Genomic DNA, 57,671 nt, shown 5'->3' with positions numbered 1-57,671 from the left:
TTTGACTGGGTTGGAGATATTGCCCAATGGTCAAAATGTCGCAATCCACGGTTCGTAAGTCTTGCATGACTTGGCGAATTTCGGCATCAGTTTCACCGAGTCCAACCATGATCCCGGATTTAGTGTATGTGCTAGGAGAAAGTTGACGAGTGCGTTGCAATAATTCTAATGTGCGATTGTAGTTTCCTTGGGGACGCACCCGGCGATATAGACGTGGAACAGTTTCAGTATTGTGGTTTAATACCTCTGGCGCAGCTTGTAGAATCGACTCTAGAGCATTCCAATTACCGCATAAGTCAGGAATTAGCACCTCAATTGTGGTGTTGGGTGAAACAGAGTTAACTGCATCAATACACGCCATAAACTGAGATGCACCACCATCAAGCAAGTCATCTCGGTTTACAGAAGTGATGACTACATGATTAAGGTTCATGCGGCGAACAGCTTGGGCTAGTCGTGAAGGTTCCGTGGGGTCTAGTGGTTTGGGTTTTTTCTCAAAATCAATATCGCAGTAGGGACAAGCGCGTGTACAAGCCGGGCCCATAATCAAAAACGTGGCAGTTCCAGCGTTGAAGCATTCACCAATATTCGGACAGGACGCTTCCTCGCAAACTGTATTGAGGGCTAAATCCCGCAAAATTTCTTTAACGTTACCGATGCGCTCACGCCCAGGTGCTTTCACCCGCAACCAGTCTGGTTTTACAGTCACAATCCGCTTTTACCACTAGAGTTATACAAACTCAATCCTAGCAAGCAAAGTCTTTGATGAAGCGATCGTATATAGATGTAATTCTGCTATTTGGTACAGGTTGTGATATTCTTAATTTACAATGCCATTTTCATGGCGGGATGTGGCGCAGCTTGGTAGCGCACTTCGTTCGGGACGAAGGGGCCGCTGGTTCGAATCCAGTCATCCCGATTTATTTTGTCGAATAACTAATTATTTGTCGTTGTTAACAAATTAATGTCGTGATTAACGAATTAATATCGCTGTTAACAAATTAATGTCATCAAAGTTACTCTTGCAACCGTTAACAAATTAATGTCACCGACTGTCTTTTTTGGGACTGGTTCAAAATCAAGCTTCCCCAAAGTCTAATAGGGATTTTAGTTGATTGCGATTCCCCTTTTTTCAAGGCACTCAAGGGGGAAATGCTGTTTCAATCCCTAATAGGGATTTTAGTTGATTGCGATATGAGTGTTATTAGATGTGAACTCCCAGATTTTCTGTTTCAATCCCTAATAGGGATTTTATTTGATTGCGATTTAAGATATGCATTAATCAGCTAGAACTCTTTCCCTGTTTCAATCCCTAATAGGGATTTTATTTGATTGCGATAAGTAACTCCAGAAAATGTATAAGGTAAGGTAAATTTGTTTCAATCCCTCATAGGGATTTTATTTGATTGCGATCTTGCAACGCTGGAGGGTCGTTACTACAAAAGGCGTTGTTTCAATCCCTAATAGGGATTTTATTTGATTGCGATAATTAGCGATCGCACTGGTATCTAACTATTCACTGTTTCAATCCCTAATAGGGATTTTATTTGATTGCGATTGGCTTTACACAGAATAGCGCAACACATCTCCTCGTTTCAATCCCTAATAGGGATTTTATTTGATTGCGATTTTTTGCCTTGTTCATCTATATATACAAACCCATCTGTTTCAATCCCTAATAGGGATTTTATTTGATTGCGATACCTTTCATACTCATCGTGTATGCGTTTTAGCTTGTTTCAATCCCTAATAGGGATTTTATTTGATTGCGATATTTGAAAAAGATGGGGGTAGTTGTGATTGCCACGTTTCAATCCCTAATAGGGATTTTATTTGATTGCGATTGACAAATACCACGACTATCTCTGCATCTAAACGTTTCAATCCCTAATAGGGATTTTATTTGATTGCGATTTGAAGTCCCCTTTTTTATCCTTTGATGATTATTGTGTTTCAATCCCTAATAGGGATTTTATTTGATTGCGATCTATAGTATCGGTTACATCCTCAGTAGCCCCTTGAGTTTCAATCCCTAATAGGGATTTTATTTGATTGCGATTTCTTAATCAGCTATAGAATCTTCAAGAGATCCTAAGTTTCAATCCCTAATAGGGATTTTATTTGATTGCGATCAATAACTATCAGCAACGGCTCGGTTCAGTTGTTTCAATCCCTAATAGGGATTTTATTTGATTGCGATTCGATAAATTATTCATTGCTTGTCGAGAGATAAGTTTCAATCCCTAATAGGGATTTTATTTGATTGCGATGATTATCGATAAATTATTCATTGCTTGTCGAGAGATAAGTTTCAATCCCTAATAGGGATTTTATTTGATTGCGATGATTATCGATAAATTATTCATTGCTTGTCGAGAGATAAGTTTCAATCCCTAATAGGGATTTTATTTGATTGCGATCGTAGGCTTATCGGCAGGAGTAGGAGGAGGAGCCGCGTTTCAATCCCTAATAGGGATTTTATTTGATTGCGATCAGCTTCACGCATTTGCTCCACTACATTAATCTTTGGTTTCAATCCCTAATAGGGATTTTATTTGATTGCGATTTTTGTGGGTACTGGATGGGTTGCTAAGGTCGAGGTTTCAATCCCTAATAGGGATTTTATTTGATTGCGATGGGAACCTCGTACAAGGTTAGAAAAAAAATAGCAGGTTTCAATCCCTAATAGGGATTTTATTTGATTGCGATAGTTAGACTGGAAGTGTTCAGTTGGAATACTTTCGTTTCAATCCCTAATAGGGATTTTATTTGATTGCGATGATTCTCAAATATTCGCTCCTGGAGCTTATGTTGTTTTCAATCCCTAATAGGGATTTTATTTGATTGCGATATCATCTCAGAACTCAGTGGGGCGGCATGGCTCGTTTTCAATCCCTAATAGGGATTTTATTTGATTGCGATACCCTTGAGCATCAAAAGGGAGGTAGCAAGGCATTTTTCAATCCCTAATAGGGATTTTATTTGATTGCGATCAGAAAAGCTGAAGCGTCTGCCTATAGCGCTCGATTTTCAATCCCTAATAGGGATTTTATTTGATTGCGATGGCAAGCGGCTGAAAGTCCTGTGTTATTTGGTTTTCAAGGTTCAATAGCGCAAATGCAAAAATCATAACATAGGGACTGGCAATTGTGCTAACTGTAAATAGCTGAAAGTCAGTTTATATAAGGTGCGCGGATGGTTTCAAGATTTTAAAGCTCTCAAATTCTTGCAGATACGGCAATCTAGCCATTTTTGTAGTTACCCCTTCACCAACACCTACCCATTCGCGCACTTGCCAAAAAAACTAGTCTGATTACTTAAAATTTTCCTTAGGAGCTAACATCTGTAAAATCTTTTCTACACGATCCAACTCTCCAACGATTCGCCGAATTGGGTGAGGCCAAACCTTGACAAGGGTAGGAGTTGCAGAAACCTGATTCAGTTCTGCTTGTTCTGGATGACTTAAAACATCAATCACCTTCAGAGTATAAGGATGTCCAAGCGATCGCTCTAACAATTCATGTAAATTTTGCAGAATGCGTTCAGTAGAACTGCTATGTCCTGCAACAAATAAGCGGAGAACATAACCTTGGGTAATGGCTTCTTTTTTTTGTACTATTACTGGTTGGTGATATTTTGGCACAGGTTCAGAAAGGTCTAGACGGACAATTAAGTCATGATCCTCCCAAAGCTGCCCAAATGATGAATGATAGGTTGTTAAGACCATGCGATCACACAATCCCTCTTGCCAAGGAGCTGCTTGCCATACTAATTCCCCTGTGCCAAAAATAGCATTAAGCAAAGTTTGGTGTCTAATTACAGCCGGATAAGCTTCAGCAAAAGTTCGCACTTGTTGAGTGCGCGGATCTAACCAATTGTCAATAGTTGCAGTATAACAAGGCACTAAAAAGTGCGGTGGCTCTGGTAAATCTAGGATTTCTTGCAAAGCTGAGCACAAATGCAAATGCCATCGACCTTGCTTGCTAGGGTCGATGCAGTAAATTAAATCTCCTCCAGGTGTAAATAGCGCAATGCCTTTAAACAGCTGGGGTGTAGATAGTTTATTTGTCGTCAAGTTATTCACAGAGGTTAGGGAACTAAAAGTAAAAATTTTCTCTTTTACCTTTTACCTTAGCTATAACCTCAACCAGGATCGCAAAGATATTTGGGACTGGTGATTGGGGACTGGGGATTGGGGACTGGGAATGAGGGAGAATAATTACTAACTAAGCTGTTCGTTATTTAGTTTTACAGGGCAATCTAAGACAGGAAACAGTTTCAACCGCGAAATTATCAACTTTAGATGCGCGTCACCTTACTAAATGTTGAGCAATCACCCAGTCCCCAGTCCCTAGTCCCCAGTCCCCAGTCCCCAGTCCCCAGTCCCCAGTCCCCAATCGTTAAACTCGACCTCGGAGAAACTGTGCCATTTCGTTAGGAGTTGGTGACATTTCCAAAGCAGTTTCTTCAGTGATTCGTCCGTCTTGATAGAGATTCAGCAACGACTGATTCATCGTAATCATGCCGTCAAAGCCAGCTTGTTTCATTAGCTCGCCAATTTCATCATACTTACCGTCTTTGATCCATTCCTTAATTGCTTCAGTATTAATCAGCACATCGTGGAAAGCAGCCCGCTTACCGTCAGTTGTGCGACACAAACCTTGAGCAATTACTGCCACTAAAGACTCAGAAATCGCCACCCGCATTGCATCCTGTTCATCACCAGAATAGAGGTTGAGAATCCGCTCAATGGTTTTGACCGCACTATTGGTATGCAAGGTTCCCATGACTAAGTGACCCGTCTGAGCGGCTTTTAGGGCGGTGTTAACTGTTTCCTTGTCCCGCATTTCCCCCACCAGAATCAAATCTGGGTCTTCCCGCAAAGCTGCTTTCAAAGCGTTGTCAAATTTCCGGGTATGCATTCCCACTTCCCGCTGTTTGACTAAAGACTTGCGGCTTTGATGGACAAATTCTATCGGGTCTTCAATGGTGATGATATGTTTGGCCATCTCCTTATTGATGTAGTCAATCATCGCTGCCATTGTGGTGGACTTACCAGAACCAGTAGGCCCTGTTACCAAAATTAAACCTTTATGGTGATGGCAAATATCCCGAAAAACTGGAGGTAATCTCAACTGTTCCATAGTTAAGATTTTTAGCGGAATCAACCGCAACACCATTGCAGGCCCTTTGAGGGAGCCAAAAACATTAATCCGCACGCGAGCAAATTCGTATTGAGTTGCTCCGTCAAATTCTAAGGATTCTTCAAAGCGCTGAATTTCTCCCTCACTCATCACCTCCCGCAACCAACTCATAAAAGTTTCTTTATCTGTTTCTGGATAATCTCCTGATTGAATTTCTCCTCGGCTGCGGAAGCGGGGTGGTTCACCTACACCCAAGTGCAAGTCAGAATATCCCTGATCGTAAGCTTCTCTGATTAACTTCTCTAAAGTGAGTTCTGAACTGCTGTTTTGAGGGCGAACTGAATTAGGTATTGGCGGTGGACTACCTGGACGATGACCTGCAACAGGCAAATTAGTACCCCTATTCATTGACATATCGAGTGTTTGTGTCATCTGCCGCTGCGTACTAAAGGTTGGGGTTGGCGGTGGTGGCGGCGGCATTGGTGGTAGATTACGTCCGGCAGCAGAGTTAGAATTTGATGGAGACTGTAATTCTGTCATATATCTTCACATTTGGCAGTTAAAAAGTTGAATTAACGAGAAGTAAAGTCACTTGCTTTGATGACTTTTGGAGAATGCTTGTCTGCAAGCCTTAGCGGTGATAGAAGGCGATTGAAACTCTAGAACCACGGTCAATCTATCTCATCTACCTCAATTGGTATCTTTTATTTCCTAAGATTTCATTACTCAGAATATTTAGATAGATTATTTAAGCTATCTAAACTGGTTTTACACATGTAAGGACTCAAAATGCCTCAGTAAATACACTTAAATATAAAGTAATTTCTTATTCTTTTGATTTTAAAGTAAATATTCTCATGACTTAGATGAGAAATTTATCCCAGGCATGGGCACAAATTGCCAGCAATTAACAGCACAAATAACTAGCAGTTCATTTATTCAGCCTGTCTAGTAATTATGAGAAAGACTACTAATTTTTATAAGAAATGTTAAGTTGAATAGGAGCGATATAGTGGGGATCAAGGTTAAAAGCTCATACCTTTTAGGTTCTATACCTGAAGGTAGATGCAGTAAACAAGTTTTTTTAATAGATATAAAATTGACTTTATATCCATAATTACAAAAAATTAACTGTAAACTTTAGTAAACAAATGCTCATTTTTCCGATTAGTTTTTATATACTAAATTTCACTGAAACAATTCAGTTTACTCGTGAAAAGCGAGGTATGACTGAAATTAAAATTTGTTGTGTATTTTAGGAGGAAAAGTCATGGTTTCTGCTCAAAGCTCTAATCAAGGAAAGACCTACTCCTTGTTGATGATTAAAAGCTTTTTAATATGGACTTTTACATTAGCAGTATGTTTGTTGGTTGTGGGTTTTCCACTAGTTGTCTTGATGGCTACGGTCGGATGTCTGTTGTCGATTATCTTGCAATCTGTGATGCCTGTTAGTGCGGTTTTGCTTGTAGCTGGCGCTCTAATAATGTTTAATGTTATGGCAGTTGTATTGGCTGCGGGTGTGCTAACTGTTAAGGGAGTTCATCCTAGTGAAGTTAAATGGTTAAGCTGGCTGCATGGCGAGGCAGACCAAATGCAGGCTACTGTTTACGCTGCTTGCCCTCTAACTTGTGAGATTAAATAGTTATTACAGGTTAATTAGACAAACAGTGCGTCTGCCCGGTTAAGCCGGGTTTTTTCATGGTTTGTTTTTATAATTTGAACTTTTAAATAGTCATTACAGGTTAATTAGATAAACAATGCATTTGCCCGGTTAAGCCGGGTTTTTTTATATCTTGTGTAGATTTATCCATTAATATTTATGGTTTATATGAGGATTGACCATAGACCATTGACCATAGACCATTGACTATAGACCATTGACTATAGATGGTAAATTACAGATGACTAATGACTAATCAAAAACGCGTTTGCATTATTTTAGGTACTCGCCCAGAAGCGATTAAACTCGCTCCAGTGATTCAGGTTTTCCAGAAGTCTTCAGAATTTCAGTTGCAAGTAATTCTAACTGGACAGCATCGGGAGATGGTTGAGCAAGTTATGCAACTGTTTAATATCAAGTCGGATTATAACTTGGAAATTATGCAGGTTCAGCAATCTCTAAATGATATTACTTGCCGTAGTTTACAAGGGTTAGAAGAATTATTTAAAGTAAAAAAGCCAGATTTAGTAATTGTGCAGGGAGATACTACCACAGCTTTTGCCGCAGCTTTAGCAGCTTTTTATCAAAAAATTCCTGTTGGTCATGTAGAAGCAGGGTTAAGAACTGATGATCTCTTTAATCCTTATCCAGAAGAAGCTAATCGCCGATTGATTTCTCAAATTACTCAGTTGCACTTTGCGCCGACTCCTTGGGCTGTGGAAAATTTGCATCGTTCTGGTGTTTTGGGTAAAATTCACATGACGGGTAACACTGTAATTGATGCATTATTGAATGTTGCTGCAACCCAAGTAGTTTGTAATGTCCCAGGCTTGAACTGGGAATCATATCGGGTTATGTTAGCAACAGTTCATCGTCGGGAGAATTGGGGAGAACCTCTGTTAGCGATCGCTCAGGCGTTTTTACAAATTTTAGACAAGTTTCCTGATACAGCTTTGCTGCTACCATTGCACCGCAATCCGACAGTGCGAGTCCCCTTGCAGGAACTTTTAGGGAATCATCCCCGAATTTTCTTGACAGATCCTCTAGATTATGGCGAATTGGTGAGAGCAATTGGGCGATCGCATCTTTTGCTCACTGACTCTGGTGGCTTACAAGAAGAAGCCCCCAGCTTGGGAAAACCAGTACTAGTTTTGAGAGACACCACCGAAAGACCAGAGGCTGTTGTCGCTGGTACAGCCAAACTTGTTGGCACTACGACTGAGAATATTTTTGCAGCCGCTGCTGAGTTACTCAGTTACTCAGATGCTTATGAAGCGATGGCAAATGCAATCAATCCTTTTGGGGATGGTCATGCAGCAGAGCGCATTTTGCAGATTGTACAAAATTACTTGGGTATTTCATCAGAAACATCAACTTAGGAACTTTTTTCAACAAAATGCAAAATTTCCGTTTTCTAAGGTGCATAAAACCGGGGTAAAAGTCGGTTTTTCACTTTATCAGTTCTTGTGGAGTGAGGTCGTATTGCCCGCCTGATGACGGGCCAGACGTTCTGAAATTTTGATTTTCTGAACTTTTGACTTCTCTCCATTCCACCAGAAAATAGGTAGAACTTGGAAAGGAGATGTTCAAAGGGTGGCTTCTGGCTAAATACCCAGAGCAGATCGAGTTTCGGGGCCCACAACACCATCTACAAGTAAACCTTTACTTTGCTGAAAGCTGCGGACTCGGCTAACAGTTTCTTGACCGTAAATTCCATCAACTCTGAGATTACCCAAAGCTGTTTGAACGTCTCTGACGAGCAGACCTTTAGAACCAGGGGTAAGAATTATCGAACCGCCAACACCACCAGGTCTAGTTACAGGACGATTGTTAGGTCTATCACCAATCCATCGGGCAAAAACGTATCTACCCGTAGAAAGTCTGGCAAAACCGTTTTCATATCGTTCAATTGCTGGAAGTGTTGTCCCATTTGGTACACAGTCCACATAAGAGTAGTTGCTGCTTGGGCCTGAACGGACACGTAAACAACTGCCGTTAGTCTTTACATACGCAGCCGAACTCATTTGAATTTGGCTAACAGCAGCAAGTAATACACCAACACCAGCTAAAGCTAACCAAGCCGAAGATTTAAACAGTTTTTTCCAATTTAATTGAGGTTTAGGAAAATTATAATTAGTGTTTCCAGATGCCTCTTCTTGAGCAATAAACATGTGAGAATAAGCAAGATATTCCATAATGTGCTCCTTTATATGAAAAAATGAGTACTTGCAGAGAACCACTTGGTTGTTCTCTGTATTTATTCTTAGTATATTTTATATCACTACTTTTGAATAGTTTTTACTACTAGCGAAATTAATAAAAAATAAAATTAGTCAAAAGATTCCTGAGAAAAAGCATCGCCTGATGATTTAGGATAAAAATCACCAGGCGTTAGCATAGCCCTTCGTAGAAATTGTATTTTTACAATAAATAAAATTTAGTTAAAGCTTTCTTGCTTACTGGCTTCTGCCTTGTTGCACCCCAATATCTCAAGCCTATTGTCGATTCCAACTAAACTAGCAACTACAAAAGCTAATTCGTCTAAGTCTATCGGCTTGCATAGGTATATATCATAACCTAATGATAATGCCAAATTACGGTCTTCCTCGTCAGCAGATGCCGTCAGAGCAATAGCTGGAATCTCTCTCCCTCGTTTTGCTTCCAGATTTCTGGCCTTCAAGAGCAGTGAGTAGCCGTCTTCATCTGGTAAATAAATGTCACTAATTAGGATGTCTGGTTTAAAAAATGACATTATTTCTATAGCCTCCTCTGCTGAAGCAGCAGTGATAATCTCTGCTTCGCCTAATTCAAATAGGTAGGTAAGTAATGTTCTTGTATCAAAGTCGTTATCAACAACTAGCAATCGTATACCTTGAAAAGACATTGATTGATTAGACATTATCTAACTGCCCTGTAGCTCAAATGTTTGGAGTAGCAATTACATCAAAAGGCGGGTAATGCCATTTGATGTCTACTTTACTAAAGCTTAAAAGAACTAATTAACAAGTGTCTGTCCGGTTTCGGACATAGTAATTTAAAATAATTAAATAATTAATTCATTGGCGATGTCTACGACGGGCTACGCCTACGCGCCTTGGCTAATTCCCCAGCAACCGAGCAAATTCGCCTTGTATGACTTGATAACACTCGCAAGAAGTTGCTTCCAAAGCCTCTCGTTTCAGGATGCTAATATGACCACGCTGGTAGCGAATCATTCCGGTTCGGCTCAGGGTATTAGCCGCTACTGTCACACCGGAGCGCCGTACACCTAGCATCTGGGCAATAAATTCTTGTGTGAGCGGAAAATCCTCTGATTCTAGACGGTCAGAGACTGTCAGTAGCCAACGAGCCAGCCGCTCCTCTAGGGTATGAAAACGGTTGCAGGCACATCCTTGCGCCAGTTCAGTGTATACAGCTTGTACATAGCGCAGCAGCAGGTTTTGAATAGCTCCACCCTGATTGAACTCGGTTCTAAGTACATCTGCATCCATCTGCATAGCAGCACCTGAAACCTGCACAAACGCTTTTGTGGTTGTTGTGTTGCCTCCTAAAATTATCGGGATACCAACCATGCCTTCATTGCTCACTACCCCAACTTCCATCATCGAGCCATTTTCCATATTAGTGACTAAAGAAACTACTCCGTTTTGGGGAAAATAGACCTGTGTGATCGGTTCTTTTGATTCGTAAATGACTTGCCGAGTTGAAAGCGAAACCAACTTCAAGTGTGGAACAAGACGCTGATAATCACTAGTTGACAATGCCGCGAGTAACTTATTTACTTGCGGCTTAAGAGTGTTTTTGCTCACTGAACATTAAAAGATAAATTTGCTCAAAATACTTTAAATCAAGTTATTTTTGCGAGTCTGTTCGGTTTCGCACGCATATAGCAAAGTGCTGAGTGCTGAGTGCTGAGTAAAAACCCAGTTTTGTCAAGGCTTTGAGCGAGCAACACTGTCTTAACATTAGTGACTACGGCTATAAATCAAAAAAATTTTTCGCCTCGCTTACTGGGCTTCATGCCCAGTAAGCGAGCAAATTCGTTTTGTATGACTCGATAACACTCGCAGGAAGTTGCTTCTAAATCCTCTCGGTTCAAGATATTAATATGACCACGGTGATAGCTGATCATTCCGGCTCGGCTGAGGGTGCTAGCCGCAACTGTAACGCCGGAACGACGTACACCTAGCATCTGGGAGATAAATTCTTGCGTGAGGGGAAAATCTTCTGATTCCACACGCTCAGAGACTGTCAGTAACCAGCGAGCCAGCCGTTCGTCCAGTGTATGCAGACGGTTGCAGGCAGCTCCTTGCGCCAGTTCAGAGTATATAGCTTGTACGTAGCACAGCAGCAGGGTTTGAAGCGCTTCGCCCCGATTAAACTCGGCTCTAAGTACATCTGCATTCATCTGCATAGCAGCGCCCGAAATCTGCACAAATGATGTTGTGGTTGTGGTCTTGTTTCCTAAAATTACCGGGATACCAATCATGCCTTCATTGCTCACTATCCCAACTTCCGCTGTTGAGCCATCTTCCATAGTGGTAACTATAGAAACCATTGACTTATCAGGAAAATAGACCTGTGTGATCGGTTCGCCTGCTTGGTAAAGGATTTGCGGAACTTCGAGCGAAACTAGCTTTAGATGGGGGACAAGACGCTGATAATCACTGGCTGGCAGAGCTGCGAGCAGCTTATTTGATGGTTGCTGAAAATTTTTATCTAATGACATTACAAACCACTCTCCTTAAACTAGGTAACTTTAGAAAAGCCAACTCAGAGCACAAGGAAAGGATTTAAAGATCAGATCCTAATGTCAAAAGGTATATTCGCTAAAGAAACACGGAGACAATCTAAAAAAGCTTAAATGAACACACTTGTTTGAGTCTGTGCGGTATCGTACACAGAAGCTTAAAAAAAATTATTTTCGTCGTTTATTGGGCTTATTGCCCAATAAACGAATAAATTCCTCTTCTAGTATCTGATAACATTCACAGGAAGTTTTTTCTAAAGCCTCTCGATTCAGCATCTTAATCTGACCACGGTGGTAGGCGATCATTCCAGCTTGGCTCAAGGTGCTAGCTGCTTCAGTGACACCAGCGCTATTTACACCCAGCATCTGTGAGATAAATTCTTGGGTAAGCGGAAATTCCTTTGATTCCAGACGGTCAGAGATTGTCAGCAGCCAACGAGCCAGCCGCTCCTCTGGCTGATGAAGACGGTTGCACCCAGATTCTTGTACTATTTGAGTGTATACACCTTGGACATAGCGCAGTAGCAAGCTTTGAAGCACTGTACCCCGATTGAACTCACTTCTGAATATATCTGCATCGATTTGTATGGCAGTATCTGGAATCTGCACAAATGCTGTTGTGATTGTGGTGTTGTTTCCTAAAATTACGGGTATACCCACCATGCCTTCATTGCTCACTAAACCAACTTCTGCTGTGGAGCCATCTTCCATAGTGGTGACTATAGAAACCACTGCCTTATTAGGAAAATAGACCTGTGCGATCGGCTCGCCTGTTTGGTAAAGGACTTGCCGATTTGACAGCGGAACCAGCTTCATGTGGGGAATAAGACGCTGATAATCACTGGCTGGCAGAGCTGCAAGCAACTTATTTGCTGGTTGCTCAAAGGCATTTTTGTCTAATGACATTGGAATTCTCCTGAATGTAGCCGTCTCTAGAAAAGGCAACTCCAGGCATAAGGAGAAAAATCAAAAATCTAATCCTAATGTCAAAAGGTGTAATTCCTAAAAAAAGTTGGAATAAGAGTTTTTTATACTTCTATTTATAAAAATAACATAACTAAATTATTTAATGCAAAATAAAGGGCATTGCTGATTAAGAATACGAGTTTGTTTCACGCAGAGGCGCACAGACACAGAGAGTAAGAGTTGAAAATACATGATTTTTGCATTTCATATATAGCAGTCCTAAATCATTTCTGTTGGCTGTCATTAGTCATTTGTCATTTGTCCTTTGTTATTTGCAATTTACTTAGCGCAAAGTCTGAGCGGAGGTTTCCGACGCTCGATGACTCGCTAACGCTGCGCTATCCGTTGGCGCTTCGAAGTGTACGGTGTTTATTCAAAAATCAAATAGGAATTCTATATCTAAATTCAGCAACGGCAGATCAAGTATTAATATGCCACTTTGTAACTCCAATTGAATCCATCAAAAATGCCATAATCATCCCAGGAAATATTTTAATCATTCAGTATAATTATACTAATTTGTTACTTAAATCACATTGCTTTAGACATGAGTATTGTTGTCAGCGATCGCAGGTTTTCGGTGCGTTACGCTAACGCGGTAACACACCCTACGCCTTCAATCACATTGCTATAGACATGAGTATTGTTGTCAGCGATCGCAGCAAAAATTCCTGGTTATGCAAATCTTTAAAACCCTAAGTCTTTGTTATTGCTACTAGCTGTTGTAAAGTTACTTAAGTGAAAATAGTATGTTTTAATACTATAATAACCAGCTACTTAGGAATCCTACTATATATCAATATGAACATTTGTTAAGACTTAATTATAGAAAAATCTTAAGAATTTTTGATATACTACGGTAAGTCTACTTTTAAAACGTAGTATAAACTCCGGCTAAAACAGTTCATTTCACAAAAACTCAATAAAAGCAAGTATTTTCCACTACAATTTTAGATTTTTTCTTACTCCCAACTAACTTACTTATCTGGTTCATCTATGCAATAATAAACAACCATATCCATTTAATACGTTTTATCTATCGATTTTTAGTAGTATATGCATAATATTAATTTTGTGAAAAAATTATATTGGTTTATTGCCAAATTAAATATTGTTTGGAGCTAATACACTTAAAAATAGCGTCCTGGGAAAAAGGCAAAATATCCAATAAAAATATCACTGTTAAATCAACTGAACAGCAACGCAAAAATTATGAAGTATAACCAACTTGGCAAGAGTGACTTAAAAGTTTCTGAAATTTGTCTGGGAACTATGACTTATGGACAGCAAAATACCATTGTAGAAGCCCACGAGCAGCTAGATTATTCTATTGCCCAAGGAGTCAACTTTATTGATGCGGCTGAGATGTACCCTGTCCCACCAAGGGGCGAAACTTATGGATTAACTGAAACTTACATTGGGGAATGGTTAAAGCGTCAACAAAGAGATCAACTTATTATAGCTACTAAAATTGCTGGCCCTGGTCGAGGCTTTAAATGGGTACGTGGTGGAGCCAAAGCAATTGACCGTGATAATATCAAACAAGCTGTAGATGATAGTCTAAAAAGATTACAAACGGATTATATTGATCTGTACCAAATCCACTGGCCCGATCGCTACCTGCCACGATTTGGGCAAACGGTATTCGATCCGACTCAGGTGGAAAAAACGGTTCCCATCCCTGAACAGCTAGCAGTTTTTGCCGATGTAATTAAGGCAGGGAAAATTCGCTATATCGGTTTGAGTAACGAAACACCTTGGGGAGTTGCCCAGTTTAGTAACGCTGCTAAACAGTTAGGATTGCCCAAAGTTGTTTCGATTCAAAATGCTTACAACTTGCTGAATCGAGTATTTGATGGAGCCTTAGCAGAAGCAGTTTATCACGAAGAAATTGGGTTACTAGCTTATAGTCCTTTGGCATTTGGCTTCTTGACTGGCAAATACCTAAACGGCAAACCAGAGAAAACAAGAATTACTTTGTTTGAAAATTTTGGTCAGCGCTATCTCAAACCAAAAGTAAGTCAAGCAGTAGCAGCTTATGTGGAAATTGCCAAGCGCTATCAACTGAGTCCAGCGCATCTGGCCCTAGCATTTGTGCGGAGTCGTTGGTTTGTACCTAGCACAATTATTGGTGCTACCACACTGGAACAACTCAAAGAGAATTTAGAAAGCGTCGATGTAGTTCTCGACAAAGACATTTTGGAAGAGTTGGATATAGTTCATGCTCAGTCGCCAAACCCAGCACCATAAACAATTCAAAATTCAAAATTCAAAATTAAAGACAGTTCGCCTCGTTACCAGGCTCCAGCCTGGTAACGCCTCCCTAGAGCCTCTGGCTCTCATTATCAGAGTAGAAGTAGAGATGCGCGATGCACTCTGTCTTAGTTCTTAGATTAAAAACTAGATATTTAGTTAGTAGGTAAATATGACTTTTACAGCAACATCAGTTGACCAAAATACTATTCGTCGTCGGGGTACTGGTTTAAAGGCTTACAATCCCGAAAAAGTATTTAAAGGATACACACTTTTCACACCTCTGACAGGTCAAGGTGAAGTCTACCTTCTGAACCTGGAAGGAGAAGTCATACACCAGTGGAATCTGCCTTATCCACCAGGGTTATACGGTTATCTCTTACCCAATGGCAACCTTTTTTATAACGGTAAGACTCCACCAGAAGAACCACTACGTTTTGCTTTATGGGCTGCGTTCAAAAGTGGCGTTGTTTTAGAAGCAGATCCCAAGGGAAATATTATCTGGGAATATAAGCATCCAGATCATCATCACGATGGGCGCAGGCTAGCCAATGGCAACACAATTCTACTAGCGATTGAAAAGATACCTCAGTCTTTGGTTCCTCGAATCAAAGGCGGTGTACCAGGTACAGAACCCGATGGTGATATTTATGCGGATGTGCTTTATGAGGTGACTCCAGCAGGTGAAATCATTTGGACTTGGTACGCCCACGAACACCTCGATCCAGATATATTTACGATTACACCCCAAGATCATCGACATGAATGGACTCATGGGAATACTGTGGGTGAACTTGCCGATGGCAACATTATAGTGAGCTTTCGTAATATCTCCACAGTTGTCATTGTCGATCGCAAAACTGGAGAAATCATCTGGACGCTAGGCGATGATGTGCTAGCACAGCAGCACTTCCCAAACGAACTAGCTAACGGTAATATCCTGATTTTCGACAATGGCGCACATCGTCGTAACATCGCTCTCAATTTCTCGCGTGTGATTGAAGTTAATCGCCAAACCAAAGAGATAGTTTGGGAATACACCGACAACCCGCCCCAAAATTTCTTCAGTTCATACATATCAGGAGCGCAACGTTTGGCCAATGGCAATACCTTGATTACAGAAGGTGCTTATGGCCGAATATTCGAGGTGACAGTTGCAGGTGAAATAGTTTGGGAATATATCAATCCCCACTTTGGATCTCGGAATATTCCAGGTGAGAAGTCGCCGGTAACTCGTGGAGAGCAAAATACAGTCTTCCGCGCCTTCCGTTATGCACCTGAAGAAGTGCCCTGGCTTTAGGAGAAGGCACAGGGGCACAGAAGCAGGGGAGCAGAGGAGAAATAATTAATCCCCATTCCCTATTCCTTACCCTCACCAACAATCTTGGGTTATTTGAGTATTACTTGAGTTTCAAAGTTTGGTTAGTGTCGAGAATTTTTTACGCTACATTCGCCTCAAAAAGAATTTTGTGACACTAACAATTTAAGATTTGGGATTTTTGGATGAAAATTCAATTCCCAATGCCGATTAACAAGTCCTATTTACCAAGGAACTTAAACATGGCTCAAATTAAAGTATACAGTGCAGTTGTTTGTCCTTATGCTCACCGTACCCGCTTGGTACTCCAAGAGAAAGGCATCGACTTCGATTTGATTGAGATTGATTTGCAAAATAAGCCTGAAGGATTTACCAAAGTTTCCCCCTATGGGAAAGTGCCTGCAATAACTCATAGCGATAACCGAGTTTGGGAGTCAGCAGTAATTAACGAGTATCTCGATGAGGTATTTCCCAATCCACCACTGTTACCCAGCAACCCCATTGATAGAGCACAGGCTCGCATCTGATCGATTTTGCTAACACCAGGTTCGTTCCTGCTTTTTCTACGCTGCTGCGGAGTTCAGACCCCGAAAAACAAGAGGAAGCTAAACAGGAACTATATAAACATCTGGAATTCATTGAAAACGAAGGTTTAGCAAAGCTATCTGGAGAAGGCCCTTACTGGTTTGGTGAATCCATTAGTTTGGTCGATTTCACCTATTTCCCTTGGTTTGAGCGCTGGGCTGCACTCAAGCAGTATCGCGGCTTTGGAATACCAGAGCAATTTACCCGTCTACGCCAGTGGAAACATGCTTTGAAAGAGCGTGAGTCTGTGAAGGCGATCGCTCACTCTAAAGAATTCTACATTGAGCGATATGCTAAATTCGCTGCGCCTACTCTCGCTGCTGTTTAAAGGTAATTAAGAATTACAGCATTTTGCATCTAAATGAAGTACATCTTTACCCCCCTTAATCCCCCCGATGTATTGGGGGGAAATTCTTCCCAATCTAGTTGCCTCCCCAATACATACGGGAGCCACTGCGTTGGGCGGGCAATGCCCGACTTGAAGCAAGTGGCGTGAGGGTTAGGGAGGGGTAAGGATGTACTTCATTAACTTACAATCTACTGTATGTTTCAAGTGGGAATTTAAACCCCACTTGAAACATAAAATTAAACTTTTTAAAATTACGAATTACGAATTACGAATTACGAATTACGAATTACGAATTACGACTTTACCGAAGTGAGCCGCACTTTTAAGATAATGATAAGCTTCTCGTGCTTCAGCGAAGGAGAAAACTCGATCAATAATCGGTTTGATTTGATGCTGTTGCATTGCCTGATTCATCGCCTCAAATATTTCCCGACTGCCAACATAAATGCCTTGAACTGTTAAACTCTTAAAAAGTATTGGCATGGGGTCAATTTCATTTCCTCTACCTGATAATACGCCAATGTAGCTAATACGTCCTCCAATGCGGACAGCTTGTAGTGATTTTGGCAGAGTACCTGCACCGCCTACGTCAACTACATGATCTACACCCGTGCGATTGGTTAATTGATAAACTTGCTTTTCCCAATCTGGTGTTGTTTTGTAGTTGATTGTTTCGTCAGCACCAAGCTGTTTAGCTCGTGCCAATTTCTCATCACTACTGGAAGTAATAATCGCTCTAGCACCATGTATCTTGACAAACTGGAGAGCAAAAATAGAAACGCCCCCAGTACCGAGTAATAAAATACTATCACCTGCGCCAATATTGCCTTTTGTTACCAGTCCATGCCAAGCTGTGACTGCTGCACAAGGTAAAGTTGCACCTTCAATGTAGGATAGGTGATCAGGTAATATCACTAAACCATCTTGGTGTAATAAAATATATTCAGCCAGCATTCCATCGATACCGCCTCCCAAATCGGATTTCATTTTCTCTTTGGTTAAAGAGCCATAAATCCAGTCTTGGAAGAAAATACCAGCGACGCGATCGCCTATTTTCACCCGTGTCACACCTTCCCCTACCGCCACAACTTCTCCCGCACCGTCAGACATGGGAATTAATGGATATTTCTGTCCAGCACCGTAAGCTCCTTCAATAACCAGCAGATCCCGATAATTTAAAGATGTTGCCTTCACTTGAATCAGAACTTGTCCAGCTGCGGGTTTTGGTTCGGGGTGATCGACTAATGCCAGGGCATCAATCCCGGCGTTGCTTTGAATTTCGTAGGCTTTCATCGATGTCCTTGTTCTAGCTACAACTTTGGTATTGTAGCTAGGTTGACACTCCCTGCTCGCTCAGAGACAGGGATTCTTGAATCTATGACAAAACTTGCTCAATGGACGCTACAGAGAATCTATGAACTGCTGTACTTTTTCCAAAAGTGGCTGATATTCGATTTGCTCTGCTAACTCTTGGGCATTTTGGTAGCACGATCGCGCCATTTTTTTGCGTTTCGTGGTGGCGTAAAGGCTTCCCATATTTAGCAAAGTTGAAATTTCTCCGAGATTATCGCCCAGTTCTTGATAAATCACAATGGCTTGTTTGTAGAACTTCATTGCTTGGCGATGCTCTGCCAGGGTGCTGTAGGTAAAACCAATGTTGTGAAGGGTTGTTGCTTCACCAGAGCGATCGCTAATTGCTCGACGTGTCAAAAGAACTTGATTGTAGAGCAATAGTGCTTCTTTAGGTTTTCCTAAATCATGATAGACAGAAGCAATATTGTTCAAGGTCGTTGCTTGTGCAAACAAATTCTTAACAGCTCGTTGAATTGGCAGTGCTGCTTGAAAAAATTCTAGCGCTTGCTCAAACTTGCCTAAGACATTGTAAGCAAATCCAATGCCATTGAGCGTTGTTGCTTCACCAGAAAAGTCACCTAACAATCGCCGCATCCTCAAAATTTGGTGTTGTAGCAACAGTGCCCGTTTCGGTTCTCCTAAGCGGGTATAAATTAGGGCTATATCATTAAGAGTAGAAACTTCATTTTGGGTATCTTGCGATCGCCTAAAGATTGGCAGTGCTTTGTCAAAATATTTCAACGCTTGCGAAAAGCGTCCAAGATGGCTGTAAGTAGAACCCAGATTGCTAAGTGCAGTTGCCTCTGCTGGCGTGTTGCCAATTTCAATAGCAACCGAAAGCGCCTGATGAAAGAGCTCTAATGCTTTTTGAGGTTGCCTGCAACTGAGGTGAGCTAAACCGAGGTCGTTTAATGTATAACCTTCTCTGGCTCGGTCTGGAATTGCTCTAGCCAAGTGTAAATTTTTGGTTGCAAGATCGAGAGACTCTTGAAATTTCCCCCGTTGGTAGTAGCGGTTTGCTTCGTCACGACGTTGTTCCCATTCTTTGACTTGATTTAAAGGTTGCGTCATCTGACCTCAGTTGCATTCTGCGATAAGTAGGTAGGACATCTCTTGGGAATGAACCCCTCTTAGGTTTCCCAAATTTTAACCTTAATCATCTATCTTTAGATATAAGACGTAAACAGATAAGTATGCTGGTGTTTCATACTTACAGGAATATCAATAAAGTAATTAATACAAATAAGCTAGTACCGCAAGGCAGAAGTCAAAAGTTAAAAGAATTGTATTCCAAGCTCTTGCGCCATTTGAAGTGGTATGTTTATTTCCTGCCTTAGTCGCAATCGTGCAGTTTCTATCTCAGGCATAATGACCCCAATTCAAATTTGCAAAATGTAAAGAGAATCATCCGAACGCCATTCTGAACGAGCCAGAGCATAATACACTACATCTAAGTTGTAAAATTGAGCATTTTTCTCGTATTTCAAGCCGCATTTCTCCATCACACGACATGAAGCTGTATGTTGTGGTGCAGTGATGGCGACAATGCGATCTAACTTGACTTCCTCAAAGCCGTACCTTAAACTTGCTTTTGCGGCTTCGCTGGCAATTCCTTGATTCCAATAAGCTTCCTCTAACCGATAAAGAACTTCGACTTCCGGGCTATTGGGTAAAAAATTCAGCCCACAATGACCAATTAATTTCGCGCTGGCTTTTTCCACTACAGCCCATACACCAAAACCGTGCTGTTGCCAGTGTGTAAAAAAAAATTGTAATATTTCCTGCGTTACTTCTTTTACTTGATCTTTAGGTATAGGCCCTCTGGGTGAATACCTCATAACTGCTGGGTTGCTCAAAATAGGAGCAAGTTCATCCAGGTCTTGAGGTGTATAGGGTCTTAGTAGTAGTCTTGCAGTTTCTATCTCAGGCATGGTATCAGAGCAGGAAGATAAACGCTACTTTAAACAAGCGTGTTTTTTTCCAAACATTAATATAATGCTCTTACTATGAGCATCTACCAATCTCTCAAAAAATCTTATACACCAGATCGTCGGCGTGAAAATGATTGGCGGTTATTTTTGCGTTTGGTGCCTTATGCCCGTCGTAACGGGCGGCTACTGGCGCTGTCGATGTGCCTACTTGTACCGATCGCACTAGCTAATGCCTTACAACCTTTCTTGATTGGCCAAGTAATCTCTCTGATTCGTAACGAACCAAGCACTTACGAATTTTTCAGGAATCGTCCCTTCTCGCAAGGGCTAAATATCCTAGAGGGATTACTGGTAATTGCGATCGCCATCCAATTGATATTGACAGGTTTCCAAGGTTATATAGTCCAAAAGCTAGGGCAACAAATTACCGCAGCAATTCGCCAAAACTTATTTCAGCATGTAACATCTCTAGCAGTGCGCTTTTTTGACCGCACACCCGTAGGTAAATTAATTACCAGAATCACCAGCGATGTGGAAGTGTTAGGCGATGTCTTTTCTACTGGGGCAGTTGGCATTATATCTGATTTGTTTTTAATGCTGGTGACTTTGGGTTTAATGTTTTCCATCCAGTGGCAACTTTCTTGCTTGCTGCTATTGATGCTGTTACCAACTAGCTGGGTAATTGTTTACATTCAAAAACAGTACCGCAAAGCCAATTACAAAGGGCGAGAAGAACTTTCGATCCTGAATTCACAGCTACAAGAAAATGTGCTTGGTATTAACGTCGTGCAGTTGTTCCGTAGAGAAAAATTTAATGCCGAATTGTTTCGTGCTACGAACAGCAACTACACTCAGCAAATGGATAAAACCATCTTTTATGATTCATTTGTTTCAGCAACCTTAGAATGGATTGGACTGATTGCGATCGCAGGTGTTTTGTGCGTGGGTGGTTGGTTGCTGTTGGAAAAAAACTTGACTTTTGGGACTTTATCTACATTTGTATTGTATGCCCAGCGATTATTTGACCCTTTAAGGGCTTTTGCCGAGAAATTTACAGTAATTCAAGCTGGTTTCACTGCCATTGAACGCGTAGGCGATATATTAGATGAACCGATAGAAATTCGCGATCGCGCCAATGTCCGCTTCTCAATATTTGATGCAAAATTTGGCTATATCGACGAAATCCTGGCAAATCTAGAATCCCCAGACCTCACTTCTCCCCCAGAACTGGGAGAGATTCGTTTTGATCACGTCTGGTTTGCTTACAAAAATGATGATTACGTAATTAAAGATTTAGATTTCACCATTCATCCTGGTGAAAAAATTGCATTAGTTGGCCCTACCGGTGCAGGTAAAACTTCGATTATCCGTCTTTTGTGCCGCCTCTACGAACCCACTCAAGGACGCATTCTCATCGATGGCATAGACATTCGGGAAGTACCACAAGCAGAACTGCGGCGTTACATGGCAGTAATTTTACAAGAAGGCTTTTTGTTTGCTGGCGATGTTAAAAGCAACATTTCTTTAGGAGATGGCTACACCATTGAACAGATTCAACAAGCAGCAGAGCAAACCAATGTTGCCCAGTTTATAGAAGAATTACCCCAAGGTTATGATACTCAACTTCGAGAACGGGGCACAAATATTTCTAGTGGTCAAAAGCAACTTTTAGCCTTTGCGCGGGCTGCCATTCGCAATCCGCAAATTTTGGTACTAGATGAGGCTACCGCTAGTTTGGATGTTGGTACAGAAGCTTCAGTTCAAGAGGCATTAAACCAGCTTTTGCTTAGACGTACCGCCATTATTATTGCTCACCGCTTGTCTACAATTCGCAATGTAGACCGGATTTTTGTTCTCAAGCGTGGCGAATTAATCGAACAGGGAAATCACGAACAACTACTGCAACAAGGAGGGCTTTATGCCACTTTACATAACTTGCAGATGTTGGGAAGTTAGGGGAGGCTAAGTACAGTTTTGCGTAAAAGCGTAGCGTTTTTAATGCAAACCGATGCATTATAGCAGTTCTCGTTTGGATGCAATACTCTTTGACCTCACTTCCATTCCTCTCTTTTTCTAGGAGAGAGGCTTTGAATCTTACTCCCCTTCCCTATAAGGGAAGGGGCTGTTCTTGTTAGGTCTGTATTGCACTCAACCTAGAAGCGCTATAACAATGCAAGCCGATGCATTAACAATGCGGGATATTGCATTAACAATGCAAGCCGATGCATTAACAATGTGGGATATTGCATTAACAATGCAAGCCGATGCATTAACAATGTGGGATATTGCCAAATTTAATTCGCTACAAATTAATGAAATGCTGTACTAAGTAATTGAACTACACTACTCCCCAATCCCCAATCCCCCTCTCACTCTCTAAATACCTAAAAATTGCTGTAATTACAGAAATGACTGAAAAATTTTGCGGAATATGTCACACAGTTTGTGTTGACAATAAAGAAAAGCCTTGTTGTGACGTAGCTAATGAAACTGGATTTACAAAAGTTTTATCAGGCTTGCAACCCTAGCAAGACCTTGGCTGTCGAAAATGCTGAGGATCGAAAGTACTATATTGATTTTTCCTCAGTGCGCGGTGGCAGGATTATTGAGGAGTTAAAAGAGAATATCACATTTTTCTCACCTGAAGGGACTACCTGCGAATTATTTACAGGACACATAGGCTGCGGCAAATCTACAGAATTGCTCAGGCTGAAAGCAGAATTAGAGCAATCAGACTTTCATGTAGTATATTTTGAATCCAGTCAAGACCTAGAAATGGGTGATGTTGATATCAGTGATATTTTATTAAGCGTAGCTCGCCGAGTTAGTGAAAGTCTCAATGGCTTAGAAAAACTGGAAATTCCTGAACCCCAAGGTCTGAAAAAAATCCTTCAAGGAGCCGCTAAACTGTTGATGACAGAAGTTGAAGTTTCTGCCGAAGCATCAATTCCTGGAATTGGTAAAGTTTCTGCGAGTACTGAAGGTAAGTTTGCCGTCGAAGCAAAAATTCCAGGTATTGGAGAACTGAAAGCAAATGAGAAAGAAGGAGTATCAGTGGTGGCACTAGGCATTGGCAAAATTACAGCCAAAGCCAAAAATAGCCCTGAACTTCGCAACAAGTTAAGAGAATATTTAGGGCCGCGCACAAAAGGCATTATAGATGTAATTAACGAGGAATTACTCGAACCTGCCATTATTAAACTGAAGCAACACGGCAAAAAAGGACTAGTAGTAATTGTCGATAATCTCGATCGCGTTGAGACTGCTAACAAGTCTTGGGGACGACCTCAGCCGGAATATTTATTTGTAGATCGGGGAGAACAATTAACTCAACTCAAGTGCCACGTGGTTTACACCATGCCTTTAGAGTTGATGTTTTCTAACGATTTGAGCAGGTTAACACAGCGATTTATGGTTTATCCAAAAGTGTTACCGATGGTGCCAGTGCAATTACGCGATGGCAGTGAATGCGCTGAAGGTATGGCACTATTGGCACAGATGATTCTAGCAAGAGCTTATCCTGATAATCAACCACAGGAGCGCCTCGGCTGGATTACAGAGATTTTTGATACTCCAGAAACATTAGAAAGACTCTGCCGCATTAGTGGCGGTCATGTCCGCGAATTACTCAGACTGCTCAACGATTGGATCAAAAAGGAAAGAAAACTGCCTTTATCGCGTGCGGGGTTAGAAACTGTAATTAGAGCCTACTGCAATCAAATGACCTTAGCAATCACAGATGATGAGTGGAATTTGTTGCGCCAAGTACAACAGCGGAAATGGGTAAGCGGCGATGATGGATACCGAATTTTGGTACACAGTCGGTTCGTCTATGAGTACCGAGACACTCAGGGGTCTTGGTTTGAAATTAATCCGATTTTGGCAGAAGCACCAGGGTTGCAGCTTTAAGTTAAGAGTTAGAAGTAGAGACGCGATTAATCGCGTCTCTACAGGAGTTATTATTCTTTGCCTGCTCCCACTCCCCCCACGCGAGGTCTAGTCATGAGTCATCCACAGCCACTCGCAATCAACAACGAAAATTCTTTACAAGAATTAATATGGGCGATCGCTACTTCTCAAGAAGAATTTTCCCTGATTTTGGCACTCTGTAATGGAGCTAGTTTGCGAAGGCGTTTGGTGCAAAGTCTGCAAGCATCGAGCGATTTGAAAATTCGGGAGATAGTTTTGGATAAATCGATTAAAACATTTTTCCAGACTATCCAAAATTTACTCGGTTCTGAGCATCCCCAGGCGCTGGTAGTATCTGGTTTAGAATCAGTCAGCAAGCTAGAACAAGTGCTGAGTGGTGCAAATCAGGTCAGGGAGGAGTTTAGAAAAAATTTTCACTTCCCGTTGGTGTTGTGGGTAACGGATGAGGTGCTGCACAAACTCATGCGATTAGCACCAGATTTACACAGTTGGAGTACTATCGTTGAATTTGCGATCGCCACTGATGATTTAATTGATTTTATCCAGCAAACTGCTGATGAAGTCTTTGAAAAAGTTTTAGCCGCTGGTGCAGGCAGATATCTCGATAGTACGGCGCTGAATTTACAAGTTGGCTCTCCACGCCGAGTTGAGTTGGAGTCAGCATGGCATGATTTACAAAATCGTCGTTTGAGTTTGAATCCAGAACTGGAAGCGAGTTTAGAATTTATGCTAGGTCGGGCGAATTCTAATTCACTGGAATTGTCAGGGCAATATTACGAGCGTAGTTTAACACTTTTTGTCAACAATTCTCCATCACCCCGCTTCCTAGAACGACGCGGCTGTTTACTCTACTCTCTAGGACTTTGGTGGCGTACCTATGCAGTGTTACATCACCCCGAACGCGATCGTGCTCATAGTCTTGCCAAAGATTATTTTCAGGAATGTATTCAGGTATTTGAGCAAGCTAATCGCCAAGATTTGGTAGCAAAATTTATCAACGCTTTGGGTTCTGTACTGCAAGATTTGCAACAGTGGGAAGAGTTGGAGGCTGTTGCTAACAAAGCAATTGCGTTGCATCAAACCTATCCTAATCAGTTTAAACTAGCCAGAGCTTATAGCTTTCTGGCTGAGGTGCTAATTGCTAAATCCGCTTGGAATGAGGCAAAGCAAACAGCCGAACAAGCGCTTTCTCTGCTGGATAGCGTGCAAATAGATACATCTGCGCCAGTCTCAGAGGAGATGAAAGCAGATTTAGATTGGGAAAGGTCGTATCATCAGGGTTGGTATTTGTTTGCGTTAGCGCGATCGCAATCTGCACTCAATCAACCAGAAGCAGCACTACAAACCTTAGAAACTGCCAGAACAGAAACCAAAGCACAATACGATCCAGAACTTTACATTCAGATTTTGGCAGAGTTACGAGCAAACTACTTTAAAAAAGGTGAATATCGAACTGCATTTCATTTTAAACAAGAACAGCGATCGCTTGAACAGCAATATGGTTTCCGTGCTTTCATTGGTGCAGGTAGGTTACAAGCACAACAAACAGTAAATAACCCGGCTTTAGCATCCGTTGAACAACAAGAAACAGTAGCCACAGAAATCGCTGCTTCTGGAAGACAGCAAGATATTAATCGCCTGATTGAGCGCATGGGTCAACATGACCGCAAACTAACAATTATTCATGGGCAATCAGGTGTTGGTAAAAGTTCAATTTTACAGGCTGGATTAATCCCGGCATTGAAACAGAGATCCATTGGTGTTCGTGATGTTTTGCCTGTTTTACAGCAAGTTTATCCAGATTGGATTATAGAATTAGGCAATCGTTTACGAGATGCTATTTCTGATTTACCACGCATTCCTTATGAAGGCAGAAGCTATGAATACTCTCCTCCTTTAAGAGAAGACACAGCAGGGGAAAAGTCTATTCTCAACCAATTAGAAAAGCATGATGATTATAACCTGCTGACAGTTTTAATCTTCGATCAATTTGAAGAATTTTTCTTCATTTATAATGATCCAAGCAATAGACGAAAATTTTACGAATTTTTACGTGACTGCTTAGATATCCCTTATATAAAGGTTATCTTGTCTTTACGCGAAGATTATCTACATTATTTATTAGAATGTAATAATCGGCTGGCAAACTTTGATGTTATTAATAATAATATTTTAGATAAAGATATTCTTTACCATTTGGATAACTTTTCATTAGAAGACGCTAAATTAATTATTCAAAATTTAACTCAAAAAAGCCAGGTAGTTTTAGAACCATCATTAATTGATGAATTGGTGAAGGATTTAGCTAGAGATTTAGGCGAGGTACGCCCCATTGAATTGCAAGTAGTAGGAGCACAATTACAAACAGAAAAAATAACGAAGTTAGAACAATATCAGCAACATGGCCCTAAAGAAAACTTTGTTGGGCGATTTTTAGAAGAAATTGTCAAAGACTGCGGTTCTGATAATGAACAGATAGCCAAACTAGTTTTATATTTGCTCACAGATGAAAATAATACCCGCCCTTTAAAAACTCGTGCTGATTTAGAATTAGAGTTAGATGTAAAAACTGAAAAACTCGACTTAGTTTTAGAAATCTTAGTGAAATCAGGGTTAGTGCTAAGGGTGCCAGCATCACCTGCTGACCGCTATCAACTAGTACATGATTATTTAGTGCCATTTGTGCGCCAGCAACAATCAGCTAGATTAATTGCTGAGTTGGAAAAAGAGAGAGAACAACGAAAGCTAACAGAAGCAAAGCTGAATGAAGTTCTGCAACAACAACTTTTAGAGACACGTAGAGGCTTAGTCTGGAAAGTAGCATTGGGTGTAGTTACTGGTGGATTAGCGATATTCTTACCACTTTTGTGGATAAATCAAAACAATGTCCAACTTTTATCATTGAATAATGAAGCAAAAGGGCTGCTAAAATCGAACCAAGATTTAGAAGCATTGGTAAAAAGTTTAAAAGCCAGCAGACGATTGCAACAGTGGTGGTCAGTTGGGGTCAAGTCCCAAACCCAAATGCAAGTAGTTACTACACTACAAGATATAGTCTATACCATAAAACAACGTAATACTTTAGAAGGTTATAACGATACTGTCACCTGCGTGAATTTTAGCCCTGACGGTGAAAAAGTAGTTTCTGGAAGTGCAGATGGGACAGTAAAACTGTGGAGTCGAAATGGCAAAGAAATTAAAACTTTCAAGGCACATGATAAAAAAATTACTAGTATCAGCTTCAGCCCTGATAGTCAAAAGTTGGTTTCAGGCAGTGAAGATAAAACTATAAAACTCTGGAGTCTAGAAGGCAAAGAAATCCAAAAATTTGCAGGGCATACAGAAGAGGTTACTAGCGTTAGCTTTAGTCCAGATGGTCAGAAACTAGTTTCTGGGAGTAAAGATTGGATGATCAAAATGTGGAGTTTAGATGGTATAAAAATTAAAAAATTTGATAGGCATCAGGGTAGTATTACCAGTGTTAATTTCAGTGCGGATGGCAAGCAAATTGTTTCTGCAAGTGAGGACAAAACCATAAAAATTTGGAGTTTGAATGGTAAAGATATTAAAACAATTAATAATGATAAAAAACTCACTAACGTTAATTTTGCTCCCAATTCTCAGGCTCTTATTTCATTAAGCGGTGATTATCCGGCGATGATTAAACTGTGGCGACGTGATGGCACTTTAGTGGCTATCAACGATATAAGAATTACACAAGAGGAAATTGTTTATCCAAGATTGATTAATTTGAGTCCTAATGGTCAGATTCTAGGTTTGACTTTTGAGAGCAAAAACTTTGTAGAGGTACAACCTTGGAAGATAGAAAACTCGTGGGATACAGATAATATATTAAAGCTTGAAGGGCATAAAAATAATATTACTGGCATGAGTTTCAGTTCTGACAGCAAATTACTCGCCTCCGCCAGTGAGGACAAAACCGTGAAACTTTGGAGTGCAGAAAGCGGGGATTGGAAAACCTTTGATGATGGTACAGCTGTAAAAGTTAATTTTAGTCCAGACGGAAAGCTAGTTACCTCTATTAATCAAAACTCTCAAGTGCAACTTAGGCAGCGTAACGGCACTCAGAAAATAACCTTACCCGGCAGTAATTCCGCAGTCAGTTTCAGCACTAATAGTCAAATTTTAGCGTCTGCTAGTCAGGACAGTAGAGTGCAACTGTGGCCGCGTGATGGTACTTCTGGCAGAACTCTCCCAGGTGAGATTGTTAACGGGAGTTTTAGTCCTGATGGGCAAAAAATTGCTCTAGTTAGAAATGATAACACAGTACAAGTATGGACAAGTGATGGTAAAGCGATCGCAACTTTTAAAGGTCACAAAGATACTATCAATGAAATCAGTTTCAGTGCAGATGGACAGACCCTTGCAACATCCAGTAAAGATAAAACTATCAAAATCTGGCGATGGAATGGCAGCTTAATCACAACCATTAAAGATGAATATCAAAGTAAAAGTATAAGTTTGAGTCAAAATGGCAAAAATTTAGCTATTTTGAGCGCTGATAACACAGTTAAATTCCTCCGACAAGACGGGAAAATAACAAGAACTATTAGGTCTGATAAACTTATGTCGGTTACTTTTAGCCCTAATAGTGAGATAGTAGCTATTCAAAAAGGAGATTATGATGAAAATCAGGGAGTAGAACTATGGCAGATTGATGGTACTTTGCTAACAACCTTGAAAAAACAGAACAAAACAGACTACATGAATGTCGAAGGTTTTACCTCTGATAGTCAAATAATAGTCACCAAAGACTATCAAAATAATAAAGTGACTCTCTGGAAGCAGGATGGCTCTGTACTTTCAACTGTTGATAAACAAGTAAATAGTTTCAGTCCTGATTACCAAACTCTAGTTACTTTCGAGGGGAATAATAGGCTAAAACTTTTGCGGCGCGATGGCAAATCAATCAGCACTATTGAACTTAAAACGGAAAGGTTCAGTCCAGATCGCTATAATTGGTATCCAAAAATCAGTTTTAGCCCAGATGGTCAAATCTTAGCCATACAAACCAATGAGCGCACTTTAGAAATCTGGCGGACTGACGGTACTTTCCTCAAAATCTTCCGTAGTCTAAGTAATCCAGAGGTTGAGCGATTTAGCGGTTTTTCCATTGAACAGCATATTAGTTTTAGCTCAGATAGTCAAACCATAGCTATCCGCACGGGTGAGAATGCCGTACAATTCTGGAAACTTGATGACAAGGCAAGTACAAAATTATCCTTGCTAAATACTATCAAAGGCAAAGGCAATTGGGTTGGACAGGTAAAATATGTCTCTAACAACCAGACAATAGCAATTGTTGGAGGTAATGACACAGTAAAACTTTGGCAGCTTCCTCGTGAACCAAACAAAGAAGCACAATTGTTAAAGACTTTGTTAGGTCATAGTAATGAAGTCACGAGTGTGAGTATTAGCCCTAATGGTCAGTTAATTGCCTCAGCCAGTAAGGATAAAACTGTAAAACTTTGGCAGCATGATGGCAAGCTACTTAATACTTTCAAAGGGCATACCAAACAGGTTAACGATGTTAGCTTTAGCCGAGATGGTAAGCTGATTGCCTCAGTTAGTGATGATAAAACTGTTCTACTCTGGCGACCTGATGGTGAGATAATTAAGACCTTTAATGAACACGGTAATGCAGTCACGAGTGTGAGTTTCAGTCCCAACGGGGAAATTATAGCCTCTGCTAGTGAAGACAACACTGTAAAACTCTGGAGTGTGAATGGTAAAGAGTCCAAAAGTTTGACAACTTTAACCAGCGACGAGCCTGTTACTAGTGTCAGTTTCAACCCCGATGGCAAGATAATAGCCTCAGCTAGCGCTCAAAAAGTGAAACTCTGGAGTCTGGATGGCAGTTTGTTAACAACTTTTGAGCGCTTTGGCAGTCAGAATGTAAGTTTTAGTCCAGATGGTAAGAGTATTGCAAGCGGTGGTGATAGAGCTTCAGTTTGGAATTTTGACCTCAATGAACTTCTCAAACGCGGTTGTGAGGAGGCTCATGATTATCTGAAGAATAACCCAAAAACAAAGAGCGATCGCTATCTCTGTGACGACATCTACAAAAAAAAGTGAAAGCTCAAGGTGTCTTATTTTGAGTTAAATAAAACACCTTTAAATTAATTTAAAATTGATTGACCTACCACTTTTGGCGCATCAACCCGCAAACTCATCTGCTCACAGCGCACAGTTAACCAAGGTTGACCCAAACCTACTCCAGAAAAAGGACTTTCGGCGGGGATTTCTAACTTAGAACTAATCAAACCCAACACAGACTCAAATTCAGCAGGGAATATCAGCAAATCAGCACCCTTAGTGCTGAAACTAGAGGCACTTAACCACTGTCTCCATGCCAAGCTTTGTTGATTATACTTAAGACTACACAATTTCCGCTTTTCTTGATGCACAGTAACATACTTTCCTTGTTCCCAGGTAAACTTAGCTAGTTCCTTTGGTAGTCCCCAAATTTCTCGACCACCAGCCACCGAATCAGCATTATCTACATAAATGTGAGAAATCCAAGCGCCGATTTTCCTCTGGTAATTAATCAAAGCTGGGACAACAATTAACTCACTATACTCCAGTACTGAGCCTGACCCGTAATTAGAGAGATACACGCTAGCTAGGGTTTTACCAGGCCATACAGAAATAATTTCTAACTCTAAGGGAATCAAAGGGCGCACTTGGTCAATATTTACCAAATGTAGAGTTTGGATAGCATAACCTTGAAGTGTCCAAGGTGCTTGTGGATATGGCATAAGAGATTAACCGGACTTTATATAACTCCTAATTCCTAACCCCTAACTCCTTAAAAAAAATCCCCACTCAGGCATTTGCCTGAGTGGGTAATTATAAGGTCGAACAAAACAATCTTCCCAAAAGGAGTAGAGAAATTATTTGCTCTCTGTAAAATCAGCGTCAATCACATCGTCGCCGTTACTAGAACTAGAGGAACTGCTACTATCTTGAGGTTCACCACCAGATGTAGCACCGGCACCAGCACCGGCACTAGCACTAGCACCAGCTTGTTGATAGATGTTGCTACCAACAGCGAATAACGCTTGTTGTAATTCTGGGGTGAGCTTCTTAATTTGCTCATCGTCTTCTTTAGCAACTGCTTCCCGCAGTTCTTTTACTAAACCTTCGACTTTAGTCTTGTCAGCATCAGGAACTTTATCGCCCAACTCTTGTAACTGCTTTTCAGCTTGGTATGCCAAAGAATCGGCTTGGTTCTTGCGTTCAATCTTCTCACGTCGTTCTTTGTCAGATGAAGCGTTCTGTTCAGCTTCTCTTACCATCCGGTCAACGTCATTTTTATCCAGGGTAGAAGCGCCAGTTATGCTGATGGACTGTTCTTTACCAGTACCTTTGTCCTTAGCGGTGACGTTAAGAATACCGTTAGCGTCAATGTCGAACACCACTTCAATTTGAGGGACGCCACGTGGTGCAGGAGGAATACCATCGAGGCGGAAGGTTCCCAAGCTCTTGTTATCGTTAGAGAATTCGCGTTCGCCTTGGAGGACGTGAATTTCCACGTTGGTTTGTCCATCCACAGCAGTGGAGAAGACTTCCGATTTTTTGGTGGGAATTGTGGTGTTGCGGGGAATAATTTTAGTCATCACGCCGCCCAATGTTTCCACACCCAAAGATAGAGGTGTCACGTCTAACAGCAAGATGCCAGTTACATCACCAGCCAGTACTCCGGCTTGAATGGCTGCACCAACTGCTACGACTTCATCAGGGTTAACGCTTTGGTTGGGGTCTTTACCCAATACCTGCTTCACAATCTGTTGGACTGCGGGAATGCGGGTAGAACCACCAACTAACACCACTTCATCAATATCACCTTTGTTTAACTTGGCATCCCGGAGGGCGTTTTCCACAGGAATACGACAACGGTCGATTAAGTCAGAGCAAAGTTCTTCAAACTGGGCGCGAGTCAGCGTTGTATCCAGGTGCTTGGGCCCATCCTGGGTTGCAGTGATAAATGGTAGGTTGATTTCTGCTTGGGTAACGCTAGAAAGCTCAATTTTGGCTTTTTCTCCAGCTTCCGTCAGACGTTGTAAGGCTTGTTTGTCTTTCCGCAGGTCAATACCTTCAGCTTTCTTGAACTTCTCAGCTAAGAAGTCAACTATTTTTTTATCGAAGTCATCACCACCAAGGTGGGTATCACCAGATGTGGCTAGTACTTCAAAAACTCCGTCTCCTACTTCCAGCACGGATACGTCAAAGGTACCACCACCAAGGTCAAATACTAGGATGGTTTCGTTACTCTTCTTGTCAAATCCATAAGCCAAAGAAGCGGCTGTCGGCTCGTTGATAATCCGTAGAACTTCAATCCCGGCAATTTTACCAGCGTCTTTTGTCGCTTGCCGTTGCGAGTCGTTGAAGTATGCCGGAACGGTGATTACAGCTTGGGTTACAGTTTCACCCAGGTATTTGCTGGCATCTTCAACTAGTTTGCGAAGAACTTTTGCAGAAATTTCTTCAGGAGCAAACGGTTTACCAGCTATCGGACAATCTAATTTGACATTGCCATTGCTGCTGAGAACTTTGTAAGAAACTTCCGTAGCTTCGTTACCCACTTCATCGTAGCGGCGACCGATAAAGCGTTTGACTGAGTAAAACGTATTTTCGGGGTTCATCACCGCCTGGCGTTTGGCGATTTGGCCAACCAAGTTGTCGCCATTTTTCGCAAATGCGACTACTGATGGCGTTGTCCGAAAACCTTCAGCATTAGCAATTACTGTAGGTTTACCACCTTCCATCACTGCCACGCAGGAGTTCGTTGTTCCTAAGTCAATTCCAACTACTTTTGCCATTTTAGGTGCTGGCTCCGTATAACTACAAATGAATGAATGAGAATATAAAGCACTAAATTTTGAACCAACAGGGTCAAGAAATCAGCCAGTTCAGCATGAATACCTTTGATTTGGTTTTCCTGAAGTTGAAACTCCAGACTATGCTGAATATATATACTGAAGCTTAGTGGTAGCCAGTCCATGAAGGGTGGTTTCCCGAACCTTGCTTGGGACGGTTAAACTAACTAAATTGTGTTTTTAGTTTGTTCATGGATTAATTTGTCTTCACTCTGTCTAATGTAGAAGAATTAATACTTTCAGTAATTAGGGTGAACCGTAACGTATGAGTGGTGTTTGCCGTCTTTAAAGGTAATAAACTATGGAAACACTGAGAATGGAAGGAGATTAAAAGGCGCGTAGGCGTAGCCTGCACTTCTCTACGAGACGCTCTTGCTAGCTTGCTTCCACGTTCGCGCAGCGTGCCGTAGGCAAGTGGTACGACTTGGCTCAGTGACCACCGCAGGCATCGCTTCCGTAATTCCGTATAATCGGCAATATTTACTAGTTTTCATGGCTGTGATTTTGCTGCCATCATGAATCCACAGTGTGGATGAGACAATCACTGCTGCTATTATTTAGTATTTTGTATTTCCCACTACATGCCTTAACACAATTCTTTTCTTTCCCTCCACGGATAAATCCGCTTGCTCTGTACCGTTGTGTAGGAAAATAATAGACGTGAACAAGGATAAAATGTTGGGTTTCGTTCCTCAACCCAACCTACATATATTATAAGTATTTAACCGGACACGATATTAAACCCTTTGATTTCTGATAAAACAATACAGTTCAGTTAAGTATTTCTTTCTTCTCTTCCTTGTCTTTCTTCGCGTCCTTCTCTACGAGACGCTGCGCGATTGCGGTTCATAAAAAAAGAATTAAGCCTTAACCCAAGCGTATTGGGTTATAAGATTTTGACATACTCCTCGGCGTAAACGCACGATAATTCTAATTCATGGTTCACAGAAATCCGCTTGCTATTAAACTCTGAGTTAATGAAAATAACTAACGGAGAAATCAGGGCTTGGAAAACCATCAAAATGACCTTTTCCACATACCGTGAAAAGTCAAGTCCGCGTATCCCTTACAATACAAGCAAGCTAGCAAGAGTGTCTCGTAGAGAGCGTCTGGGGTTTCCCAAGTGGAGCATCTGGCGTCGTCTTTGCTTCAATCCCACGCTTTTAAACGTGGGTTACTCCTGTCTCCTGCCTCCTGAATATTAATGCGAGGAGAAAAGAGTTTCCCAGTCGATTCCAGGTGGTCTTTCTCCCTGGTTGACGATTTCAAAAATTTTCCTAGAACTACTTAGGTGAAAAAGGCATTCCACACAAGCGCTTGCTACGTCAATCCGGCTGGCATCGCCTGAAAGTGTATCTCCTGTACCAAGTACCACACCGTATTTGCCTCCTGTTTTTGCCTTCAGGAGAGTGTTAAGGTCGTATGAAGTGTAAGGGCCGTCAATGAGGCGTCCTGGGCGGATAATAGTGTAGGGTAATCCTGAATTAATGATGGACTCCTCTCCCTTTTGTTTGGCATCCAACACCCCAAAACCATTAAGAATACTAAAAGGAAAGTGATTTTTACGGAGAATTCCACAAGAAGAGACGAAAACGAATCGCTTCAAATTCTGGGGTGCTGCTGCTACTAGATTGCTGACACCTTGAGCATCAATCTTTGCCGGACTATTCTTTGCTTTAGCTTCACTAGATTTGGGATTAAGGAAAATGATTCCCCATTCAATCAAGTTCGGGGGTTGGTCAAACTCCCATCGCGCAGAGGGAAAGGCAGTAGTTCCAGTACAATTTATGATGTGGGTAACACCTGGCATTGCAGCTGGCAGTGTAGCTGGCTGGCGGATATCGCCAACGGCAATTTCCACTCTTTGGTTAAACATCTCTTCAGCTTTTGCGGCATTGCGTGTTAAGACACGAACTTTCAAGCCCTTCTCCAGCAACTTGCCTACCACAAGTTGCCCTACTCCACCAGTGGCACCAGCAACTAGTACCAAATCTTCAACTGAAGTTTCAAAAGAAGTCATAAAGTGCCTCTGAGATAGTCTAGTGTTAATCGTGCCAATGTTTTTCAGCCCCTAAGTGCGACGCCGAATAGCCCGTCGTAGACATCGCAGTTAGAGAGGAATTGCCCCTGAATTGTTCGGTTCTACGACTGTCACCAGTATACAAATAGCTATAACCTCTTAGATAGTAGTGAAATGTCTAACCTAGACGCTGTTAGTCGCTCTTGAATTAAGGGGTGAAAGCCTGTGTACCAATGGATATTGCCAAGCCTGAGCGAAATCTTGGCTGAAAATCAATCAAGAAGTGTGGCAGAATGTTCACCTGCTAAAGCAGAGCAGCAGTGGCGTATCAGCCTCGCAGCGACAGAACATTTGCTATTAAATACTTTAGCAGACCCTTCAGTTGACACAACCCAAGGATTAGTTTTAACCGCACCAGCACCCTTATTTAGTCAACCAAAATTGACTCAAAGTTTACAAACAGTAACTTTTACAGCAAAACCATTTAACCCTTTGGCGCTGATGCCATTTCAGATGCCAGGTACGATACCTGCGGCAGACTACGCCAACGCATCTGTAAATGAAGACATTGCTCCCCATGATTCGGTACTTCCTTTACTACCTGCCGATCCTCTAGGTGCAGAACAGTTTTGCTTAGTTTTTACAGATAAATTTAGATTAGTGCTGGTTTTAGCAACCCACAAAAATGGTAAAAAAACCTTTTCATTTTCTTTTGAGCCAGAGATAGTGCAGCAGGCTTGGCGATCGCTAGGGGCACGGGTAATGCTGGCTAATCCAGAATTTTTTGCCCGCTTGGACGCATTAGTAGAACAGTATTCTCCGGTAGCACCAGACTACCGGATGATGATTCACTTTAGTCAGTTATTGCTTCAGGAATTAACAGAACCAGAAGAGACTAAAGACTCTTTACTAGGGACTGGGGACGAAGTAGGGGAGCAGGGGAGCAGAGGAGTAGGGGAGCAGGGAAGAAGAGTTTTCCCCAATTCTCAATGCCCAATGCCTAATGCCCATTACTCCTTATCCTCAGAGGGGGCCCCACCTTCCCCAAATCCTGATGTAGAATTGCTCCAAGCCTTCGCTCACGAAGTCCGCACACCTTTAACAACTATTCGCACCATGACTCGTCTGCTGTTGAAGCGGCGAGACTTAGATGCTAGCGCGATCAATCGCTTAAAAATTATCGATCACGAGTGTACCGAGCAAATTGACCGTATGGAATTGCTGTTTAAGGCCGCAGAACTAGAAACTACTGCCTCAGCAAAATCGTCAAAAACTCAACTCACGCCGATGTCTTTAGATCAAGTGTTGCAGCAGAGCATTCCCCGTTGGGAACAAGCAGCGCATCGGCGGAACTTAACTTTAAATGTTGTTTTACCCCAGCAACTACCGACAGTGGTAAGTAATCCCACCATGCTGGATCAGGTTCTTACTGGTTTGATGGAAAATTTTACTCGCAGCTTACCTGCTGGCAGCCATATTCAAGTACAAGTTATCCCCGCTGGAGATCAACTCAAGTTACAATTATCGCCGCAATTGAGGTGCAAAGATTCAAATAAAGCCACCATACCTGCAACGCCACCAATTCGCAAAGCTCTAGGTCAACTGCTGATGTTCCAACCAGAAACAGGTACGATTAGTTTGAATATCGCTGCAACCAAACATTTGTTTCAGGCGATCGGTGGCAAACTAATTGTGCGCCAGCGTCCACACTATGGGGAAGTGATGACGATTTTCCTGCCTTTAGAAGTTAGTAATAAACAGAAACCGACAGTCAAGAATTAGAGATATAGCAATCCTAAATGAAATTTTGAAAATTTTTGTTATGGTCGTCCTTGGTCATTTGTCCTTTGTCATTTGTGACTACAACGGACAAATGACTAATGACTAATGACATGAAACAAAGTACTTTTCCACGCATCTAACAAAGATTTCCACACCCATTGCCAAGGCGGTTTCGTCAAAATCAAACCGGGGATGATGATGGGGATATGCTAAGTCTTTCGCGGGGTTAGCAGAACCTAGAAAGAAATAACAACCAGGAACCTCTTCTAAGAAAAATGACATATCTTCAGCAGCCATAGTTTGGCATTCTGGCACAATCCCCACAGGAGTTTCTACAACTTCTTCTGCTACAGATCGCACTAGTTCTGCTATTTTTATATCATTAATTACTGGGGGATAAAGTGACCAATATTCTAAATCATAATTTGCACCATGACTTTGACAAATTCCAGCAATAATTTGCTCGACACGCTGGTTAAAAAAGCCTTTCAAACTAGGATTAAAATACCTGACAGTGGCACTCATTCTCGCTGTATCAGCAATCACATTACGTTTTGTTCCAGCGTGAAGTTCTCCCACTGTCACTACTGCTGAATCAATGGGATTAACATTCCGAGCGACAATGGTTTGCAAAGCATTGATGATTTGCGCAGCAACAACAACGGAATCAACAGTTTGATGAGGTAGTGCGCCATGTCCACCTTTGCCCAAAATTGTGCAGTTAAAGCACTCTACAGCTGCCATCAACGCCCCAGCACGCACACCCACTGTTCCTAAAGGCAAATTATTCCACAAGTGCAAACCAATAATCGCGTCAACATCTGGATTTTTCAGAACTCCAGCTTCAATCATCGGCTTTGCGCCTCCTGGTGATTCTTCCGCTGGCTGAAAGATAATTTTCACGATACCGGAGAAGTCTTGACGATGCTGCTGGAGATAATAAGCTGTACCTAAAGCGATCGCTGTATGTCCATCATGCCCACAAGCGTGCATCACTCCATCATGCTGCGATTTATACGGCACTTCGTTGAGTTCTTGGATTGGCAAAGCATCCATATCCGCGCGAATCGCTAAAACTTGGGGAGTCGTGATTCGGGAGTCGGAAGTGGGAAGTTTGTCGCCTTTGATGGTGGCAACAATGCCAGTGTGGGCAATGCCAGTTTGATGCTCAATTCCCCATTCTTGCAGCTTTTGTGATACAAACTCAGCAGTCAGTTTTTCTTGAAAACCCAACTCTGGTTGTTGATGCAATCGCCGCCGCCACTCTACTAACTGCGGTTGCAATGAGCGGATCGAAAGTCGAATGCGAGATTGATCAACAAAAGAGGGATTGGGAAAGGTGGAAACCATTATGAAGACAAACTAGTTTAATTACAGCTAATACCAATTTGAAAAAGAATGCAACACTTAACAATTCACGCATTCACGCATTCACGCATTCAAACATTTTAGACATTTTCAGACGAACGCGAGTGCGTCTCTAAGAGTTGAGAAGTGCCTTCTCCCAAAGGGAGACGCCAAGGGCGATGCGCGGGTTAAGAGCGTTGTGGCAACTTCGGGGGATTTAAACCCCGACTGAAACTGACCGGAGGCGGAGTGGCTCAGACTCCGCGCTACGTGTATGGTTGGGGTCTTAAACCCCTTGATTTACGATAACCAACATATAGATAAGACCCCTCCCCAACCTTTCTCAAGGCATCGGGGAAATTACACGTCAGCGTATCATGTTGCAAACATTTTTTGAATTGGTATAACTTAGATTATTTTCCTAGTTTAACGTGACTTGGATAGAGTCTTCAGTAACGAGGTACTCAGCACTGAGTGCGGTCAAAGAGCCTCTAGTTAATAGCTGTTAATTTTCTCTCTAGGTCAAATAAAAATCCGTGGATATACTCCTCAGTCCATTCCGCGCCATAGAAGCGTTTAAACATCCCTCGCGCTGGGTCTTTTTCAGCCCGATATCGCAGGTATCGCAGTTGGGCTTGCTCAATGGCTACTAATTTTTGGGAATCTGTTATGGGTTCTGCCTGCTCCACGAAATCTAGATAAGCTTTCAAATAGTCTTTGAAAGCGGCAAACACCTGAGTTTCTACGAGAGCCGTTTCTTGGGGACGAGTCCACAGAAAAGCCGGAGAGAAAAATGGCTGTGCTTCTTCGGGAAAATCTCCTCCCCAAGACAGATGTTGTTGGTGGGCGTGGAAAATCGGCAGAATTGGTTCAGTATATTTTGCCTGATATGCTAGATCGTCCCGAAATAGGGGCTGCATATCCAAAGCAATTAGATGTCCTCCTGGCAATGTCACCAAATCTGCCCCAAAAAAGGGCAAATCGTAGTTGAGGCGCGGAAAAATCACAAAATTCAGCACTTGCAGCGAATTGCCACCCTGTACGTGAGCTGCACGAATTTGGCGCAATTTTGCAGTTTGAAAGGCATAACTGGTAGTGACAACCTCTTCTTGATTCTTCCCCTTGCCCACAACAGCACTCTTGGACTCAAACCCAGTGGGGATAGGATAGGGCTGTAAATCCAAGCGCGATCGCATATAGGCGATCGCATAATCGAGAAATGGCTGATAGAGTGTCACGTCGCTTCGCTCCGAATTCAAAATTCACGCATTCAAAATTCAAAATTAATAATCCCCAATACTTCGGCTTCTCTACGAGACGCACTCGCGTTCGCTCAGTATAAGTGCCCAATGATGGTTATCTTTTGCTCCCACTAACTGCTAGGGGAACAGCATCTTCAAATAAGAATTCATGGAGAAAGCGCTCTGCCCATTCATGACCAAAGTAACTGCTAAACAAACCAGATGCTGGATCGCGGTCTGCACTATATTGGTCATAGTCTTTTTGGGCTTTGACAATCCGCTGGATATCTTCAGGGTCTTGGAGTGGTTTGGCATCTGCTAACATTTGCCAATACAAGTTTAAATAATCCTGAAAAGCTTCAAAGACTCGCGTTGCCACTGTTTCCGGGTCGGTTTTGGCAAACAATAGGTACTTAGAAAAATATTGGTTGGCATCGTAAAACTTCATTTCTAAGTTTTGCGCCAAATCCGGGTATTTATCATGAAGAGATTTTAGCGGAACTATATATTTTTTTTGATAATCCTCATCCTGAAATAAAGGCTGGAAATCAAGCACAATCAGGTTTTTGACTTTCCCAAAGGATAAAAAATCAATCCCTAACAGAGGTAAATCGTAGTAATGACTGGGATAAATCACGCTGTTAAATATTTGAGCGCTTTCCCCAGCATCAATGTAGGTATAGCGAATTTTCCGCAACTCTTGACATTGGTGACACCAACTGCAAATAGTTGCTGGGTTTCTGCCGCGATCGCTAACTTTGAATTCCAAATCAGGGGGAATGACCCTACTTTGTAAATCAAACCGCTGAAATAGCTCTTTTTCTAAAAATTCCAGGAAAGGCTTATACATGGAGCATGATTTATTAACCCTTGCATGAAAATAAGTGATGGCAATCATGCACGTCTCATTTATGAGAAACAAAGCAACATTCCTTAATGGGGATTGGGCGTTAGGAGTGCTGAGTGCTGAGTGCTGAGTTAGGAGTTAAGAGTTAGGAGTTTTGTTTGTCCCGTTGTCTCCCTTTTCTCCCTTTTCTCCTCATCTCCCTCATCTCCCTCATCTCCCTCATCTCCCTCATCTCCCCATTCCCCACTAACGCCTAGCATGATTGCGACTGATCATTTGCTCCAAGACTTCTTGGGAAACACAGCGACGCTCGGAACAATAAGTCATTAAGTTGATTCCGTTCATCATTCGCACGGTACTGACCCTGACACGAAAATCATCCGTAACAAACCAACAACGTTCCTGACCTTGATTATTATCATAGTCAGTATCAATCGTCAGCACTCCATCATCGGCAAACTGATATCGGCTCACAACCGGAATGCTCTCAACATAGCCTTGGTTGCGAATCAGTTTTCCAGAACGCCTTGTTTCGTCGGGAACATCAACCAAAATCGCAGCATTATCGGTATTCGGTAGCCTGGTATCTAGGTTAGCCTGCCATGCAAAGCTAGCACCGCTTGTTGCTTTACTAGGATCTATGCCTTGGGCTTTACAAACTTCTTGGACTTTGGGATCGTCCTTTTCCATGACTTTTATAATCAAATTCGACTCCCCCGACTCATCAGCCGCCGAGTCAAAATGATGAACGGCGCGTTCCGTAAACCATGTACCTTCACTTTTACGGAAGAAGTCGATCATTGTCAAAGGCGGTATTATATGCATCTGTTTTGAAACCTCGTTTTATCAAATTTTGGCTTTATTAATACTGAGTGATGAGATGAAGTCCCGATTTAGCTAAAGTGTAGAATAACTCCAAAAGTGATATTTTAATCAACTGATGACAAATAGTGAAATCCAACTTATTACAAGCGTTCGCCCCAGTCCAACTCCAGAAATATTAACAGCCCTCAAAGCTGGAATCCCTGTGGATTCGATAGATTTGTACCAATTCAATTTGAGGGAAGTCGATTTACGACAAGCTAACTTGAGTAAAGCCAAGCTACTGGGAGCCGATCTCAGTGAAGTGGTCTTGAGTAATGTCGATTTGAGTGGGGCTGATTTACGAGGCGCTAATCTGCGAGGAGCCGATTTGAGTGGGGTTAATTTGCAGGGAGCCTATTTAAACCGTGCTGATCTCCAACAAGCAAATCTCAGTGGCGCAAATTTGGAGGGAGCCAAACTCCAAGTAGCGCGTTATGATTCACAAACGAAATGGCCTCAAGAATATAATTACAAAGCTTCTGGAGCGGTAGGGCCAGGTGCTAATCTCAATGGTGCTTTTCTCAATACAGCTTCTTTACGAGATGCAGATTTACAAGGTGCTAATCTGCGTGGAGCTTACCTGAGTGGCGCTGACTTGACAGGAGCCAATTTACAAGGTGCGGCTTTGAGTGGTGCCGATCTCACAAAAGCTTATTTGACAGGGGCTTGCTTACGAAATGCTCGATTGACTGGAGCCGATTTACGGGATACAGACCTGCGAGCAACCGATCTCAGTGATGCAGAGATGGAGAATCTTCTAAGTATCGCTGGGGCAGATTTTACTCTTGCTCAAGGACTCACAGAAGCAACTAAAGCCATGCTTTCCAGCCGTCCACATTCAGAACTCGATGTTTGGAACGCCTATACCCGCACAACAACTCGTGAAAGTTTGAGTGCTTGACCGTAGCAATTTTAGATTTTAGATTTTAGATGCAAGCCGCGCTTTTTGTGGGCGAAATAAATCCAAAATCCAATTTGCGCTGACAGCGTAGTAAAGGTGCGACCCAAAATCGAAAATTGTTTGACCAGTTGTTCTGTAGTGAGTTTACAATGGCTGCCAGTTCTTTTTCAGGAGCGCTAAAAATGTCGCGTATCCTTCGGAAAAACCGGGCGGATCGGGTAGAACATATTGTGGAAATTCTTTATACGATCGCCAAGGTTCCGAAGTATTATGCCGCAAATATAAAGCAGATTCTGAGGAACCTGGTAGTCGCCAAGTCATTTGACCAGCTTGTAGATCAGTCACAAATGCCTCCTCATCTAGAAAAAGTTAATCTTTTCTTCCAGATTTTGACAGATTACAGCAGTTTTCATGTATTTGAACCACATCTGTTGTAGGGGCGCAAGGCCTTGCGCCCCTACCGCGTGGTCTATTTACCTGAAAATAGCTGTAACCGGATATTTTAGTCAAATTTAAGGTAAAATCAAATATTTACTGGTTCTCTGATAAGTTTTATCAAAAAGAATTCAGAAGTCAGAATTCAGCATAAATTCTGTGCAACTATATTAGATGAACATTGATTTAAAATTTAGCTCCTCATGGGGGAAACAAAGTTTAAAATTTCTTTCTTATTAAAACTTTATCCATTTATGGATAGACTATTCTGACTCCTGACTCCTTTTTATTATTTTGAAGAAACCCACGCTGCTACTGTGGTAGCAGGTCTTCTAAAGCAGCTCCGACAACTCGGTGATCCTCATCCTGTCTGAGTTGATTCAGGGCTGCTTTGGCTTCCGGCTCATCAAATCGTTTGAGAGCATAGCTAACTCGCACGCGCATCCGCCAAGATTGATCATTCACCAACGTTAGTATCTGGGATAATGCCGCAGCATGTTGGCTAGAATTAGCCAGTAACCCAAGTGCATCAACAGAAGATTCCTGAACTGTGAAATCTTCATCTTTTAAACCCTGAACGCATATATCAAATAGTTCTTCAGGGCAATCCATTTCAGCGATCGCAGCCAAAATGCTCCGCCTAACTAGCCAGTGGTCATCTTGATAATATGCCAAAACTAGATGAGAAACTGCGACTCTGCCAAATAGCGATAAAGAATTTGCCGCCTCAGCCCGCACGTTGGGAGTATCATCAAATTTCATAATTTGCATCAAAGCCGCAAAAGATTCCGCTGATTGTTGATTACCCAAACCCCTAGCCACAAAAGAACGCACCAAAAATTCTGAGTCATGAAGTTTACTTGTTAAGAGAGGAACTGCAACTTCTGATTCATAATCATTGAGGGCTGCGATCGCCTTCAAACGATAGTGAAAATCTGGGTTCTTCAGTTCAGCTTGGATTTTATGGATTTCCATAAGTGCATTTGGTACAACTATTCTTTACTTTATTTTACAGATGTCAGCAAATGGCGATCGCATTCTAGGAAGATTGAATCAAGGGCATTGGGGAGAGACAAGGAAGACAAGGGAGAGGGGGGAGACAAGGAAGAAACTTGTTGAATAATTTTCCTTTGTTCCCGTTGTCCCCCTTGTCCTCCTTGTCCCCCACTCTCCACTCCCCACCAATGACTCAATTAAGCGAAACCGTCAAAGAATTAATAGCCAAAGCTAGAATTGTCAGCTTTGCAGAGTGGGAACAGTCCCATCCAAAAGCAGCGATCGCTATATTTCAAGCTGCGGATGATGCTTTTCGGTATCTGAGCGACGAAGATTTATTGCAAATTATAAGCTTGTCACCGGATAATTCAGCCTTGATTCCTGTTGCTGTGTTATTACGCGATCGCGCAGCCGAAATCGTTGATGAATCTAGGGAACAAGTTTTGGCAACTTATCCCGAAATTATCCAGCCTGGAGGTGGTCTTTATCCACCTGAACGTGCCCAAGCTTGCTGGCGAGATTTTTGGCATTTTCTTCGCTGTATTACCTATGGCATAGCAGGTGGCCACACTGAATATACAAATTCCATAGGACTGCACTATATGAATTTGCTCTATCAGGAATTACAAGTTCCATTGGATGCAATGATTTTAGGCTTAAAAAGCATCAAGGCTGCTAGTTTGAAACGCTGCCAAGCCGATCAGCAGCAAACTCTTGCTCCCTATTTTGACCATTTAATCAGCCAACTGGCTACTTTCCAAATTCAATAACTCCTAATAAACAAGGCAGGAGGCAGGAGGCAGGAGGCAGAAGGGAAGAGGATTTGACCTTATTTCTTCCATCCATAACGGAAGCGAGCGCGTCCGTAAACAGCTTATATCATGTCCGCTTGATTACTTATCAAACCCGAATCACCCCACCCTGCCAAAGCTCCCCTTAATCCCCTCCCCGCTTTTCGGGAGGGGATTAAGGGGAGCCGTGCGTTGGGCGGGCAAAGCCCGACTTGTTCGCGTAGCGTCTCCGACAGGAGAAGCACCTGGCGTGTGGGGTGCAATGACTGTGGGAATCATAACTAATTATGCGGACATGATATTACAGCAGTTTTCATATATTTGAACCACATCTGTCGTAAGGGCACAGCATTGCTGTGCCCCTACCGCATGGTCTATTTACTAAGAGACAATCTTAATTCACTTTACATTGCGTAATATAGTTGAATTTATTCATCCCCACTTATTGAAATAAACTTGGGTGACTCAGCACGATTAATACTGTGGCTCAAGGGAATGATCACAACACCATCCCTTGTATCCCAATCGCAAATGAAATACTAAAAAAAAGCTGGGATTTTTTAAACCATTATTTAATTTAACGCCGTGTGCAACTTTCTCTCAAACATAACCCCCAACCCCAACGCTACAAGGGTTGGGGAGAAAGCCTCTCTCCCTTTGGGGGAGAGGAATGGAAGTGGGGTTTAAAGAATAAGTCGCACATCGCGTAACTTCACAAATTTTAATAAATATGGTTTCGGCATCGTATCAGAATATGTAAAGACAAATGATGCAAAAACTTAAAATCATCACGACTCATAAGGATTTAAAGTCTCTATGTCCTCTCCTTTGTCATCATGATGTAAAGTTTTTTAACATCTGCTGAATATCCTTCTCATAAAATTTAGTTGTTAACTAGGAGATAGTTTGAATGGCTTTTGGACCAGCATCACGATTAGGGGTCGCTCTGTTTGAAGACACCGATCCGATTGATCTGTGGCCAAATCGCTCTAATGAGGATGTTGAAACCGTAATTAGAAATGTCTACAAGCAAGTTCTAGGCAACGCTTATGTAATGGAGAGTGAGCGGCTTTCTGTTGCTGAATCCCAACTCAAACGGGGTGAAATTAGCGTTCGCGGGTTTGTGCGTCAAGTCGGGAAGTCGGAACTTTACCGTTCGCGGTTTTTTGATAGCGCCCCTCGCTATCGGGCGATTGAATTAAATTTCAGACATTTCCTTGGTCGTGCGCCATTGGATCTAGAAGAAACGCATACACACAGCACTATTCTAGATACAAAGGGTTTTGAGGGTGAGATTGATTCCTATTTAGACAGCGACGAATATCAAGAAACTTTTGGGGAAAACATTGTCCCTTATATTCGGGGCTACAAAACCGAAGCTATCCAGAATTTGGTTCAGTTTACTCACTTATTCCAACTGGTACGTGGTTCCTCTAGCAGCAGCCTGAAAGGTGACTTAGCTGGCAAACAACCAAAATTAAACAGTCTGCTAATTCAAAGCACGCCTACCTCTGTGGTTTCACCAGCCAGCAAGGGTGCTACATTCCGTAACCCAACATCTACTCCTCGCACTCGTCAAGGTGTAGGATCTGGTGATGATGGTAAGGTCTACCGGATTGAAGTGACTGGCTATAAGGCAAATGTGGTAAATAACATTTCCAAATTTCGCCGCACTAACCAAGTCTTTTTCGTGCCATACAATAAGCTCTCACAAGAGTATCAGCGGATTCACAAGCAGGGCGGTATGATCGCCAGTATTACCCCTGTAAACTAAAGAATAGAAATTGGGGATTTAGAGATTAAGGATTGGGAAATAATTCCGCTATACTTAGTCTCTAGTCTTTCAATCCCCAGTGCCGATCGTTCTGGGATTTACGCAAAACTACACGTACTTCAGAGGCAATATCCTGTGGGAAATTGTTTCTCTATTAGATGCTTCGGCAATGCGTCTACATACATTGCCCTTACCTTAAAATCATTCTTTTCGGCTATAGTTTGCGTAAATCCCGATCGCTCAAAAGTTAGCCAAAGCGATCGCTAATCTGGCGTTTGACCAATTCTGCCGTCAGTTGTGATATAAGAACACATTTAACACACTTTCACAAACTAAAGTTTTACAAAAGCTAGTCAGTAGCAAAAATAACTGACAACTGATGAGAAATTCTACCTCTACAAGGGGTAGGATGCTCGGAAATTTAATTTAATTAGCATTTTTCAGGAGATACTTCAATGTCACTTTGGGTTATTGATTCACCTACTGTTGAACTGCGTCCAAACACCAGCGAAAGTGAATTACAAACACTGATTCGGGCAGTTTACAAACAGGTTTTGGGTAATGCTTACTTGTTGGAAAGTGAGCGGTTAGCCACTGCTGAATCGCAATTGCGCGATCGCAAAATCAGCGTCCGCGAATTCGTCAACGCCGTTGCGAAATCAGAGATTTATCAATCCCTGTTTTTCAACTCTTCTTCCCAGTATCGGTTCATTGAACTGAACTTCAAACACCTGCTAGGGCGTCCTCCTGCCGATCAAGCAGAAATTTCCGAACACGTCCGCATCTACAACGAACAGGGCTATGATGCTGAGATCGAATCCTATATCGATAGCAACGAATATCAGCAGAATTTTGGCGAGAATATTGTTCCTTATGTTCGCAGCACAAGCTCCCAAATCGGAATTAAGAATGTTACCTTTAACCGCACCTTTAGCTTAGTGAGAGGATTCGCTAGCAGCGATGGCGATCGCAAAGCCAAACTAATCGGCGATATCGGTTCCAATTTACCGACATCCATCAAGGCTCCCGCCGCTGGTTCTAGTGTAAACAGCACCGACAAACGCTTTTTGATTAAAGCTGTCAAAGGTGCAGGTAATCTCCGTACTCGTCTGGGCAACCTGGAATATGTAGTTAACTACAACCAACTGTCTGGACAAGTGCAAAACATTCATCGCACAGGCGGCAAAATTATCAGTATCACTGAAGTTGCTTAGATTTGTCTAAGTAGGAGGCTGGGGACTGGGGACAAGGGGACAAGGGGACAAGGGGACAAAAGAAAACTCCTAACTTCTAACTCTTAACTCCAAACTTCTAACTCAGCACTCAGCACTCAGCACTCAGCACTCCCAAATGCAGTTGTGGTCAAGGAGGCTAACATATAGACTAGGAGAATAACTTTCTTTTTTGCCAAGATATCTCTTGGATTTTAAGCTACTTTTTTAAAATCACTTTTCTAATGGAAATTACTGAATTTTTTGAACTTTCAATTGGACGATGGCGATCGCAGCGAAGCGCTCATCATTTAGCATTCGCCCACTTTGAAGAAGTATTGTCTAACATTGACATTGAGTCCCTATCCACCAACGATCCAGCAGTGGTGGCAATTTGTCAATTGTATGACACTGAACCCGCCAGTATTACTCACCCCTTTCGGATGACTTGGGAAGGTGAGTCAGACTGGGACGATAAACCAATCTCTGGCAATACTGTACTAGTACCAATTCCCGATGTCGAAAATCCTTCTAGAGGCAAACTGCTGCGGGATAAGGGGTACGCTGAAACAATTCCAGCAGTGGCTAAATATCATCTGAGTGACGATGGTATTTTTACTTTGTTAACAGAGTATGAACTCGCTGCTGCTGAGGAGCGAATTTGGTTTGCTAACCCAAATCTCCGATTTCGGGTAGCGATGATTAAAACCAGTGATGGTAAAGGTGTGACAACAGCTTCCTTTTCTTCAGAGATTCGCTCTTTGTCTTCAACCAATTAGCAAATATCAGGTTAAAACATAACAAGGATACAAGCTCCTAAATTTATTTATGGGGATTGTAATGTCTGAATGCGTGAATTTTGAATTTGGAGCGAAGCGACGTGACGATAGCGCCCAGCGAATCTAGCACCAACGCTAGCGATTTGCTCACCTTAGCCTGTTGGATGGCAGGAGATTTTAGCAACTACAAGCAATCTTTTGCAAATCCGCAACTTTACGCCCACATTCACATTTATTTTCGTCCATTACCGATTGAATTTTTTTCTGGCATCGGTTTCTATTCTGAACAAGCTTATGACCACGATTTATGGACACCCTATCGTCAAGGAGTACATCGACTAGTCGATTGGGGCGATCGCATTTATATCGAAAATTACAGCTTGAAAGACCAGATGCTTTATGCAGGTGCAGCTCGTGAATTAGATATCCTCAAAACCATCACCCCAGAAAGCATCGAACGGCGTTATCACTGTTCAATGGTTTTCCAACGAGAAGGTGAAATGTTTCGAGGTAGTGTAGAACCAGGCAATCAATGTCTGATTAAACGCAATGGATGCCAGACATATCTTGTCAGCAAAGTAGAAATAACCGAGCGTACTTGGATAAGTCTAGATAAAGGTATGGACATTGCAACCCACGAGCAAATATGGGGATCTACTGCTGGCCCATTACAATTTGAGAAACGGGAAAGTTTTGCTGATGAATTACGTGCGGTAAGCGCATTATGTTGATTCAGCTTGAATCTATTAAAACCAAAATGTTGCCTCCACTGGCTGAAAAAAAGATGCGCTGCTGGATTCGCAGCCGCCATTTGATTTGTTCGGGTAACTTTTTTATATTCGAGACATTAGAATACACAACGATTGAGAGATTCTCTGAATGCGTTGCTTCTTTAGGAGGGACAGTAATATGCGTTGACCCGGTTAATAAAATCTGGATGGGCGATCATCGCCAAGTTATTTTATATCAGGCAAAAGCTAGTTTACATACACCTCATCATACTTTGAAACAATACTGGATAAAATACGGTGGTTTCTACACTAGATTTGATGAGCGTGCTTGAGAGTTACTATCCTGTAGAAATTTTTCTGACAGGCGTCTACACTTCAATTCAAAATTAAGTTTTGAATTTTAAATACTCCCCAAGGGGGTTGGCGGCTAATTGTTAATGTCTAATTGCTAATTTCTCATCGTGATTAGCTGTTAGTTATTAATAGTTAGCCGTCTAAGTTTGTTAGAAAATGTAACTAAAAAACTACCCGAAACTTGATAAATTAATATTAATACCCAGTAATTAGTAAATCTTAAGTAGGGCCTGTTATGGCTTTGCTATTTAGTATTACCACCCTACTAGAGAAATTTTATTTTTACTTGACAAATTAGTCCCTCTTACCCACACTAACCCAACTATGCAAATCTTCCTAGACGACGAAACCAGACGACGCCAATATCAAGCATTTCCCCAAACAGAACCCATCGAACTGTGGACAACTGCTTCAGTTGATGACATTGAAATTGTAATTCGGGCAGTTTATCGGCAAGTATTGGGTAATGCCTACATCATGGAAAGTGAGCGGCTCATAGTTCCAGAATCTCAACTCAAGCAAGGCATAATCGATGTGCGTGAGTTTGTGCGTCAAGTTGCCAAATCAGAGTTATATCGCTCCAGATTTTTTGATAACGTTTACCGCTACCGGGCAATTGAACTTAACTTTAAGCACCTGCTGGGTCGCGCTCCCGATGACTACTCCGAAACTAAACATCACAGCAACATTCTCGATCAGAAAGGTTTTGAGGCGGATATTGATTCTTATCTTGATAGCGACGAGTATCTAGATGCCTTTGGCGAGAACATAGTGCCATATTATCGGGGTTATAAAACTCAAACGGGCAAAAAGATATTGGAATTTACCAATATGTTACAACTGGTGCGGAGCAACTCTAGCAGTGATAAGAACTTAGCAACGAATAATGAACCTCAACTGGTGCGATCGCTAATTACCAACGTTCCTTATGGTAGACAGAAACTCACGGATATTAGTGCATTGCTGGCTGAAATATTCAAGCCCAAGCCAGAAACTGCTGCTCCAGTTAATACCTTTATTGCAGCTTCCACAGCAGCTGAGGAAAGCTTGCAGCAAAAGATTCAAGAGCAAGAAAGTCAGATTGCAACTTTGCAACAACAATTAGCAGACTTACGACCATTTGCCAACATTGGGACAACAAAATTTAGTAGTAATTGGCAGTCTTCCAGTTCTGTAACCACCACAGGCGAATATAGATATTTGCAACAGCAAGCTGACGCCCAAGAAAAACAGATTGCAGCTTTGCAAGAGCAAATTGCTGATGCCCGCCGATCTGCCACAATTGGGGAAGCCCGATTGAATAAGTGGCGCAGTCGCGTTTTTAATGGCTAATTTCTCTACTGTTTAATTTTATCGGGTGGGTTAGGCAAGTTTAACTCACCCAGCCCTCTCAATTTCAGGGCAGGTAAATGACCTACGTTTTAGTCCTGATAGTAAAGTTCTTGCGACGGTCATAGGAAATGGTTTTGTGTACTTATGGGACTTATCAGGTCAGCAACTTGCTAAATTCCAGTATGTAGGGCAGATTAATCACTTACGTTTTAGTCCTGATGGTAAAATTCTTGCGATCGCATCGGGAGATGGCTTGGTTCGTTTGTGGAACTTGCCGAATCGGCGACTAATAAAAATGAAGCATCCAAGGAGAGCTTTCAAGGTTACTTTTAGCCATAATAGTCAATACATATAGCGGTTCTCGCTTGGGTGCAGTACAGTTTTTACCAACTCAGTACTGAGTGCTGAGTGCTGAGTAAAGAAAAAGTACTCGGTACTGATGTACTTGGGTTTTAGCCCCGCCCGCAAGTGGCGCGGAATCTTTTTTCAGGAGGAGGTTGATACCCCACCCGCAAGTGGCGTGGTCTTTCACGCTCTTTGCCGAGGCACTCGGAACTCAGCACTTTTCATCTCACTTCCATTTTTCTCTCCTTTTAGGAGAGAGGCTTTGAATCTTACTCCCCAACGCTACAAGGGTTGGGGCTGGGGGTTAGGTCTGTATTCCATGCAATTGGGAACCGCTATAGTTACCAGTTCCGAGGATGAAATTCTCCGCCTATGGGATATTTCGCGCGTAACCACCATCAACCCAGATAATATTGAGACGTGAAACCGTGTTTCCCATCTGTTTAACCTTCTAGAGTACTTGTTTACCCCAACTTTTCAAACATCCTCTAAGACCTCGTTGGTGAATTACAAAATCTAAAAAGCTAGAAAGCTACAAACTCACTAAAGATTTCCTGATATTTTGCGAGTAAGCTTGAAACAACAAATAATCAGAAAGTATCTGAATTATTGTTCTAATAGACTTGCAACTTATGAAAAAAGCTACTGCTTATCGATACCGTACTTATGGACTAATTGGGTTAATATCTTTAACCACTGTATTAAGTACAGCTACATCTGCATTAACACAATTAACAGGCGATTCCCCAATTGGGCAAACTCCTATCCCTACTTTTAACTTAATCTGGCCAACTCAAGGGTTTATTTCTCAAGGCTTCCGCAAATATCAACATGAAGGAATTGATATTGCAGGAGCATCTGGAACTCCTATTGTTGCTGCGGCATCCGGTACAGTCGTTAAAGCAGGTTGGGATGATTGGGGATTAGGAAATGCCATAACTATTAAACATCTCGACGGCAGCATTACTGTTTATGGCCACAATCGTCGTTTGTTGGTGAGCAAGGGTCAACAGGTCATTCAAGGTCAAATGATTGCCGAGATGGGATCTACAGGCAATAGTACAGCACCTCATCTGCACTTTGAAGTTCATCCAAATGGTCGAGTAGCAGTCGATCCCCTTCGTCTGTTGACATCCGTAACTGCAAGTGTTAACTCCGGTTCTAAAGTTCAGCAAGTGGATAACCCGAACCGTTCAGTCTCGCCACCCCCAGTAGCAAATCAAGTTTCACCCTCACAGCAGCGAATTCCTATAGATTTTACACCTGTAAGCACTGATACTAAATGTAATGGAATTAGTCTTATTGAAGGCGAGACTGCAAGCTCTCGTGTAAAAGTCTGTGAAGAAAATGGTCAATTATTTTATATTAAGCAATTGAAGCAAGCCCCAAGCAAGCCTATAAAGATAGTAGCTTTGAATATTGGTAAAGACAGATATCGAGCAGATAATGGTAGTTTTTATTATTTAGTCACTCCACAAAGAGTTGAAGTTTGGCGAAATGGCAGTCAGATTCGTTCTGACAGTTTTTATAGTTTAACGAAATCGCCTTGATATTCTTTCTACCTTACTTTGGTGAAGATGGTTATTTAAATTACTTTTTGCTATACTAGATTGTTAAAAACTTATACCAATTCCATTAATGATTGCAACATATTCTTGGGTAAAGATGCGATTCATCGCGTCTCTACAAATGGTCTATTTATCGCATTCTTTTTTCAAATTGGTATTAGCTACTGCGCAGATTTTATTTCGCTTACACTCAAGTTTTGAACCGCTTGATATCCCCTGCCTACCAAAGGTTGAGGCAGGGGTATTACAGCGATTAGATAAAACTTTCAGTTTAAATACATTTGCTAAAAGTTAAGTGTTAACTGATGCAAGTGATTGAGAGCCATTTGGTACAGAGCCATTATTTAGGATAGGCTGACGAGTTTTCAGGTCAAATTTGAAGCCATGTGGCAAAATATGAAGCTTTGCTCCACAAATCGCCAAAGACTCATCCTTCAAAATTTCGCCCATATTGTTATATGTAGCTTCTGATTCATCAACAATCGTAACCGCACCTGCACCAATTACTTCAATTTGGTTATCTATCACTACCATAGCGGTATTTTCGTCAATACCAAATCCCAAGACAGCAGGCTGTAGTATCAAAGCTGATATTAAACGTCCCAAGCGTCCCCGTTGGGAAAAATGCTGGTCAATTACTACCCCTGGTAAAAATCCCAGACCTGGGCCCATTTCGACAGTTTCAATCCGAGGATGTGTTTCTGAGTCGCCTTCCACAATCATTACGTCTGGCATCACAGCAGCTCCGGCACTTGTGCCTGCGATCACTACACCTTCAGAGAACCGCTGGTGAATCGCCGCATCGATTTCGGTGTCCTTGAGGATGTTGGTAATACGAGCTTGATCTCCCCCTGTAAAAAATACCCCAGTTGCTTTACTAATAGCTTCCAATGCAGTAGATGAAGATGCATCTTCACGGGTTTCTGTATCAATAATGCGAACAGTTTCCGCTCCCAGGCGCTCAAAGACTCTGATGTAATTTTCTCCTACTTCTCTTGGTAGTTCTGTGGCTGCTGTCAGAATTACAATATACGCTTTTGTACCCCCAGCGCGTCGTACAAAGTCCCGCAAAATTACGGAATCTCCCTCTTTATCTTCGGCTCCCCCAATAATTACTAACTGCCTTTTGATATTACTTTCCACCATGATGCCCCCCTGGATTTGAGTTAATAAATATCACTAAAACATGACAATTCAATGTATCAAATCATCCCTTTGATAGATTACTTGATAAAAGTAGGGTTAACATTTGCGTAGACGCATTCGCAAAGCGTCTCCAAGAGTTGCGGTAAGCCAGCGCGGTCTTCTCCCAAAGGGAGAGGCTAGCGCCAAGGGGGTCTCCCCCATGAGCGACTGGCGCACCCGGAGGGCTTGTCGTTAGACATCGCAATTAGACCAAAATACTTTTCCAATTACTAAATAAAATTCACAACGTCAAGTGCCTCTATAAATATTTTCTAGAGGCATTGCTGGCTATATTGCTAATTGTCGATTGGAGATTTATCGGGCGATGTAAGTAATTGGTATTGACCCTAGCTAGATGCAAATAGATATCTGATGGCAAGTCCTAATCAACCCGACTTTTGTTAAGCAAGTTAGTTAAGAAAAAACGTGCTTGTTCTAGTGGGAGATGCCTGGGTTTTCCTTGGTAGACAATTTGATACTCATTCATGTCTTCCCCATCTCCATGTCCAGAGATCAGCTTTTGGTGAAAAGCTTCGTCAGCAAGTTCTCGAATTTCATCTCTTAGAGCAGCTTGTGTGCTATTCATAACTTTGCTGTTTTTTTATGCTGTCTTTTTAATGCCTCATATATTTATACAATTTTTGGATGAGTGTTGCACCATTCAAAGGTTATATCTTTGATTATTCATGAGGATGAATTGACTGTTCTTGATTCCTGGCAGAAGATTGGAGATTTAATTATGCCTTAAGATAGTTAAAAATGCTTAGTAATAGAGTTAGCGTGGGTTCTGATTAGCTCAGTGGCAAAGCCATCACTCTCCAAAATTAACGTGAGTCAATCTACAATCAGTAAGTCTGAGTAACTACAACTCAGCATTAAAATTTCAGGGTGTTTAGCTGAAGGTTCGTAATCAATGGTTTTACAAAAAAGCAGTGAATTAGTCCGCATTAATGCTAGAAGAACGGATGTATTCGATATTTTCAACTTCAAGCATTACCTTGGCCCCAACCCTTATTTAGATGTAGGGGCGCTAGTATTTGATTTTGCTCTAATTGACTCTAGAGAGCCTTTGCCCATTGAAGATTATATTGCCAGCATTGGCGATCGCTATCCAAATATTCGCGATCAAACCTACGAATCTTATGCCCATCTCTTTGCCCAAGTTGTGTCCGAAGCCGGAAAATTGGACATGGATTTACACCTTAACCGCTGGAGTGTTAAGCCATATCCAAATCTGACGCGGATTAGCGTCCAATCACTACATGAACGCACAACTAGAGAGGTAGTTTACTTTGTTTGGGATTGGTTTGAAGCCATTACCCAAGACGAAGACTTTGCATTTGATGAGCAGCTAGTGAAGCTGCAAGATAAATTTCGCGCATCTGTCTACGGTGGCCCCACGGTTTACGCCCTATTGCGAACAGCATACCAGAAAGGTATTCCCGCCTTTTATTTGTGGGAAGAAGGATTAATGCAATACGGCTTGGGAAGAAAACACGTCCGGGGGGTAGCAACAACATTTAACTGTGATAGCCATCTAGATTCGGAGTTTACTACTCGCAAAGATGATTGTAAGGCATTTTTGAAAACCTTGGGTTTTCCAGTACCTGAAGGTAGTATTGTCTTTTCCGAGAAAGAAGCCTTGGCAGCAGCAAGAGAAATTGGCTACCCAGTGGCAGTTAAGCCAGTGGTGGGTCACAAAGGAATTGGTGTCACGGCTGATGTACAAGACTCAAAAGAACTGATATCTGCTTATAATCGGTCAGTAGCAGCGATTCCCGAAAATCAGCAAACCCGAATAATTGTTGAGAAAAGCATCACAGGATCGGATTTTCGTTTGTTGTGTGTCAATGGTCGATTTGTCGCCGCCACAGAACGCCGTCCCGCATCAGTTGTGGGTGATGGGTATTTAACGCTTGCAGAGTTAATTCGCCAAGAGAACCGCAAACCTGCACGTTTAGACACGCCAACTTCGCCGATGAGTAAAATTCAGATCGATGAAGCGATGGAACTTTACCTAGAGGAACAGCGCTTATCATTAGACACCGTGATTGAGAAAGGACGCACTGTTTACCTGCGTAAAGTTGCCAATCTTTCAGCCGGAGGTATGAGCATCGATGCAACCCCGACAGTTCATGATGACAATATTATCTTGGCGCAAGATATTGCCCAACATTTCCAACTGACTTGCCTGGGAATTGATGTGATCACCAAAAGTCTTGCAGAATCTTGGAAATCCAGTAACTTTGCCATCCTGGAAATCAATGCTGCACCAGGTGTTTTAATGCATCTTAAACCTTCTGTTGGTGAAAGTGTTGATGTACCTTCTCATATTTTAGAAACCTTTTTTGAGTCGGGTACAGATGCCAGGATACCAATTATTACCTTTAACAAAATCTCAGTTGAAGACCTACAAGCAACGATTGACCATATCCTTTTGCAAAATCCCAACTTGACAATAGGTGCTGTTTGTCGTGATGCCGTTTTTGTGAATCGCTCGAAAAAAGTATTAAGCAAAGATTACAACAGTAATGTTCAAACTTTGCTGCGTCATCCCAAAGTTGATTTGCTAATTGCCGAGTACCCTGAAGACATCCTCGAAGAACAGGGCATATTTTACCAGAATAGTAATATCGTAGTTTTGGATAATCCCACCGAAACTGAGATGATTTTGGTGCGGGATGTTTTCGATGGTTCGACTGTGGTGATTAGAAAAGGCAACGATATTTCTATTCGTCGCAAAGGATTGATTGAAGATTATACTTTGGGTGAAGATGAACCATTTACGCGGGTTTATTTAAAGGAAACTGGAGTGATTTTGTAAGTTAAGTAAATAGGTGTTTCGGGATTGGGGAGCAGGGGAGCAGGGGAGATGAAGGAGACAAGGGGGACAAGGGGGAATTATTGAACAGTCTCTCCCTTATCTCCCCCATCTTCCTTGTCTACCTTGTCTCTTCTCCATGCCCAATTTCCAGTTCAAGCTTCCAAAGCTAGAGAAATTATAGAGTGCCTGGAGTCAGGTAAACTAAAGAGGAAATTGCCTAATAAGTTTTAATAATGCTGTTATGAGTACTGATTCACCTGTTAATTCTCCCGAAAAACTTGAATCTACATTCGGGAAGCGTTTGAGAAACTTCTTAATTGTAATGGTAGCGATAGCTCTTAGCGTTTCCCTCGTCTTAGGATTGCGAACTGAAACAACCTCGGCAACTCTAGCCAAGTTAAGCGAGACTTCCACACCATTAGAAGTAGCCGTCAGCAACGGCAAACCATCTTTAGTAGAGTTTTATGCTGATTGGTGTACTGTCTGCCAAAAAATGGCACCAGATATCACTCAATTAGAAACAGAGTATGCTGACAAGATGAATTTTGTCATGCTGAATATAGATAACACAAAGTGGCTGCCGGAAATGCTGAGATATCGGGTAGATGGGATTCCCCATTTTGTATTTTTGAGTCAGCAAGGGGAAACCATAGCCCAAGCGATCGGCGATCAACCCCGGACGATTATGGCTAGTAACTTAGAAGCTTTGGTTACTGGTTCTTCTCTCCCTTACGCTCAAGCTAGCGGCAAAGTTTCCAAATTTTTAGCCCCAGTCGCACCAACGGCGAATCAAGATGACCCCCGCAGTCATGGCAGCCAGGTAGTAAATTAGGCTTTGCAGGGGGAGCAGGATAAGTGATGATTCATTTAAGAGATTGTCGTTTGAGACGTTTATGAGCATACATTAATTTGTCAGACCTAGCGATTAGTTGTTCTAGTGACATATTGCTCTCTGGTGAGTAAGACTGTATGCCGATACTCATCGAAAGTTTATAGCTACGGTTTTGCTGTTGATTAAAGTTAGCGATATTTGTTTGTAGACGCGCTTGGATACTATCAGCGTCCTTAAAGTAGCTAGAGATGAAAACAATGAACTCATCCCCACCCAAACGGGCAATAATATCTGAGTTCCGAAAACTTTGCTTAAGTAATATCATGTCCGGGTAATTAGTTACGATTAAACTCCAAATTGAATCCACCAGTGA

At 41.9% G+C, this 57,671-nt stretch carries 47 protein-coding genes, 1 tRNA gene, 1 pseudogene and 1 CRISPR repeat array (1 of these 50 running past the window's edge); of the genes and pseudogenes, 24 read left to right on the top strand and 25 right to left on the bottom strand.

Annotated features, from left to right (window positions below):
* Window positions 1-709, bottom strand: the 5' portion of a protein-coding gene (gene lipA / locus HWQ58_RS27080; protein ID WP_292869772.1) for a lipoyl synthase. The gene continues 176 nt to the left of window position 1, outside the view; 709 of the gene's 885 nt are visible here — the first part of the coding sequence; it begins with the start codon at window positions 707-709; its stop codon lies off the left edge, out of view.
* A 136-nt stretch (window positions 710-845) separates the two neighbouring features.
* Between lipA and HWQ58_RS27075 the strand changes: the two genes are divergently transcribed.
* Window positions 846-919 (top strand) — tRNA-Pro (locus HWQ58_RS27075).
* A 166-nt stretch (window positions 920-1,085) separates the two neighbouring features.
* Window positions 1,086-3,064: direct repeats of the CRISPR family, unit length 36 nt; unit sequence TTTCAATCCCTAATAGGGATTTTATTTGATTGCGAT.
* A 249-nt stretch (window positions 3,065-3,313) separates the two neighbouring features.
* On the opposite strand, the gene HWQ58_RS27070 is transcribed toward HWQ58_RS27075, so the two are convergent.
* Both HWQ58_RS27070 and HWQ58_RS27065 read right to left on the bottom strand, forming a co-directional pair.
* Window positions 3,314-4,084, bottom strand: a complete 771-nt coding sequence (locus HWQ58_RS27070) for a circadian clock KaiB family protein (RefSeq protein WP_292869769.1) — start codon at window positions 4,082-4,084, stop codon at window positions 3,314-3,316.
* Between the two features lie 316 nt (window positions 4,085-4,400).
* Window positions 4,401-5,684 carry a type IV pilus twitching motility protein PilT gene (locus HWQ58_RS27065; RefSeq protein ID WP_292869766.1) on the bottom strand — a complete coding sequence of 428 codons (1,284 nt, stop codon included), beginning with the start codon at window positions 5,682-5,684 and terminating at the stop codon, window positions 4,401-4,403.
* A 730-nt stretch (window positions 5,685-6,414) separates the two neighbouring features.
* Between HWQ58_RS27065 and HWQ58_RS27060 the strand changes: the two genes are divergently transcribed.
* Both HWQ58_RS27060 and wecB read left to right on the top strand, forming a co-directional pair.
* A complete protein-coding gene (locus HWQ58_RS27060) occupies window positions 6,415-6,786 on the top strand; it encodes a hypothetical protein (RefSeq protein WP_094349008.1) in 372 nt (123 codons plus the stop codon).
* A gap of 266 nt (window positions 6,787-7,052) precedes the next feature.
* Complete coding sequence (gene wecB, locus HWQ58_RS27055; protein ID WP_292869763.1) at window positions 7,053-8,183, top strand: UDP-N-acetylglucosamine 2-epimerase (non-hydrolyzing); 1,131 nt, start codon at window positions 7,053-7,055, stop codon at window positions 8,181-8,183.
* A gap of 225 nt (window positions 8,184-8,408) precedes the next feature.
* Here wecB and HWQ58_RS27050 read toward each other — a convergent pair whose 3' ends face one another.
* The 5 genes from HWQ58_RS27050 to HWQ58_RS27030 form a co-directional block, all read right to left on the bottom strand.
* Entirely contained in the window at window positions 8,409-8,999 is a 591-nt protein-coding gene (locus HWQ58_RS27050; protein WP_292869758.1) for a peptidoglycan-binding protein, read from the bottom strand.
* A gap of 242 nt (window positions 9,000-9,241) precedes the next feature.
* Window positions 9,242-9,703, bottom strand: a complete 462-nt coding sequence (locus tag HWQ58_RS27045; RefSeq protein ID WP_292869755.1) for a response regulator — start codon at window positions 9,701-9,703, stop codon at window positions 9,242-9,244.
* A 199-nt stretch (window positions 9,704-9,902) separates the two neighbouring features.
* Window positions 9,903-10,613 carry a Crp/Fnr family transcriptional regulator gene (locus HWQ58_RS27040; protein WP_292869752.1) on the bottom strand — a complete coding sequence of 237 codons (711 nt, stop codon included), beginning with the start codon at window positions 10,611-10,613 and terminating at the stop codon, window positions 9,903-9,905.
* A 176-nt stretch (window positions 10,614-10,789) separates the two neighbouring features.
* Window positions 10,790-11,533 (bottom strand): Crp/Fnr family transcriptional regulator, encoded by a 744-nt coding sequence (locus HWQ58_RS27035; protein WP_292869749.1) that lies wholly within the window; start codon window positions 11,531-11,533, stop codon window positions 10,790-10,792.
* A 189-nt stretch (window positions 11,534-11,722) separates the two neighbouring features.
* The gene (locus tag HWQ58_RS27030; RefSeq protein ID WP_292869746.1) at window positions 11,723-12,460 is read right to left on the bottom strand and encodes a Crp/Fnr family transcriptional regulator; all 738 of its coding nucleotides are present in this window, start codon (window positions 12,458-12,460) and stop codon (window positions 11,723-11,725) included.
* A 1,272-nt stretch (window positions 12,461-13,732) separates the two neighbouring features.
* Here HWQ58_RS27030 and HWQ58_RS27025 point away from each other — a divergent pair.
* From HWQ58_RS27025 to HWQ58_RS27015, 3 genes and pseudogenes are all read left to right on the top strand, one after another.
* Window positions 13,733-14,770, top strand: coding sequence for an NADP(H)-dependent aldo-keto reductase (locus tag HWQ58_RS27025; protein ID WP_292869743.1), 1,038 nt, complete (start codon window positions 13,733-13,735; stop codon window positions 14,768-14,770).
* 175 nt (window positions 14,771-14,945) lie between these two features.
* Window positions 14,946-16,073 carry an aryl-sulfate sulfotransferase gene (locus HWQ58_RS27020; protein ID WP_292869741.1) on the top strand — a complete coding sequence of 376 codons (1,128 nt, stop codon included), beginning with the start codon at window positions 14,946-14,948 and terminating at the stop codon, window positions 16,071-16,073.
* Between the two features lie 260 nt (window positions 16,074-16,333).
* A pseudogene (locus HWQ58_RS27015) lies at window positions 16,334-17,004 on the top strand (glutathione S-transferase family protein).
* A 300-nt stretch (window positions 17,005-17,304) separates the two neighbouring features.
* Here HWQ58_RS27015 and HWQ58_RS27010 read toward each other — a convergent pair.
* From HWQ58_RS27010 to HWQ58_RS27000, 3 genes are all read right to left on the bottom strand, one after another.
* Window positions 17,305-18,318, bottom strand: coding sequence for an NAD(P)-dependent alcohol dehydrogenase (locus tag HWQ58_RS27010; RefSeq protein WP_292869738.1), 1,014 nt, complete (start codon window positions 18,316-18,318; stop codon window positions 17,305-17,307).
* Between the two features lie 108 nt (window positions 18,319-18,426).
* Window positions 18,427-19,449, bottom strand: coding sequence for a tetratricopeptide repeat protein (locus HWQ58_RS27005; RefSeq protein ID WP_292869735.1), 1,023 nt, complete (start codon window positions 19,447-19,449; stop codon window positions 18,427-18,429).
* 308 nt (window positions 19,450-19,757) lie between these two features.
* On the bottom strand, window positions 19,758-20,309 hold the full coding sequence (locus HWQ58_RS27000) for a GNAT family N-acetyltransferase (RefSeq protein ID WP_292869732.1): 552 nt from the start codon (window positions 20,307-20,309) through the stop codon (window positions 19,758-19,760).
* A 75-nt stretch (window positions 20,310-20,384) separates the two neighbouring features.
* Here HWQ58_RS27000 and HWQ58_RS26995 point away from each other — a divergent pair, with 75 nt between their 5' ends.
* The 4 genes from HWQ58_RS26995 (at window position 20,385) to HWQ58_RS26980 (ending at window position 30,335) form a co-directional block, all read left to right on the top strand.
* On the top strand, window positions 20,385-22,265 hold the full coding sequence (locus tag HWQ58_RS26995; protein WP_292869729.1) for an ABC transporter ATP-binding protein: 1,881 nt from the start codon (window positions 20,385-20,387) through the stop codon (window positions 22,263-22,265).
* Between the two features lie 214 nt (window positions 22,266-22,479).
* Window positions 22,480-22,638, top strand: coding sequence for a hypothetical protein (locus HWQ58_RS26990; RefSeq protein ID WP_292869726.1), 159 nt, complete (start codon window positions 22,480-22,482; stop codon window positions 22,636-22,638).
* Window positions 22,639-22,793: 155 nt separating this feature from the next.
* Window positions 22,794-24,218, top strand: a complete 1,425-nt coding sequence (locus HWQ58_RS26985) for an ATP-binding protein (RefSeq protein WP_292869723.1) — start codon at window positions 22,794-22,796, stop codon at window positions 24,216-24,218.
* A gap of 93 nt (window positions 24,219-24,311) precedes the next feature.
* Window positions 24,312-30,335 carry a hypothetical protein gene (locus HWQ58_RS26980; protein WP_292869720.1) on the top strand — a complete coding sequence of 2,008 codons (6,024 nt, stop codon included), beginning with the start codon at window positions 24,312-24,314 and terminating at the stop codon, window positions 30,333-30,335.
* A gap of 44 nt (window positions 30,336-30,379) precedes the next feature.
* Here the strand turns inward: HWQ58_RS26980 and HWQ58_RS26975 are convergent, their stop codons facing one another.
* The 3 genes from HWQ58_RS26975 to HWQ58_RS26965 form a co-directional block, all read right to left on the bottom strand.
* Entirely contained in the window at window positions 30,380-31,018 is a 639-nt protein-coding gene (locus tag HWQ58_RS26975) for an acetoacetate decarboxylase family protein (protein ID WP_292869717.1), read from the bottom strand.
* 135 nt (window positions 31,019-31,153) lie between these two features.
* A complete protein-coding gene (gene dnaK, locus HWQ58_RS26970; RefSeq protein ID WP_292869714.1) occupies window positions 31,154-33,082 on the bottom strand; it encodes a molecular chaperone DnaK in 1,929 nt (642 codons plus the stop codon).
* Window positions 33,083-34,340: 1,258 nt separating this feature from the next.
* Window positions 34,341-35,159, bottom strand: a complete 819-nt coding sequence (locus HWQ58_RS26965) for an SDR family oxidoreductase (RefSeq protein ID WP_292869711.1) — start codon at window positions 35,157-35,159, stop codon at window positions 34,341-34,343.
* A gap of 225 nt (window positions 35,160-35,384) precedes the next feature.
* On the opposite strand from HWQ58_RS26965, the gene HWQ58_RS26960 reads away from it, so the two are divergent.
* A complete protein-coding gene (locus HWQ58_RS26960; RefSeq protein ID WP_292869708.1) occupies window positions 35,385-36,941 on the top strand; it encodes a HAMP domain-containing sensor histidine kinase in 1,557 nt (518 codons plus the stop codon).
* 102 nt (window positions 36,942-37,043) lie between these two features.
* Here the strand turns inward: HWQ58_RS26960 and HWQ58_RS26955 are convergent, their stop codons facing one another.
* The 5 genes from HWQ58_RS26955 to HWQ58_RS26935 all read right to left on the bottom strand — a co-directional run bounded on the left by HWQ58_RS26955 (window position 37,044) and on the right by HWQ58_RS26935 (window position 41,201).
* Entirely contained in the window at window positions 37,044-38,291 is a 1,248-nt protein-coding gene (locus tag HWQ58_RS26955; RefSeq protein ID WP_292869705.1) for a M20 family metallopeptidase, read from the bottom strand.
* Between the two features lie 488 nt (window positions 38,292-38,779).
* A complete protein-coding gene (locus tag HWQ58_RS26950) occupies window positions 38,780-39,526 on the bottom strand; it encodes a phycoerythrobilin:ferredoxin oxidoreductase (RefSeq protein ID WP_292869702.1) in 747 nt (248 codons plus the stop codon).
* Between the two features lie 118 nt (window positions 39,527-39,644).
* Complete coding sequence (locus HWQ58_RS26945; protein ID WP_292869699.1) at window positions 39,645-40,379, bottom strand: 15,16-dihydrobiliverdin:ferredoxin oxidoreductase; 735 nt, start codon at window positions 40,377-40,379, stop codon at window positions 39,645-39,647.
* 128 nt (window positions 40,380-40,507) lie between these two features.
* Window positions 40,508-40,636, bottom strand: a complete 129-nt coding sequence (locus tag HWQ58_RS26940) for a hypothetical protein (protein ID WP_292869696.1) — start codon at window positions 40,634-40,636, stop codon at window positions 40,508-40,510.
* A complete protein-coding gene (locus HWQ58_RS26935) occupies window positions 40,623-41,201 on the bottom strand; it encodes a phycobiliprotein lyase (RefSeq protein ID WP_292869693.1) in 579 nt (192 codons plus the stop codon). Before HWQ58_RS26935 ends, HWQ58_RS26940 begins: the two co-directional genes overlap by 14 nt.
* Before the next feature lie 115 nt (window positions 41,202-41,316).
* On the opposite strand from HWQ58_RS26935, the gene HWQ58_RS26930 reads away from it, so the two are divergent.
* Window positions 41,317-42,141, top strand: coding sequence for a pentapeptide repeat-containing protein (locus HWQ58_RS26930; RefSeq protein WP_292869690.1), 825 nt, complete (start codon window positions 41,317-41,319; stop codon window positions 42,139-42,141).
* 144 nt (window positions 42,142-42,285) lie between these two features.
* Here the strand turns inward: HWQ58_RS26930 and HWQ58_RS26925 are convergent, their stop codons facing one another.
* From HWQ58_RS26925 to HWQ58_RS26915, 3 genes are all read right to left on the bottom strand, one after another.
* Window positions 42,286-42,486 (bottom strand): hypothetical protein, encoded by a 201-nt coding sequence (locus HWQ58_RS26925; RefSeq protein ID WP_292869687.1) that lies wholly within the window; start codon window positions 42,484-42,486, stop codon window positions 42,286-42,288.
* Window positions 42,487-42,888: 402 nt separating this feature from the next.
* The gene (locus HWQ58_RS26920) at window positions 42,889-43,551 is read right to left on the bottom strand and encodes a HEAT repeat domain-containing protein (RefSeq protein ID WP_292869684.1); all 663 of its coding nucleotides are present in this window, start codon (window positions 43,549-43,551) and stop codon (window positions 42,889-42,891) included.
* 29 nt (window positions 43,552-43,580) lie between these two features.
* Window positions 43,581-43,769: a hypothetical protein gene (locus HWQ58_RS26915; RefSeq protein ID WP_292869682.1), complete on the bottom strand. Its 189-nt coding sequence runs from the start codon at window positions 43,767-43,769 to the stop codon at window positions 43,581-43,583.
* On the opposite strand from HWQ58_RS26915, the gene HWQ58_RS26910 reads away from it, so the two are divergent.
* The 10 genes from HWQ58_RS26910 (at window position 43,761) to HWQ58_RS26865 (ending at window position 52,439) form a co-directional block, all read left to right on the top strand.
* On the top strand, window positions 43,761-44,342 hold the full coding sequence (locus tag HWQ58_RS26910; protein ID WP_292869679.1) for a phycobilisome protein: 582 nt from the start codon (window positions 43,761-43,763) through the stop codon (window positions 44,340-44,342). The genes HWQ58_RS26915 and HWQ58_RS26910 overlap by 9 nt on opposite strands.
* Window positions 44,343-45,273: 931 nt before the next feature.
* Window positions 45,274-46,137 (top strand): phycobilisome linker polypeptide, encoded by an 864-nt coding sequence (locus HWQ58_RS26905; RefSeq protein ID WP_292869676.1) that lies wholly within the window; start codon window positions 45,274-45,276, stop codon window positions 46,135-46,137.
* Between the two features lie 455 nt (window positions 46,138-46,592).
* Window positions 46,593-47,351: a phycobilisome rod-core linker polypeptide gene (locus tag HWQ58_RS26900; protein WP_292869673.1), complete on the top strand. Its 759-nt coding sequence runs from the start codon at window positions 46,593-46,595 to the stop codon at window positions 47,349-47,351.
* A gap of 242 nt (window positions 47,352-47,593) precedes the next feature.
* Window positions 47,594-48,127 (top strand): phycobiliprotein lyase, encoded by a 534-nt coding sequence (locus HWQ58_RS26895; protein ID WP_292869670.1) that lies wholly within the window; start codon window positions 47,594-47,596, stop codon window positions 48,125-48,127.
* A 101-nt stretch (window positions 48,128-48,228) separates the two neighbouring features.
* On the top strand, window positions 48,229-48,858 hold the full coding sequence (locus tag HWQ58_RS26890) for a chromophore lyase CpcT/CpeT (RefSeq protein WP_292869667.1): 630 nt from the start codon (window positions 48,229-48,231) through the stop codon (window positions 48,856-48,858).
* Window positions 48,852-49,190 (top strand): CpeR family transcriptional regulator, encoded by a 339-nt coding sequence (locus HWQ58_RS26885; protein WP_292869664.1) that lies wholly within the window; start codon window positions 48,852-48,854, stop codon window positions 49,188-49,190. Before HWQ58_RS26890 ends, HWQ58_RS26885 begins: the two co-directional genes overlap by 7 nt.
* A 346-nt stretch (window positions 49,191-49,536) precedes the next feature.
* On the top strand, window positions 49,537-50,544 hold the full coding sequence (locus HWQ58_RS26880; RefSeq protein WP_292869661.1) for a phycobilisome rod-core linker polypeptide: 1,008 nt from the start codon (window positions 49,537-49,539) through the stop codon (window positions 50,542-50,544).
* A 61-nt stretch (window positions 50,545-50,605) separates the two neighbouring features.
* The gene (locus tag HWQ58_RS26875; RefSeq protein WP_292869800.1) at window positions 50,606-50,899 is read left to right on the top strand and encodes a hypothetical protein; all 294 of its coding nucleotides are present in this window, start codon (window positions 50,606-50,608) and stop codon (window positions 50,897-50,899) included.
* A gap of 252 nt (window positions 50,900-51,151) precedes the next feature.
* Window positions 51,152-51,313: a hypothetical protein gene (locus tag HWQ58_RS26870; RefSeq protein ID WP_292869659.1), complete on the top strand. Its 162-nt coding sequence runs from the start codon at window positions 51,152-51,154 to the stop codon at window positions 51,311-51,313.
* 208 nt (window positions 51,314-51,521) lie between these two features.
* Window positions 51,522-52,439 (top strand): M23 family metallopeptidase, encoded by a 918-nt coding sequence (locus HWQ58_RS26865; RefSeq protein ID WP_292869657.1) that lies wholly within the window; start codon window positions 51,522-51,524, stop codon window positions 52,437-52,439.
* A gap of 309 nt (window positions 52,440-52,748) precedes the next feature.
* Here the strand turns inward: HWQ58_RS26865 and HWQ58_RS26860 are convergent, their stop codons facing one another.
* On the bottom strand, window positions 52,749-53,603 hold the full coding sequence (locus HWQ58_RS26860; protein WP_292869655.1) for a cyanophycinase: 855 nt from the start codon (window positions 53,601-53,603) through the stop codon (window positions 52,749-52,751).
* A gap of 421 nt (window positions 53,604-54,024) precedes the next feature.
* Entirely contained in the window at window positions 54,025-54,228 is a 204-nt protein-coding gene (locus HWQ58_RS26855; protein ID WP_292869653.1) for a hypothetical protein, read from the bottom strand.
* A gap of 327 nt (window positions 54,229-54,555) precedes the next feature.
* On the opposite strand from HWQ58_RS26855, the gene HWQ58_RS26850 reads away from it, so the two are divergent.
* Window positions 54,556-56,466, top strand: a complete 1,911-nt coding sequence (locus HWQ58_RS26850; RefSeq protein WP_292869651.1) for an acetate--CoA ligase family protein — start codon at window positions 54,556-54,558, stop codon at window positions 56,464-56,466.
* A gap of 241 nt (window positions 56,467-56,707) precedes the next feature.
* Window positions 56,708-57,298, top strand: coding sequence for a thioredoxin family protein (locus HWQ58_RS26845; RefSeq protein ID WP_292869649.1), 591 nt, complete (start codon window positions 56,708-56,710; stop codon window positions 57,296-57,298).
* A 31-nt stretch (window positions 57,299-57,329) separates the two neighbouring features.
* Here the strand turns inward: HWQ58_RS26845 and HWQ58_RS26840 are convergent.
* The coding region (locus HWQ58_RS26840; RefSeq protein WP_292869647.1) for a GGDEF domain-containing protein at window positions 57,330-57,671 on the bottom strand (342 nt) is incomplete at its 5' end.

It is taken from the genome of Nostoc sp. LPT (assembly GCF_017115165.1).
In the GTDB taxonomy this organism is placed as follows: Bacteria; Cyanobacteriota; Cyanobacteriia; order Cyanobacteriales; family Nostocaceae; genus Nostoc.
The sequence above is the reverse complement of the archived record's forward strand: the minus strand, read 5'-3'. Positions and strand labels throughout refer to the sequence as shown.

Excerpts from the sequence above, each read along its gene's own strand:
- HWQ58_RS26850 (WP_292869651.1), top strand. The coding sequence starts at position 54,556 with ATGGTTTTACAAAAAAGCAGTGAATTAGTCCGCATTAATGCTAGAAGA.
- HWQ58_RS26855 (WP_292869653.1), bottom strand. The coding sequence starts at position 54,228 with ATGAATAGCACACAAGCTGCTCTAAGAGATGAAATTCGAGAACTTGCT.
- HWQ58_RS27025 (WP_292869743.1), top strand. The coding sequence starts at position 13,733 with ATGAAGTATAACCAACTTGGCAAGAGTGACTTAAAAGTTTCTGAAATT.
- HWQ58_RS26880 (WP_292869661.1), top strand. The coding sequence starts at position 49,537 with ATGCAAATCTTCCTAGACGACGAAACCAGACGACGCCAATATCAAGCA.
- HWQ58_RS26860 (WP_292869655.1), bottom strand. The coding sequence starts at position 53,603 with ATGGTGGAAAGTAATATCAAAAGGCAGTTAGTAATTATTGGGGGAGCC.
- HWQ58_RS26980 (WP_292869720.1), top strand. The coding sequence starts at position 24,312 with ATGAGTCATCCACAGCCACTCGCAATCAACAACGAAAATTCTTTACAA.
- HWQ58_RS26885 (WP_292869664.1), top strand. The coding sequence starts at position 48,852 with ATGTTGATTCAGCTTGAATCTATTAAAACCAAAATGTTGCCTCCACTG.
- HWQ58_RS27020 (WP_292869741.1), top strand. The coding sequence starts at position 14,946 with ATGACTTTTACAGCAACATCAGTTGACCAAAATACTATTCGTCGTCGG.
- dnaK (WP_292869714.1), bottom strand. The coding sequence starts at position 33,082 with ATGGCAAAAGTAGTTGGAATTGACTTAGGAACAACGAACTCCTGCGTG.
- HWQ58_RS27005 (WP_292869735.1), bottom strand. The coding sequence starts at position 19,449 with ATGACGCAACCTTTAAATCAAGTCAAAGAATGGGAACAACGTCGTGAC.
- HWQ58_RS26940 (WP_292869696.1), bottom strand. The coding sequence starts at position 40,636 with ATGCTAGGCGTTAGTGGGGAATGGGGAGATGAGGGAGATGAGGGAGAT.
- HWQ58_RS27060 (WP_094349008.1), top strand. The coding sequence starts at position 6,415 with ATGGTTTCTGCTCAAAGCTCTAATCAAGGAAAGACCTACTCCTTGTTG.
- wecB (WP_292869763.1), top strand. The coding sequence starts at position 7,053 with ATGACTAATCAAAAACGCGTTTGCATTATTTTAGGTACTCGCCCAGAA.
- HWQ58_RS27045 (WP_292869755.1), bottom strand. The coding sequence starts at position 9,703 with ATGTCTAATCAATCAATGTCTTTTCAAGGTATACGATTGCTAGTTGTT.
- HWQ58_RS26930 (WP_292869690.1), top strand. The coding sequence starts at position 41,317 with ATGACAAATAGTGAAATCCAACTTATTACAAGCGTTCGCCCCAGTCCA.
- HWQ58_RS27035 (WP_292869749.1), bottom strand. The coding sequence starts at position 11,533 with ATGTCATTAGATAAAAATTTTCAGCAACCATCAAATAAGCTGCTCGCA.
- HWQ58_RS26900 (WP_292869673.1), top strand. The coding sequence starts at position 46,593 with ATGTCACTTTGGGTTATTGATTCACCTACTGTTGAACTGCGTCCAAAC.
- HWQ58_RS26845 (WP_292869649.1), top strand. The coding sequence starts at position 56,708 with ATGAGTACTGATTCACCTGTTAATTCTCCCGAAAAACTTGAATCTACA.
- HWQ58_RS27000 (WP_292869732.1), bottom strand. The coding sequence starts at position 20,309 with ATGCCTGAGATAGAAACTGCAAGACTACTACTAAGACCCTATACACCT.
- HWQ58_RS27010 (WP_292869738.1), bottom strand. The coding sequence starts at position 18,318 with ATGAAAGCCTACGAAATTCAAAGCAACGCCGGGATTGATGCCCTGGCA.
- HWQ58_RS26920 (WP_292869684.1), bottom strand. The coding sequence starts at position 43,551 with ATGGAAATCCATAAAATCCAAGCTGAACTGAAGAACCCAGATTTTCAC.
- HWQ58_RS26985 (WP_292869723.1), top strand. The coding sequence starts at position 22,794 with ATGAAACTGGATTTACAAAAGTTTTATCAGGCTTGCAACCCTAGCAAG.
- HWQ58_RS26905 (WP_292869676.1), top strand. The coding sequence starts at position 45,274 with ATGGCTTTTGGACCAGCATCACGATTAGGGGTCGCTCTGTTTGAAGAC.
- HWQ58_RS26945 (WP_292869699.1), bottom strand. The coding sequence starts at position 40,379 with ATGTATAAGCCTTTCCTGGAATTTTTAGAAAAAGAGCTATTTCAGCGG.
- HWQ58_RS26975 (WP_292869717.1), bottom strand. The coding sequence starts at position 31,018 with ATGCCATATCCACAAGCACCTTGGACACTTCAAGGTTATGCTATCCAA.
- HWQ58_RS26910 (WP_292869679.1), top strand. The coding sequence starts at position 43,761 with ATGACTCAATTAAGCGAAACCGTCAAAGAATTAATAGCCAAAGCTAGA.
- HWQ58_RS26935 (WP_292869693.1), bottom strand. The coding sequence starts at position 41,201 with ATGCATATAATACCGCCTTTGACAATGATCGACTTCTTCCGTAAAAGT.
- HWQ58_RS27065 (WP_292869766.1), bottom strand. The coding sequence starts at position 5,684 with ATGACAGAATTACAGTCTCCATCAAATTCTAACTCTGCTGCCGGACGT.
- HWQ58_RS27030 (WP_292869746.1), bottom strand. The coding sequence starts at position 12,460 with ATGTCATTAGACAAAAATGCCTTTGAGCAACCAGCAAATAAGTTGCTT.
- HWQ58_RS27050 (WP_292869758.1), bottom strand. The coding sequence starts at position 8,999 with ATGGAATATCTTGCTTATTCTCACATGTTTATTGCTCAAGAAGAGGCA.
- HWQ58_RS26865 (WP_292869657.1), top strand. The coding sequence starts at position 51,522 with ATGAAAAAAGCTACTGCTTATCGATACCGTACTTATGGACTAATTGGG.
- HWQ58_RS26895 (WP_292869670.1), top strand. The coding sequence starts at position 47,594 with ATGGAAATTACTGAATTTTTTGAACTTTCAATTGGACGATGGCGATCG.
- HWQ58_RS26995 (WP_292869729.1), top strand. The coding sequence starts at position 20,385 with ATGAGCATCTACCAATCTCTCAAAAAATCTTATACACCAGATCGTCGG.
- HWQ58_RS26955 (WP_292869705.1), bottom strand. The coding sequence starts at position 38,291 with ATGGTTTCCACCTTTCCCAATCCCTCTTTTGTTGATCAATCTCGCATT.
- HWQ58_RS26990 (WP_292869726.1), top strand. The coding sequence starts at position 22,480 with ATGCAAGCCGATGCATTAACAATGCGGGATATTGCATTAACAATGCAA.
- HWQ58_RS26965 (WP_292869711.1), bottom strand. The coding sequence starts at position 35,159 with ATGACTTCTTTTGAAACTTCAGTTGAAGATTTGGTACTAGTTGCTGGT.